Origin of the sequence: Streptomyces sp. NBC_01077, from assembly GCF_045162855.1 — a bacterium.
Classification (GTDB): Bacteria; Actinomycetota; Actinomycetes; order Streptomycetales; family Streptomycetaceae; genus Streptomyces.
Map to the genome: position 1 here is coordinate 1 of NZ_CP108669.1, position 57,671 is coordinate 57,671.

Below are 57,671 nucleotides of genomic sequence, written 5' to 3' on the forward strand. Positions count from 1 at the left end.
TATGCCCCGGCAAGCCGGGGCATAGAGCGCGAATTGCGCAAGCGCAATTCGGATTCCGGCGCAAGCGCCGGAATGGAATTCCGTAAACGGAATTCTAAAAGCAAGCAAATTCGCGCAAGCGCGAATTGCGGGCACCCGCGCAAGCGCGGTCGCCTAGGCTGGCTATGAGGGGCGGTGCATCGCGCGCGGGCCTGTGTAGGGTCTGGGAATCCCAGCCACCACCGTCCCAATGGGAATGACGGACCGTCGGCCTGACGGGGTATCGAGTGACGGGCTCCGCTGCGCTCCACCCGTGCCTCTCCCCCGCTCTCGCGACAGACCGTCAAGTCCATTGTGACCCTGCCAGCATACGGGGAAACCGGCCGTTAGCGAGTGAGATCGAGTCACGTATTACTCTGGGGGGCGAAGTTCTGGCGCGGGTGATGCATCGCAGATGCCAGCTGTGTAGAGTTTGGGATCAGACACCAATACCCCGGCCCACCACTCGCCGCGCCGGACTTTCTTTATGATTGCGCGCCGTATTCCGCGAAAAGGAGAACACGGGAATGGTCGTGAAACTGCGTGACCACCAGATCGAGGCCGTTGCTGCCATTGTGCGCGGTCTCGATGTCCCGCCGGGCGGTATTCCTTGGAATGGCCTGCGTGGGCAGGTGCACGCCGCGTGCGGAACAGGGAAGACCATCATTGCGGCAGCGTCGGCCAAGCGGCTCGTGCCCAAGGGCCGCGTTCTCGTCCTGGTGCCGACGCTGGATCTTCTGACCCAGACCGTGCGGGCATGGCGTGGGGCTGGGCATGCGGGGCCGGCGGTTGCGGTGTGCAGCCTCACCGATGACCCGGAGCTGTGGAGCCTCAAGGTGCGCTCCACCACGAATCCTGTGCAGCTGGCTCTGTGGCACGGCTCTGGGCCTGTGGTCATCTTCGGGACGTACGCCTCGCTGGGGGTCCTGGCGGAGGCGTTCGAGGGCGCCTACGGGCAGCAGTTGGCGCCCATGGACCTCACGGTGGTGGATGAGGCGCACAGGACTTCCGGCTCGATGGGTAAGGCGTGGGCCGACGTCCATGATCAGACCGTGATTCCGTCGCGTCGCCGTTTGTACCTGACGGCGACGCCGCGGATCTGGGAGGAGCGGCTGAACCGCGAGGTCGCGGAGGGGGCGCGTGACCCGCTGCCGCGTGAGATGGCGGCCTCCATGGACGACGAGAAGGTCTTCGGGCCGGTCTTCTACAAGCTGTCCTTGGCGTCGGCGGTGTCGCGCGGTCTGCTGGCGCGGTATCAGATCATCGTTCTGGAGCTTCAGGACCCGGTCGTCACGCCCGAGCGGCTGATGGGCGAGGAGCGGCATACGGAGGAGGTACGCGGTCAGCGGCTCGGGGCGCTCCAGGCCGCGCTGCTGCACACGATGGCGCAGCACGGTCTGTCGACGTGCATCACGTTCCACCATCGGACGATGGAGGCGCAGGCGTACGCGGAGGGCCTGGAGAAGGTGGCGGCGAAGCTGCACGCCGATCAGCCTGAGACGTACCCGAGGCGGATCTGGGCGGACTGGCTGTGTGGCGAGCACGCGCCCGAGCGCCGGCGGGAGGTGCTGGGCGGGTTCGGGTCCACGGTGCAGCGGGCTGTGCTGTCGAACTGTCGTGTCCTGGGTGAGGGTGTCGACATCAGGGCGGTGGACAGCGTGGCGCTGCTGGACCCCAAGGGCGCGCCGCACGACATCGTGCAGGCCATCGGCCGCGCTCTGCGTCAGAAGCCCGGAGAGGGCAAGGTTGCTTCGTTGATCGTGCCGGTATTTCTCCAGCCGGGAGAAAAGCCAGAGGACATGTTCACCTCCGGATCGTATCGGCCTTTGGTGAAGGTCCTTGAAGGTCTGCGCGCTCACGACAATGAGGCCGTGGAATTGCTCGCCATTCCTCAGGAGCCTCAGAGGAACTGGGCAGAGCCGTCTGTGAATATCGGTTCGGCGCCCGGGGAGGGTGAAGAAGAAGCCCGTCTGTTGCTGCGTTTCGCGGCTCCGCGTGACCCGGTGATGGTCGCCGACTGGGTCAGCTTTAACGTGATCGACACCGAGCGGCAGGACTGGGCGCGTGGCTGGGCGAAGCTGAAGGCGTACGTCGAGCGGGTCGGGAACGCGAGAGTGCCCTACGGACACCGGGAGGGTGCGGCACCCCTTGGGCAGTGGGTGGCGGAGCAGCGGCGGGCCTACGCGGCTGGGGAGATGAGCGGGCAGCGAGCCGGGCGGCTGGAGCGGCTCGGGATGGTGTGGTCGGTGGCGGATGAGCGGTTCCAGGAGAACCTGGCGGCGGCGAAGGCGTACTACGAGGAGCACTGGACTCTGTGCGCGCCCCGGTCCGCGACGATGCTGGACCGGCCGATCGGACAGTGGCTCGCGAACCTTCGCCGTCCTGGTGCGCTGGAGGGCCGCCCGGAGTGGAAGGCCGCGCTGGAGGCGGCGGACGAGGACTGGAGCCCGTCGTGGCCGGCGGAGTGGCAGCGGCACTTCGCGGTGGTGCGGGAGATGCTCGCCGAGGAGACCATCCTGGCGTACGTCGAGCCGGGGGTCACCGTGCACGGCATGGACATCGGCAAGTGGCTCGCCCGACAGCGCAAGCCTGAAGTCTGGGCAGCCCTCACGGAGGGGCAGCGCGAGCGCCTGGGGGCCGTCGGCGTCATCCCGCACGCCCCGGAGCTGGAAGCACCTGCGAAGCCGTCCGCAGCGCCCGTGAGCGCCTTCGAGCGGGGTGTTGCGGCCCTGGCCCAGTACAAGGCTCGTACGGGCTCCGTGGTCGTCCCCAGGGCCCACACAGAGCGGCTGGAGGATGGCACGGAGGTCAAGCTCGGGGTATTTCTGAGCAACAGCAAGACCCGTCGGGCCAAGCTCACCGCGGACAAGCTCGCCGCGCTCGCCGAACTCGGACTTCAGTGGGCGCGTTGACAGAGTGTCTTCTCGAAGTGATCTCCAGAGCCCTACCGCATCTCAATACTGCGTGCAGGAAGATCGAGATTCCGGCTGCCCGTCGCCGTCAGACATGGGAGACCCGGTGCATGAGGCGATCGACGGACGGAGGCCACGGTGGTACGGGCGGCGTTGGATCAGTTGCTGTTCACGCAGCCGGTGCCGGGTACCGCTGAGGAGCAGTTGCGTGTGCTGCTCAGGTGGGCGAAGGGGTCGAAGCGGGTGGTGGCGCAGGAGTTGGGGGTGTCGTTGCGGACGGTTCAGCGGTGGACGGCGCGGAGGGGGTCGGGGCGGGGCAGGCCGAGTGGTCGCCACCTGGTGCTGATCGAGGAGCGGGTGCGGGCGCGGTGGCAGCCGCGGGTGCGGGCTCGTCGGCAGGCTGCCGCGGAGGAGCGGGGGCTGGTGGTGCACACGCGGGCGCGGTTCGGGTTCGCGGCCGGTGCCGGTACCTCTGACGATCCCCGGCTCCGGCTGCTGACGGTGGCGGTGCCCGGAGAGGTGGCACGGGAGCTGTTTCGCGCCTGGGAGGCCGGGGCTTCCGACGGACAGCACGAGGTGATCCTGGGCCGGGCGTTGGGGCACGTCTACTTCCGGCAGGCTGGCCGGCGGGCGGACGCGCTGCAGGTGCGGTTCGGGGAAGTCGACTTCATCGACTTCGGGCTCGCGTAGCGGCTGTGGAGTTGCCTCCGGCCGGCGGTGGGGCGGGCTGGCCGGTCTCATGGCTCAGTGCCTCGTGTTTCTCCCGCCAGTCCCAGACCACCGGGCCGCGGTGCGTGCCTGCTCGGCCGGCCGGGGGCTGGGGCGGGCGGAGTCTGATGGTCTCGGCCAGGCGTAGGAGGGCGGGGCGGTCAGTGGGGGCGGCCAGGAGGTGGGGTGTGCTGGTGAGGTGTGCGAAGCGGGTCGCGGCGTGGAGGAAGACGGTGGCCCAGGGCGGGATGGGGTAGATCGCGCAGCCGTCGGTGTACCGGGTGCGGTCGTGCAGGGTGAGGGTGTGGTCGGCGGGGTGGAAGCCGTCCGTGTGGGCGGTGGTGAGTTGTTGGAACGAGGCTCCGGTGGCGATGGCTGCCGCGAGGGCGGCGGCGCGGGCGGGGTGGGCTGTCGCGGTGTGCAGGCGGTCGGTGAGCCGGGCTGTCTGGGCGGGCGTGGGTGGTAGGGGTGCCGGGCGCTGGTGGTAGACGATCGGCTTCGGTGCGCAGGCGGTGGTGCAGGGCTGGGGGCTGTCGTAGGAGACGAGGCGGTCGAGGGCGGCGAGGGTTATCCAGCGCAGGGCAGCGGGCGAAGCGGGCAGGGTGGGAGCTGCTGGCGGCGGGCTGGATGAGGCGGTGTCGCCCAGGTAGAGGGCGCGGGCTTCGGTGAGGGTGTGGACGGTGGTGTGGTGGCCGGCTGCCAGGGCGCGGTGGAGGGCTGCGGTCAGGCGGGGGCGGTGGACGACGAGGGTCAGGTGGATGCCGGTCTGGCACTGCAGGTCGAGGAGGCATTGGAGGCGGCGCTGGTCGAGGAGGTGGGCGCGCAGGACGGTCAGGCGGGTGACTGCCAGGGCGGTCGTCCACGCGGCGGCGGCCTCCCACAGTGGTGGTCGGCCGTGCGGGTACGGGCCCGGGATGTGGGCCGGTTTGCCCAGGGCCTGGAGCAGGTCGGAGGCGAGGGCGGTGTCGCTGGTCGTGCCCGGGCCGGGGTGAAGGGTGATGCGGCTGGCCTGCGGGGCGTGCGCGGCCAGGGCGGTGTGGGTGAAGGCGGCGTCGTCCCCGGGGTCGAAGACGACGGCGAGGCCTGTCCGGGGTGCGGGGAGGGTCATGCGAGGCGGCTGAAGGCCCAGCGCAGCAGGTCGCGGTCCGGGCGGGGGCGGCTGGTGCGTTCCAGGGCGGTGCGCAGGTGGGCGGTGAGCTGGGCCCAGGCTCGGAAGTTTCCGTGGGCGGCCTGCTCGTCGGCGAACGTCACGTCCGCGGGGTCGGCGTCCTCCCAGACAGGGTGGAAGAGCGGGACGACCTCGAGGACCTCAGCCGGGGTGAGACGGGTGAACTGCTGCCAGATGAAGATCCGGGAGGAGAGCATCGGCTCCCGGCGCAGCACGGTATGCGCGCCGGCGCCGCCGACGAAGACGATCGCGATCTGTGTGGCGGGCTCGTCCCACAGGTAGCGGAAGTACTCGAACGCCTCCCCGTTGAGCCACTGCGCCTCGTCCACCAGGAATGTACGGGGCCGTTCCGCCAGAGCCGTTTTCAGGAGGCGGTCGAACTCGCTGGGGTGACGGGGCGGCTCCCCCGGCAGACGCAGGGTCTCGAAAAGCTCGTAGCGGACTGCGCGGGCGGTGGGGCGGGCGCGGAAGGTGACCCGGCACACCTCCTCGCCCGCCGTCTCCTCCAGCTCGCGCAGGCAGGTGTTGACCGCGAGGGTCTTCCCGAACCCGGCACCGCCGTGGATGCACATCATCGCCCGGGCCGCGACCGTGTCGGCGATGTTCTCCCTGGCGGTCAGCAGAGCTCGGGTCGTCACGATCTGCGCATCGGGCAGATCAACGTACTGATACGTCGGGGCAGTCACCGCGATTCTCCCCCGCCGGTCAGGTCGGCACCGGCACCGGCGGCAGCGCCCGGGCTGTGAGCGCCAGCGGTGCCTGAGCGGGGCAGCTCGTCAGCGGTCGGTGTATCTGCAGGGGCGCGGTGGGTGCGGGCCACAAGGGAAGGCGGCGTGCGCCAGCCGGCCGGAGGCGCAGCAGGCGGAATCAGATCCGGCAATGCCAGCCGCGACAGATCCGACTGCTCGGCCGCTGCCAGCTCCCGGCCGGCCTCCGCCCCGGTCACCGCACCAAGCCGCTCGGGCTTCCCTGGCCGGGTGGCTGCGGCGTAGCGCTCACGCTGCGCTGCGGCAAGGTCCTGCCGCAGCCGACGGGTGCGGGTGGCCCGCGCTGTACGTACCGCGCTGATCTGCTCCGGTGTGGCGGCGTCCGCCAGTTCGGCGGGGCCCAGGTATCGGCCGGTGGCGGCGTCGAAGACCTCGATGCGGTGCTGGTGGTGCGGCATGAACCGCACCCGAACTCTCAGACCCGACTGGCCTGTCATCCACGCGCCCACGTAGTCACGGCTCCTGAACCGGACACCGCGCGTGGAGATCACCCGGAACCGGCCGGTCTCTTCCAGCGTGAACGTCCACAACTCCTCGGCACTCACCTCCCGCAACGGTGTCGGGTCTGTCTCCCAGGCTTCCAGCGGGGTCTTCCCGCCCAGTGGATCGGGCTGGTGCACGGTGTTCCACCACGACACCCAATCCAGCAGCCGAGCGGTGAAGTCCTCGAAGTCGAGCAGCACCTCGTCCCTCGGGCGGGCGGGACGCTTGCCGGGGCGCGGCTGGCGGACGTATCCGGGCAGCGCGGCAAGGAACATCGACTCCACGGCCCGGTTCAGGCCCTCCACCGTGCCCTTCAGGTGCGGGGTGTAGGCAGGCAGGTCCTCGACGGTGACGTCGAGGGCGTTGAACGCGGCGGCAACGGTCTTCGACAGGAAGTCCTTGCCCCGGTCCACGCGTACCTTTTCCGGCAGGCCGCCCTGTGGCCCGAACGGCTCCTCGCGCACCACCGCGGCGCGCAGCGCGGCCAGGACGGACTCCCGCGACGGATGCCCCGGTGTGACCGCGACACCCATGATCGTGTTCGAAGCGCAGTCGACGAACCAGGTGATCCACGGCCGGCGGACGGTGCCCTCGACGTCGACCAGGACCGGGGCCTGGACGTGATCGGTCTCCCAGACCTGATTCCGCCATCCCCGAGGCCGGGACAAGAACACATCGTGCCTGCGAGCCTCGCGCTCACCGCCGGCATGCCCGGCCCGTTCCCCCGGCGTCAGATCACGCCGGATCGCGCGGTGCAGCGTCGGAACCGACGGAGGCGGATCACCCTCGCCCCTGGCTGCACGAGCCGTCAACTCACGATGGACAGCGGCGACGTTCCCCTTCCATAGCCCGAGCAGAGCCCGAACCTCCGCAGTGACCGTGAACCGTCCCGGATACGGGGCCCGCTCCCCCGGCGCCACAGCCGCGGCCTCGTCCTCCTCAGCGGCAGCCAGCCACCGCCACACCGCCCGCTCCCGCACACCCAAAGCATCCGCCGCCACCCGGACGTGCCGGGTCGTAAGGATCCCCTTCCGACGCAGAGCCAGGAGCCGGCGCACCGCGGGGCCCCGCAACGCCCGAACCGACACAGCAGGCAAAACAGCGGCCGACTCGTCACCCGATCCCTCCGAGGCCACGTCCGGTTCTTCTCGTTCCACCCGTCGATCACACCAACCACCCGCCGGCCAGTGGATCAGAACTCACGAAACTGAGACAGCGTCACACCTGCCGCGATAAAGACCCACGACAGCGATCCCCCACCGATCTCTCACCACCATGACAGTGACCCCACACCTCTCAACCGGCCCTGACCAGCATCAACACACCCAGACCACTGTCTCTCACACCACTGTCACCAAACCGAGAGATCGCACCTGACGCGGCAGACGGGGATCACGGTCCCGGCTGACGGGGGGATTGGGGGCGGCCCGACGGTACTGCTCCCAGAGCGCATCTGGGCGCCGGGGCGAGACCAATCGGCACCCGGGGCCGTGTGCACCGTAGCGGATCACGGGCACATCCCCCGGACGGAACGATCACTCGTCGGGGTGGTCGTGTCCGAGCGAGGTGGTGAGGGAGCTGCGGGGCCGGCTGCCTACGGTGGTCACGTGAGGACGTCCCCCGAGCCTGCCGAGTTCGAGCCGGTGCCTATCCGCGTGGTCCTGCCGGACGGGCAGGACATCGTGGGGCGCCTGTACGCCCGTCGGCAACTCCCTGACGGCTGGGTCTACCTCGTCTCCATCCCCGTCTACCGGAACTCCAACGAGGACGTCGAGCCTGCGGAGTATCGGATGTGGCTCCGGCCCCAGGACCACCTGAGGCCGGTCGAGGGAACGTCGTACGACTCTGTCCCCACCGAGCGGCTTGAACCGCCGTCGCTCGTCCAGCAGATCCTCGGCCCCCGCCGGCCTTCCGGGTGGGTCCTGGAGCCACTCGGCGGGCGGCGTGGTCCGTCTCAGGCCGTGGTGCATGCCGTCGACTGCGCACGTTCGGTGGAGTACTCCGAGCGGTGCTGTTTCATCAGACGCACAGTCCGGCTACGAAGCGCGGGGTCAGTCTTCCTGGGCACGGGTCCCATCCTCTCCGATGGCTCACATAGGAGAGGCAGAGAAGCCGAAAGGGTTCACCGGCCCGTATTGCCGACGGATAGGAACTCAGGACACGACTAGGTACTCGTTACTCAATTCCACCGAGGCCTCGCCGTGATGGACTCTGACCCCTATCTAGAGGGTGCCGACCCACAACAGTCGGCAATATACCTATCAGTTCAAATGTCAGACCCCGAAGGGCCAGTGCGCATGCCTATCAATTACCTACAGATGCTCCTAGAAGAAGGCGGCGGCACTTCTCCGCAATGCGACGGGCAACAGACGTGCTCCGGAACCGATACCACCTGCGGAGAGAATAGCTGCGGCGAACATTCAGGCAACTCGAATGGCGGTGGCAGACTCCCCACAGGCGGGGGCGGTTACGGAATTCTACTATTCGACACGTAGTAGCAGATTTCATATAGGCCAGGCCGCATTCGTTCTTCGCGACCTGGAAGCGATCCTCGATCGCCCACCGTATCCCGGCCCCCCGGGTGGCTCTGCCGATGACGAGGAGCAGCGTTTCTCGGGCGGTTCGGGAGGCGCTGCCCGCGTCGGATATCGATTCCTTCGGATAGCAGCTCGGTGCCGACCGGCAAGACGCCGTGTGCCGCTCGCCCGAGGCCCCGGGACAAAAGCGCTGGCTGCGGGCGTAGATGGCGGCCCTCGTTCCGCCGTTGCCGAGTACCGGCTGGTGCCTTCCGTTCTCGTCGACATCGAGATCCGGGCGCGGTGAGTGCCTCCCGAGGTCGTCGACAACCGCTGTCGTGTGACGTCGATAAAGCCACCCGGGCTAGATCCACTCGGATCTAGCCCGGGTGCGCACGGCTGAATTGCGTCGGGACACGGGCAGACATGGATCGCGTAAGAGGATCTGCGTCGATACCCACCGGGACCATGTCGATCCAGACCGCCGATCCCAGTCGACGGTCTCCACAAGACCCCCAGCGCTCCCCGGCCTGGGGGTCTGCCATGCCCGCCCCAGTCCTGCGGGGGCTCGATGTCGGGTCCGAGGGCGACGACCTGTCAAGGTCGCGATGGGGCGTCGACGGCCGCGCGAGCGCGTCGGCTAGAAGTCGGAGGGCATCTTCGCGTTGAGGGCCGTCACCCATGCCGCCGGGACGGGTCGAGGATCAGGCCCCCGGAACACCGCCGCATCGGCCGTCTCCAGCCCCAGGAGCTGCATCACGCTCGTGCCCGGGTGCGCGGTCGCCACGTGGGCGCCGGCCTCCGTAAGGATCGTCGCCACCGGATCGCTCCCCAGACCACAGGACCACCCGGCCCGTTCCCGAGCACCCCTTGCACCGCATCCACGCCACGTCCACGCCGGTCTCGCTGATCGTCTCCACGCCGTACGCAACGAGCCCCACGCCAACGGATCACGGTCCCCGGCTGACGGGGTGGTGGATTAGGGGCAGCCGGGCGGTAATGCCCCCGGGGTGTGCCCCTGGGGTGTGCCCCTGGGCGCCGGGCCTCACCCACGCACGCCATATCGGCACGGGCTGCCGCCGACCCTACAAGACCGGCGCGGCACCGGGGTCGGGCGAGCCGGGGCTCCACTGGGGTAGAGCGCAGTTCGGCGGTCCAGTCCCCCGTGGAGGCGCGTTCGGCAGCGGTCCGGGCGCGCGGGTCACGGGCAGCCGGCTCAGGAACATGAGGGCCAGGGCCAAGGACCCGGCGGCGTGCGGTACTCACCACCCGATTCTCCCCGAAACGCCCGTGCGCCCGGATCCGGGCCCGCCGCCTCTGCGCACCCTGGGGAGCAAGAGGGAGAGACACTCTCCTGTCCTACGGGGAGAGGTGTCGGCGTCGAGAAACGGTGACCCATGCCCCGTGACCAGAGGAGACGCGGGGTTCCCACGGACGGGTAGGCAACTGGTGGAGCAACCAGTGAGGCGACCACCCACGCAACCAATGAGGCAATCAGCCAGGCAACTGGTGAGGCAACCGGTCGGGGCGGGTACCCGGGTGTGCCGGGACACGATAGATGTCACCTGGACACGTTTGTTGTCACCGGTGGGCCCTCCGGAAGCCGCCGCGCTTGGTGATGATCTCCTCGGCCGTTGCCGCCTTACTCTCGCCGCGTCGGTGGGCCAGGAGGGCGACCTGAAGGGGGAAGGACGTCCCAGGTTTAGTTCGAAGGGCATAGCCCACCTTTCGGTGAATGTAGGTCGCTTCGACCGCCAGGAATTCAAGGAATCGAGCTGCCTCGCGCTCGTCCCGAGCGCTCAGGAACCGATCCGCCATCTCCAGGACGGCGGCGGTAACCGCGGGGTTCTCGGGTGGAGCGATGTAGACGCTGACCTTTCGGCGATAGGCGCCGGGGGTGTCCCGGACGTTCTCGAACGCTCGGTGCCGCTGCTCGGCTTCGTGATCGAGGATCTTGGCCAAGGTTCGGGTGGCAGCATGGGGCCGGGCTTCGGGCCAGGTCATGAGGATCAGCGTGGCGACCGTCCGCAGGTCGTTGAAGTACTGGGCAGTGGGGATGAGCCAACCGACGCTGCTGACGTGTTCCGGTCCGTCCGGAGCAAGGAGGGTCAGCAGCCGGGCCTGGGTGGCGAAGGCGGCCTCCCGAGTGCGACTGGCGGTGGGCAGGAGGTCCCGCGGCCGGTCGGCCTTGGCCAGGTCCGCTCCGCAGGCCGGCCGGACTGCCCGGAGGGTCTCGACCGGTGTAGATGCCCGGCACTGGGTGGGGTGAAGCTCACCGTCCCGCGGCCTGGCGATCAGGTTCTTCGCGTCGCCTTGGACGTGCTCGCCGCAGTTGGGACAGCGCTGCCGGAGGAAACGCCTGTGCCGAAGGCAGGCGAAGACGGCGGACAGGCGCCAGATCCGCTGCCATGCTCCGCCGTGAACCTGCTCGATCTGCGACGAGCTGTCTCCGGCGAGGCAGTCAGGGCAGTACTGGGTGCGGTCGGAAAGAACCCACGGAGAGACAAACCGGGTCCGTTCATCAGCCTGGGACCTGGAGTACTCGGTGCTCAGCGGCCCGTAGCGGGCTCCCAAAGGAGCCACCAGCAGCCCTGTGACCTCCTCGCGGGACAGGCGGGTTGTGCGGCCGAACGCTTCGAGACTGACGTCGTCGAGGCTGAACCCGAGGGCAGGCGAGACACGAGTGATCTTCGTTCCTTCGAGCCGGGTGCCGGTGAGCCCGGTGCGGACATAGAGGTGAAGGGGATCGACACCGAGACGATGGGCCAGCCGCAGGAGGTAGCCGGACAAGGCCTCGCCTTCCAGGGGGTCCAGGCTCCGTGCCATGGGTCGGAGTTGGCTCGCGTCGAGGGCTTCAGGCATCTGCGGTTTGCCCGCCTCGGTCGTCGAAGACCGTGTTGCGGCCTCTCCTGCGCCTGGTGGCCTTGGGAGGCTGGGCGTCCGGGATGACGGGGGATCTCGCCGGCGCTCGGATCGCGGTCGGCGACGTTGCCGAGCCGGATGGGGATCGTGGCCAGCAGCTCCGGTGTCAGTTCCTCGGTCCCTGACTCGATGGCCTCCCTGCAGCCGTCCTCGATCAACCGCTTGAGCAGGCCGACGATGCCGCGTGTGCGGCGGAAGAGGTACTCGGGCATCTCGCCTTCGGTGAGCATGCCCTCCTTGGCCCGCAGCAGCCGCAGCCGGTCCTCGATGCCGACCAGGTGGTCGATGAACGCGGTCATGCCCTCGGCGGTGTCGTAGTCGAACGGGTCGAGGTCAACCAGGTCGAACCGACGCTCGGTCTGGGTGGCCGCGGAGGGGTTGAAGCTGTTGCCGGCCTTGGCCGGACCCAGCGCCCACTGCCCCGTGCGGGGGTCTGCGTGACCGCCTCTGATCAGCCCCGAGTTCGGGATGTCGACGCCGATGAGGACCAGCGTGACGTTGAGGTCCATCAGTTCTCGGACCAGGTCGAGAGTGTCCTGGTCGTCTTCGCGGTGGAGCCGCAGCCGCGTGATGTCGTCCAGCAGCAGCGCGGTGGTGTGATGGTCCCGGATCGAGTCGCGGACCTGCCGGATCATGCCGTTGAGCGTCTTGGCGTGCGGGGCTCCGAAGAAGCCAAGGATGGCCGCGCAGAGCCCCTTGGGGGTGGCCCGCACTGGTGTTCGGCAGTAGGCGACCGGCACGAACAGGTCGCGTGTGCCGGGGACCGGCCCGGGCAGAAGCTGCCGGTGCAGGTCCCGCCAGAGCTCCTCGAAGGCCCCGGCCGCCGCGCAAGCGGTCTCGGTTTTTCCCAGGAAGCCGCCGCCGCTGATCATGAGGCCGTCTCGGGTGCCCGGCTCGAAGTTCAGCGCGTTGTTCCTCAGTCGGCCCCGCATCAGCTTGGTGACCTTCGCGCTCATGGGGGTCTCCAGCAACCCCATGTTGACGTGGGTGGCGGTGCGGTGCAGGTCGTTCAGCGCCCGCCGCCTGGGGCTCAGCGCCGCGTACTCCTCCAAGGACAGCCGCGGCGCCGGAACGAACAGCCCGCGCTGCTGCCGCCACTGTTGCCAGCCTTCCCATGTGGTGCGGTCAGGCGGCGGCCCGGACCGGAGGAAGGGGACGATGCCGCTCTCATCCTGCGTGCGGTCCGCCATGCGGCTCCTCTTCGTCATCCTCCGGGAGGAGGAACAGATCGCGTCTGCCCGACGACTCGCCCAGCGCGGGCGGTGGAGCCGGGCGGCGCCGGACGGCCTGCTCGCGCCGGTGCCGACGCTGGGTGTCGATGCTCTGCTCGGCCTGCCTGGCCCGCTGGCTCCAGCGCAACGGCGTGACCACCGCACCCGCTTCCACGACATCCTCAGTCCGGTCAGCGGCAGGCTCCTGCGGCGGCCGGTCAGCTCGAGCCGCGGCGGCTTGGGTCATCTCGCGGGCATGCTCGGTCCGCTCCGTCTTCCGCCGGCTCTTCCAGCCGCTGACCGGAGCCCGCAGCCCGATCAGCTCCAGTAGCACCGGCAGCAGCTCCTGGTCGGACTTCGGCTGCATCCCGCCGGCACGGACCTTGGCCATCAGCTCGCGTACCCGTGCGTCCCCGAAGGCCGGGGCCTTGCCGTCCGGCGGCAGCCCGGTCCAGTCCAGCGGGTGCCAGTAGTGGGTGAGCGGGTCCTGGAAGAACACCCGCCGGCGGTCCCGGGGATCGCGGCGGATCACCCACTTGCCCTTGTGCCGGCCACCACGGGTGGACCGCCGGCCGCGGTAGTCCGCCAGGGCTGGACCGTCATACCAAAGGTCGCGGATCTTCACCCCGCGCCGGGCGTCGATGCCGACGTAGTGGGCCGGCAGCAGTTCGTAGAACAGCTCCGGCGACGGGATGTCCATCGCGAACCCGGCCTGCGCGAAGGACGCCGCGAACAGGGTGTTCGGGCTGTGGTCCCCGCCCGGATCCCAGCTCGGTGCGTACTCCCCCAGCCGCCGCCTCTGCCAGACCGACACGATCCACGTCGCGATCAAGTGCTCCATCTCCTCGATGGTCAGCACCGCGTCACCTTCCGGATCGGCTCCGCGGTCGGCCGCGTCGATGCCGGTGTAGCCGGGCAGCTGCTCGAACAGCAGTGAACGGATCGAGCCGAAGGCCCGCTCGACGGTCTGCTTGTCCGTCGGCCGCAGCACCCGGACCGGAAGGATGTTGCAGCCCACCACCCGCTCGACCTCGACCAGGTGGTGGTTGCGATAGACCGACCCGTGATCCGTCGTCACTGTCTCGGGTGCGAAGAACGGCAGCCCCGCGACCTTGTGGCCGGCGAACTCGGCGACCACCGCCGCCGGCAAGCCGGGGTAGGGCCACTCCAGGTCCTCGCCCCAGTCGTCCCGCATCGGCAGCGGCAGCATCACATCCCTCAGCAGCATCGCGACGTCGACCGAGGTATCGGACACCAGCGTGAGCCGGAACGCGCAGAGCGAGTGCGTATGGACATCCATCGCCAGTGTGAGGTGGACCTTCACCGGTTCGCCGAACACGCTCTCCCGAACCATCACCGGCAGCACCGTGGTGTCCAACGCGACGACCTGGCCCGGACGGTGCACCAACACATGCCCGTTCTTCTCCGGCAGCTCGGCCGACCGGGCATACCGCTGCCGCGATCCGCCGGGCCCGAACCACTCCTTCCAGACCCGGCAAAGCGTCCGATACGACGGAACGTCCCTGACCGGATCGAGGTGCAGAACTTCACGTACGTACTGACGGATCATGCGGTCCTTGGTCCGCATGCTCACCCTCGAGCGGTGCAGCGTCTCCTGCCGGACGGCGAAGATCGCCTCGCGGACCGCCTCGCTGACGCTCGGATGCCCACCACTCTCCCGCAGCCACCGGTCGTCAGCACAGCCGATCAGGCCGAACCGGCGGCGATCCTGATCCCAGCGGATCAGCGTGCGATAGCCGACCCGGTCCAGACCCAGCAGCCTCGCTTGCTGCCGGTCCATGGCTTCCAGCTCGGCCACCTTCGACAACCGCCGGCTGGTCAGCGTCGTTCTCGCGGGGTCGTACTCAGGCTTGGGCTCACCCGGGCCCGGCCGCAGCGGATCCCCGCTGCGAAACCCCGTCGCCACCTCCAGCAGATGGGCCAGCCTCAACGCAGACAACTCCCGCTTGCCAGGCCCGAGGTCCTGCAGCGTCTTCGTCTGCCGGCCCCTGTCGGCCCCCGTTGCCGACGTCCGTGACGAGGAGCGACAGTCCGGGTGATTCGCCAGGAACCGGAAGCTCACCCGCTGACGGACCCCATCCAGGGCAACAAGCTGGACCCGGCCCAGCTCAGGCTCACGTCGTTCGACGGTCCACTCGCTCCCGTCCAGCACCAGCCCGGCGCCGGGGGACAGATCCAGCACCCGCGCCGCCGTCACGAATCCGGCCCTGTGGAACGGATGACGAACGACTGGTCGCCGAAGGGCCTGCGCAGATCGATGCCCGCCTGGCGGTGCCAGAGCAAGTGCAGCAGCTGAGCCCGGGCCACTGGCGGAAACGGCGTCGCATCCGCCAGCTCTCCGAACGTCCCGCCCTGCCGAGCGGCTTCAAGCAGGCCCAACCTCAGCCCAAGCGGGTCGCTCAGAGCCCGTCGCTGGGAGGAAAACGCATCCACCGCCGCCACGACGTTCTCCCGCCACTGAACGGCAACCACGTAGTGCCAGCCGCAGGCCAACGCGATTTCCGCAGCCGCGGCGAACGCCTCCAGGTCTGATCCCTTGATCAGCGCCTTCGGCCGGACATCGACCAGCCAGACGCCCGCCAGGGTCACGGCGAGGAAGTCCGGGGTGTGTTCCCGACGCTTCCCGCCCGCATCAAATCTGAACTTCACCGGCTGCGCGATCACATCGACCAAGCCGCCGGCAAAGTCCAGGGCGAGCAAGACGCGGGCCTCTTCGAGACTCTCGGCACCGTGATGCCGCCCCGTACTGACAAGGAAGTGCAGGCCAGGACGGTGACGCTGGGACCGCCGCCACGAAAACCAGCGAGTCGGGCCACCGTCCAGGACCGATGTCTGAGCCAGGTCTCGCACCACACAGGACACCGGATCACCACCCGACGACCATGTCGCGGTCCATCTGCTGGCCCACCCCTCAGCGAGATCCAGCTTGTCCAGGCCGTCGACCAGCGACACCGGAACCAGAAGATCAGCCCAGCCACAGTCGTGCGACCACAACCCCCCGTCGAGAGGCGCCGCAGCCATGCCGGCACGCATGCCAGACAGTCGTCCGTCCTCCATGCACTCAGCCAACCGCCGAACCACACAAGATCGGGAGAGATCTCCGGATCTGGTGACAACACGACTGACCGCGTACCAGAGGTGACAACAAGCTTGGCCAACTGGTGACAACTACCGTGTCCCGGTCGTCGTAAAAGCGCAGTCCGCTACCTCACTCTGGTGACATCTACCGTGTCCCGGCACACGTGGGCGCCAGGTTCGGGCGCTCGCCCGGCTTCCCGGCTGCGGTGCGCTCGTAGCGGTGGCCACCGTGACGCCGTCGGCGGTCGCGCTCGGCGCCCTCGCAGCCTCTGAATCGGCCAGGCGACGGTCTAACGGGCCGTCTCTGCCGGTCTCAGATGGTCTCTTCCTCAAGTGCTTGCATGCGGATGCTGAAGGTGAGGCAGGCAATGGCTTGCCTGACGGCTTCCAGCGCCTGGTTACCTGTGGGCGCGGTGGCTCGGACGAAGGCAAGCCGGGACGTGCTGGAGTCCAGGGAGCTAAGGCGGGTTCCGGGATCAACGAGCAGTTGAATGCTGGTGACTGCATGGGTTTGTCGGGCTTCGTCGATGCCATCGATGGACGTGAGGAGTCCGGAGGCAGGCGGGCTTGCGAACCAGATGGCGGCATGGCGCGCGGGGTTGGTTTGGGTTGCTTGGGTTCTGAGGTGGTCAAGGACGTCGATGCCGGCGCTTTGCCTGGCTACGTAGCCGGGGAGGTCGATGCCGGTGGCATCGTGGATGAGCTGGGGTATTTCATCGCCTCCCATGCGGAGGTGGGTTTCGATCACCCGAGGGCCCTTGGGAGTGAGGACGAGTTCCGTGTGAGTCGGGCCGGACGTGACGCACCGCGCGAGCCGGGAGCTGCGGGACGACGACCCTCGGGGGCTGGCGTGGGATCCGGCGCTGGCTGAACGTCAAGGTGCCGAGAACGTCGCGGAGATCGCCTGCCGCAACGCCCTGGCGGAGCAGGCCGTAGCCGTTGGGCTCGCGGGCTCCCCCGGGGAGCTGGATCCGGCGCAGGCCGAGTTGGCCGAGCTGCTGCTGTGGGGCGTGCAGAAGGGCTTGCTGACACAGGCGCGGGTGCGCCGGATCGCGGCCGAAGTACGTGAGGAGTCCCGGTCTGCGGCCCAGCAGGCAGGAATTTCGGCGGTCGCGTGGCGCAAGCGGCGCAGCCGCAGCGTTGCGCGGCTGCGCCGCTTGCGGAGCAGTGGGCGCAGGCAGCGTGAGGGGCCGCGGCCGTGGAGAACCTGGCCGAGTACCGGCCGCAAGCGGCGCGCTGCCGGCGGCCGACGCGGAGCCGGGCGAGTCGAAGGAGCCGGAGGGGCTGTTCGCCCCGCGTCGGCTTCCGCCGACGCGGAGCCGGGCGAGACCGCGGTCCGGTGGAGCCATCGGGGTCATTCCCAAATTTGGGAATGACGCCCTGGACGTGCTCGTGGGCAGCGTGGCACCGGCTCTCGCCATCGGCCACCGCGATAGGTCACGGCCGGGGCCGGGGGTGTGGTGAGTGCCGCCGACAGCACTCACCACAGCCGGTCACAGGACGCCCAGGGCCTGCATCTCGACCACGCGGACGGTGAACGCAGTCTCCCGGACCTCGGTCAGAATGCCCGCGTCACCGAGCGCGGGCGCGGACCACTCCACGGTCGCACGGCCCGCGAACCGCTCGTCGCCTTTTACACCACTTTCTGGACGCGACCTGGTGGGCGCGCGAGGGTGATACGGGTAATGATGGGTGGTGGAGGTGCATCTCATGGATGAACTCGTCGATGTCAATGGGACAGAAATCAGGGTGGAGACCCGAGGCGAAGGGCCGACGGTGCTGCTGATTGCGGGGCTAGGCGATCCCGCCGAGGCATGGCAAGCTCAGATGGATGGCCTTTCCGGGCGGTACCGGATGATTGCCTACGACAATCGAGGCACAGGACGCACCCCGCTACGGGACGAGCAGCTGTCGCTGGCTATGATGGCAGACGATGCCATGGGAATTCTCAAGGCGCTCGACGTGAAGAACGCCCATGTCGCGAGCTTTTCGGGCGGCAGCATGGTCGCACAGGAGCTTGCGTTGCGGCACCCCGAGTTTGTCCGGAGCCTCGTGCTTGTAAGCACATGGGCTCGTGAGGACGCATACCTGGCTTCGGTGATCCGGTTCTGGCGTTGGCTTGCGACGGAGGCACCGGATGAGCGAGCCATGCTGGAAGCGTTGCTGCTGTGGATATATACGCCGCGCGCTCACAACGACGGTACTGTTGAGCGGGTCATCCATGAGATGCTGCAGTCTCCTCACCCCCAATCGCCTGAAGACTTCCAGCGTCAGCTGGAGGCATTCACGGGAAACGATACTCTCGAGCGCTTGTCAAGGATCGCGGCACCCACTCTCGTCCTAGCTGGCGATCTGGACATAGTCACGCCCCCCCGGTTCGGACGGGTAGTAGCTGAGAAAATTCCGGGAGCGGCCTTCGAAGTATTGAAAGGCGAGGCACACCGGCCTTTCCAGGAATCGCCGGAAGCGTTTAACGCGCGAATTGATGCATTCTGGCAAGCGACGGACGGATATTGAGCCGGAACTATTTGAGTTGCCGGTTGGCCAGCTCTTTCGTCCTTGCAGGGTCTCGCGTTTGAAGGCCGCGTTGAAGGACTCGGCGAGTGCGTTGTCCGCGCTGGACCCGACCGCGCTCATGCTTCGCTGAACCCCTGCTGACCTGCATGCTTCGGCGAAGGCCCGGCTCGTGTACTGGGCTCCGTGATCGGTGTGCATGATCGATCCGGCGAGGCTGCCGCGGGTGTGGATCGCCGCCGCCAGGCCATCGGTGACGAGGTCCGCGCGCATGTGGTCGGCGATCGCCCAGCCGGCCAGGCGGCGCGAGGCGAGGTCGATGACGGTCGCCAGGTAGCAGAACTTCCCGCCGTCGATGGGCAGTTAGGTGATGTCGCCGACGTACTCCGTGTCCGGCTCGCCCGCGGTGAAGTCGCGGCCGATCAGGTCCGGAGCCTTGGCCGCGGCGGGGTCGGGGACGGTGGTGCGGTGCCGCCGGCGCAACCGGATCCCTTCGGTCCCGAGAGCCCGCATGCTCCTGGCGACCCGCTTGTGGTTGACCGCCTCTCCGCTCGTCTCGCGGAGCCCGGCGGTGATTCTTGGGGCTCCGTAGGTGCCGTCCGATTCCTGGTGCACCACCCGTATCCGGGCGGCTAGGCGGGCGTCGGCCGCCTTCCGGGCGGCCCGGTCCGTGGCCGTCCGGCGCCAGTAGTAGAAGCTCTAGCGGCTGACACCGAGGGTGGTGCACAGCCGCTTCACGCCGTAGCGGCGCTGGAGGCCGGCGACACACTGGAAGCGGTTCACCAGCGGGTCTCCCCCGGCGAAATACTTCGCCGCTTTGCGCAGGATCTCGCGTTCCTCCTCGAGTTCGCGGACCTTCTTCCGCAGAGCCGCGTTCTCCGCCTCCAGCGGGGTCGGCGGCTGGGCCGCTTCCTGCGTCCGGTGTCCCCGTGGGCGACTTGCCCCCGCAGCCCTCACCCAGTTCCGTAGGGTCTCCGGATTGATCCCCAGACCGGTGGCGACCGACCTGATCGTCGCTTCGGGCCGCGACACGTACAGTGCGACCGCGTCCGCCTTGAACTCCGGCGGAAAGTTCTTCATGACCACGAGATGTCCGTCCTCGAATCCTTAGGATCCAGTGTCTCGTGTGTCCAACATCAGGGGTCAAGGCCCGTCCGTGTCCTGGCCCGTGCCTGGATCCGCGTGATCCACCGGTGCTGGCTCAACTACGAGCCCTACCAGCCCGACCGACGCGGCGGAATGCAGCGCTTCACGGAACCACAAACGTTGGCTCTCGCGGTGTGAGATTGACACAAGGGGTGTCATCGGCCGGTGGGCACGTCGCGTGTTCCGGCGCCGCGATAGGTGGGGAGGAGCGGCGGGGGAATGGGGCCCTTGATGCGTCGCCCCTGCTCCTTCTCCTCCCAGGCGTGCGCCAGGACGCCGACTGCGCGCGACAGGACGAACAGGCCGCGGCCGAGATCGGGGGCGAAGCCGAGCTCGCTGTAGATGATCGCGGTCGCGCCGTCGATATTCATGGGCACGGGGCGGGGGCGCCCGGCCGCCAGCTGTCGTTCGATCTCCAAGCCGATTTCCTGGAACGCTCCCGCGACGACACCGTTCTTCACGCCGTCGGTGAGGGCTGCCATGAGCGGGTCCCGACGTGGGTCCCGGGGATGGAACCGGTGTCCGAAGCCGGGAACGTACCGTCCTGCGGCGCGGAGTTCGGCGAGGCGGTCACCGACGGCGTCGGCGATGGGTGTTCCGGTGCTGTCGACGCGGTCGCGGATGCCCGTAAGGATCTCCATGCACTGCTGTCCGGCACCGCCGTGGACATCACCGAGGAGGCCGACCCCCGTCGCCACGGCGCTGTTGAGGCCAACGCCGCAGGTCGCCGCCATGCGTGCCGCCGCGATCGAGGGGGCCTGAGGACCGTGGTCCACCGCGGCGACCATCGCGGTCTCCAGCAGCGCTGATTGGCGGGGGTCGGGCAGTTCGCCGCGCAGCAGGAGCCAGATCATGTCGGCGAACGAGGCGTGCTGGATGAGCTGCTGGATGGGATACCCGCGAAGGCGAATGACTCCCGGGCTGATGTCCGAGATGGCCGTCGCCCACCATCCGGTGACCTGCTCCGTAGTGGGCGTGTCCTGGGGCGAGCCGCTCATACCGCTCCCTCCTCGCGCAGCCGGGCGATGTCGTCCGGGGTGTAGCCGAGCGTTTGCAGAACCTCGTCGGTGTGCTCGCCGAGTCGGGGCGGCGGCCCGGACGGGGCCAGGCTCTCGCCGTCGACGTGCGCCGCGCTGCCGAGCAGTGTCAGCTCGCGGCCATTCAAGGCCGGCGCGGGTACCCGGTGTGTGAGCCGCCGGTGCTTGACCTGCGGCGAGCTCAGTGCCTGGGGGACGGTCAGCACCGGCGCGGCGGGGACTCCGGCCGGTACCAGGACCGCGTCCCAATCCTCGGCGGACTTCGTCCGCAGTGTCTTCTCCAACTCCTTGCGCAACGTGTCGCGGTTGGTCTTGCGGGCTTCCCGGGTGACAAACCGGGGGTCGGTGATCAGCTCCCGCTGATCGAGGACGGCACAGAGAGCCTCGAACTGCTCCTGCTTGTTGGCGGCGATGTTGAGCTTGCCGTCGGCGGTGTCGAAGGTGCCTGAGGGGGCGGAGGTCCTGTTCTCGTTTCCCATGGGCATCGGCTCGCGGCCCGCGATGAGGTAGTCCGAGACGATCCAGCCCATGGAGGTCAAGGTGGCGTCCAGCATGGAGACGTCAAGGCGGGCGCCCTCCCCCGTGCGGTGCTGGCGTAGCAGAGCGGAGGCTACAGCGAGGGCTGCCGTGATGCCGCCGATGCTGTCGCAAAAGGGGTAGCCGACGCGCAGCGGCGCCGTGTCCGGCGTCCCGGTGATGCTCATGGTGCCCGAGAGGCCCTGGATCACCTGGTCGTATGCGGGCCGTTCCCGCATCGGGCCGTCGGCGCCGAATCCCGACAGCGCGCAATACACCAGGCGCGGGTTGATCTCGCGCAGCCGGTCCCAGCCGAAGCCCAGCCGTTCGAGGACACCGGGACGGAAGTTCTCCAGCAGCACGTCCGCCTCAGCGACGAGCTTCGCGAAGACCTCGCCGCCCCGCTTCTTTTTCAGGTTGAGGGTGACCGAGCGCTTGCCCGCGTTCTGCGCCAGGAACGATACGCCCAGGTTCTCGCTGCTGAGTTGGGGGTCCGCACCGAGCTGGCGGGCCAGATCGCCGGTGCCGGGCACTTCCAGTTTGATGACGTCGGCGCCCATGAGGGCGAGCTGGTAACCGGCGAATGGGCCGGACAGTACGTTGGTCATGTCGAGGACGCGCACGCCATCGAGGAGGGCCGGGCTCACAGGAACGCCTCCATGGTGCCCAGTCCGGTCTCGGTGATCCGCGCGGCGGCGCGGGTGACCGCCGGGATGTAGTCGACGATCCGCTCGGCGGTGAACCTGGAGGTGGGGCCGCTGGCGGACAGGGCTGCGATGACCCTGCCGTCCTGGGCGCGGACGGGGGCGGCGACTGCTGAGGCTCCGAACTCGCGTTCGCCGTGTGTCACCGCGTTGCCGGTCTCGTTTACGGCGGCCACCTGCCGTTTGAGGGCGTCCATGTCCACTTGTTCCTCCTTCGCTGCGAGTTCGTCGAACACGGCGGCAGGGGTGTCACAGAGGAGCACCTTGGCTGCTGCCCCTGCAGTGAGCGGCATGGGGACGCCGACCTCCACGATGCTGCGCACGGTCGCGGTGCCCTCCTCTTGGGCGACGCAGATGCGGTCGGTGTCCTGGCGGACGTAGATGTTGACGGTCTCGCCGCACTCGTCCACCAGATCGCGCATCACTGCGCGGGTCTCGGCGTTCACCTCCCACAGGCGCTGGGACAGCCTGACCCAGCGCAGGAATCCGGCTCCGAGGCCGTAGACCATCTCGCCAGTGGGAGTGATCAGGTCGAGTGACGTCAGCGTCGCCAGGAGCCGGACGACCGTCGTCTTGGGCAGGCCTGTCAGTTCCACCAGGTCCCGCAGGGGCCGTGTCGGGTGGTGGGCGTCGAAGAGCTGCAGCAGCTCGGCAACGCGGACGACGCTGCGGACCCCCTCGGTCCGGGCGTCGGTCGGGGTCTTCTCGTCTGTGGTCACGCCGACATCGTAAACCGAAAAACGGTTTGGCGACACCGCCTGGTGGGTTGTGTGGGGCTGTCGCCCGTGCTTCTATGAGGGCGAGCCGAACACAGCTCCCACGGAAATGGTTTATTGAAACCGCTGGCTGGTCGCATCTGCGAGGCATGCAACACACAAGGGCAGAGACAGTGAACGAAATCCAAGTTGATCTTGTGGTCGTCGGGTGCGGCGCTGGCGGTCTGGCCACGGCCGTGCGTTTTCTGGAAGCCGCGCCAGGTGCGAGCGTCGTCGTCCTGGAACGCACATCACGCCAGCGACGCGGTGGGAACACAGCATGGACGGGCTCGTTCTTCCGCCTGCAGCCGGATGGGACTCCGGCGCCGGACTTCGAGGAGCGGATGCACGAGCTCAGCCGCGGCCGGACTGACAAGGAGATCATCCGCACCCTCAGCGAGCACGCGAAGCCCACTGTGGAGTGGCTGCACACCCAAGGCGTCGAAACCACCTCCGGCCCGACGTACTTCCTCACCTCCAAGGGTCCCCGCCTCATGCCTGCCGGAGGGGGCGGGGCCATCGTCGACCGGTTGTGCGGCCGCATCGCCGAACTCGGCGGCATCATCGAATACGAGGTGACCGCCAGGGCCCTCCGCCAGGACGACAGAGCCGTCTGCGGCGTGGTCGGCACGGACGCCACTGGCGAGGAACGGGCATGGCGGGCCACCACCGTCGTTCTCGCCTGTGGAGGCTTCGAAGGAAGCGCGGAGCTACTGCGGGAACACCTCGGCGAGCACGGACCGGATCTGCCCACCATCACCCCCGGCGGCAGGGCCAACCAGGGCGAGGGCATCGTCATGGGAATGCAGGTCGGGGCGGACACCGACGGGCAGTTCGACCGGTTCCACGGCGAACCGATCGACCCCCGGACCCGCACCGCCGAGGCGCTCGTCATGGCCTACCCCTACGGCATCCTCGTCGACCACCGAGGGCAGCGCTTCCTCGACGAAGGCGCCGACACCCCGGACAACACCTTCGAAGAGGTGGCCTACAGGATCTGGCACGAGGCCGATCAGTTCGCCTTCCTGATCGCCGACCAGAAGCTCATGCGGCACGACATCGACCGCGCCGTACTGACCGACAGGTCACCAGAGACCGCCCCCACCCTCGAAGCGCTCGCGGCCCGCCTCGACATCGACCCCGCCGCCGTGCGCGCAACCGTGGACACATACAACGCCGCCGCCGTGCCCGGCGACCTCGACATCACCCAGCTCGACGGCATCGCCACCACAGGAATCGAGCCGCCCAAATCCAACTGGGCCCGACCCATCGACGAGCCACCGTACGTTGCCTGGCCGGTGACCTGCGCGATCACCTTCACCTTCGGTGGACTGCGCACCGACGCCAAGGCCCGGGTCCTGACCGAGAAGGGCACGCCCGTCCCCGGCCTGTACGCGGTCGGTGAAGTCGCCGGTATCTATCACCACGCCTACCCTGGCGCGACCTCGGTCCTGCGCGCACTGGTCTTCGGCCGCATCGCCGGTGAGCAGGCGGCCGCCCGCACCGCCGCCCACCCGTCCACTAAGCCGACGACCGGACAAACCCCTGCCCCCGCACCCAGACCCGGCACGAAGGAATGAGGAGACGATGACCCCACGTCCTGCGACCCCGCACTTCCCAGCAGCGACCGCACGCCGCGCCGCGCTGGCCAGCCTCGTCGGCACACCACCATCGAATGGTTCGACTTCTTCATCTACGGCACCGCGGCCGCCCTCATCTCCCTCAGCAACGCGCTCGGCGGCCTCGTCTTCAGCGCACCCACCCCGCTCATAGCCGAGGCCGGCCCGACCGGTACCCGGTGGTGGCCCCTCGGGGTCATGATGGTTCTCGCCGCACTAATTTCACTGGTCGCCATCCGAGGCGTGCTCCGGTCCGGCCCTCGCCATCACGGGCCCAGCCCCGCCGACAGTACGGCGGATGCCCTGGCCGCAGTGCCCGGCGAAGGCACGGCCTAACTATAACGAGCCGCTTGTATCAGGCCACACTCCTTGAAAGCGACACAGATCATGACGACCGGTAGCCCGACCCAGCCCCCCACCCCGACCGGACCGGACGGCCGCGAGCACTACCAGATGCTGATCGGCGGCAGCTGGACCGATGCCGCCGACGGCCGGCGCTTCGACTCGATCAACCCGTTTGACGGAAGCCACTGGGCCGACGTCCCGCTGGCGGGCGAGGATGACGTGGACGCCGCCATCCGCGCCGCTCGCGCCGCCTTCGACAGCGGCCCGTGGCCGACCACGCCGCCGTCCCGGCGAGCGGCCCTGCTCCGCCGCCTCGGTGATCTGATCACCGAGCGTGCCGACGACCTCGCCTGTGTCCAGGTCCTGGAGAACGGCAAGCTCATCCGCGAGGTCGCGGGGCAGACGCGCGCACTGGCCGGGCACTGTTACTTCTATGCCGGGGTCGCCGAGACCATGCACGGTCAGACGCTCGCGAGCAGCGTCCCCAATATGCACGTCTTCACCGTGCGTGAACCCATCGGTGTCGTCGCGGCCATCACCCCGTGGAACAGCCCCCTGGCCTTGCTGCTGTGGAAGCTGTGCCCCGCGCTGGCCGCCGGGAACACCATGGTGATCAAGCCGTCCGAGGTCACCCCGGTCTCCACCCTCATCCTCGGCCGACTCATCACCGAGGCAGGCTTCCCCGAGGGGGTGGTGAACATCGTCACCGGTGGGGGCTCCACCGGAGCCGCCCTCACCCGGCATGCCGGAATCGACAAGATCGCCTTCACCGGCTCCACCTCGGTCGGCAAGACGATCGCCGTCACCGCCGCGGAACGGCTGGCGCGCGTCTCGCTGGAACTCGGCGGCAAGTCGCCCAACATCATTTTCCCCGACGCCGACCTGTCCAACGCCGTCAACGGTGTCCTGGCAGGTGTTTTCGCGGCCACCGGACAGACCTGCATGGCGGGTTCGCGGGTCCTGGTGCACCAGGACGTGTACAACGAGTTCGCGACAGCCCTGGTGGAACGCACCAAGGAGATCAAGATCGGCGACCCGCTCGACCCGGAGACCGAGATGGGCACGGTCGCCTGCCTGTCCCAGCATCGCAAGGTCCTGGACTACATCGAGATCGCCCAGAAGGAGGGCGCCACCCTGCTGACCGGCGGTAAGCGCCCGGATGACCCGGCGCTGGCGAAGGGCCTCTTCGTCGAGCCGACCGTCTTCTCCGGTGTCACCAACGACATGCGGATCGCTCGCGAAGAAGTCTTCGGCCCGGTCGTGGTCCTCATCCCGTTCCGCGATGAGGACCATGCGGTTGAGATCGCCAACGACACGCCGTTCGGCTTGGCCGCCGGTGTCTGGACCACCGACGTCGCCCGCGCCCACCGCATGGCCAGGCGCCTGCGGGCCGGCACCGTCTGGATCAACAACTACCGCAAGACGAACTACGTCGCGCCCTTCGGCGGGTTCAAAGAGAGCGGTCTGGGACGGGAAAACGGCATTGAGGCCGTCAACGAGTACACCGAAATCAAAACCGTGTGGATCGACACGGGAAACCGCATCGCCGACCCGTTCAATCCCCGCGCCTGAACCCGAGCCAAACGAGAGACATGAACCAGCGAGTAGGAGAGCCCGCGTGGGCGTTGTCACGTTGTTGGTGGTGTGATCGGCTGAGGGCAGGAAGAGGTCGTCGGCTGGCCTGTTGCTCAGGCGGTGATGGGCAGGCTGGTGTTGCCGGCGATGTGGTTCCAGAGGGCGAGGCGGAGGGTCATCTCGAAGCGGTGGCGGCTCGCGGTCATGAGGTGGCGTCCGGGTCTGAAGTGGGGTGAGATGCCGGTGAACGCGGACGGGAACCGCTGCGCTCCGCCCACGCTGCGGAAGCCTTTCATGGCGCGTTCGCGCTGCCGGGTGGGCTGGTGGGAGTTCTCCGCCCGGTTGTTCAGCCCCTTGTGGGAGCGGTGCTCCACCGACGGCATCACCTCACGGTGCGCGGCACCGTAGGACTTCAGCTTGTCGGTGATCACCACGCGGGGAAGGCCGAGCACCAGTGCACGGTCATCGACGCCAACGGGACGACGCTGCTGTCGCGGCGTGTGCCGAACAGCGAGGCTGAACTGCTCGAACTCCTTGGTGACGTATTGGGGATAGCCGACGGCGGCCCGGTCACCTGGTCCGTCGACCTGAACGCCGGCGGGGCGGGCCTTGACCCCTGATCTTGGACACACGAGAGACTGGATCCTGTGGATCTGAGGACGGACATCTCGTGGTCATGAAGAACTATCCGCCGGAGTTCAAGGCGGACGCTGTCGCGCTGTACCAGTCGCGGCCCGGAGCGACGATCAGGCAGATCGCCGCTGATCTGGGGATCAACCCCGAGACGCTGCGCAACTGGATCCGGGCGGGCGGCGCGAGCCGTCCCCGCGGTCACCGGGCGGAGGAACCGGCCCGGCCACCGGTGCCCCTGGAGGCGGAGAACGCCGCTTTGCGCAAGAAGGTCCGTGAGCTGGAGGAGGAACGCGAGATCCTGCGGAAGGCGGCGAAGTATTTCGCCGGGGAGACGCGCTGGTGAACCGCTTCCAGTTCGTCGCCGACCATCAGCGCCGCTTCGGCGTGAAGCGGCTGTGCACCATCCTCTGTATCGCCCGCTCCAGCTTCTACCACTGGCGCGCGACAGCCCCGACCGGGCCGCCCGCCAGGCGGCCGACGCCCGCCTCGCAGCCCGGATACGGGCCGTGCACCTCGAATCGGATGGCACCTACGGCGTTCCCAGGATCACCGCCGAGCTCCGCGCGGACGGCGAACATGTCAACCACAAGCGGATCGCCCGCGTGATGCGAAGCATCAATCTGCAAGGAGTGCGGCTGCGTCGCAGACACCGCACCACGATCCCGGACGAGGCGGCCGCGAAGACCCCCGACATGATCAAACGGGACTTCACGGCCGACACGGTGAACAGTAAGTACGTCGGTGACATCACGTATCTCCCTTTGGAAGGCGGGAAGTTCTTGTATCTGGCCACCGTCATCGACCTCGCCTCACGGCGTCTGGCCGGCTGGGCACTCGCGGAGCACATGCGAACCGAGCTCGTCACCGACGCCCTGGCCGCCGCCCAGCGAACCCGCGGCAGCCTCGCCGGTGCGATCATGCACACCGACCACGGCGCGCAATACGTGAGTCGGGCATTCGCCGAAGCCTGCAGGTCAGCAGGGGTGATCCAGAGCATGGGCACGATCGGGTCCAGCGCGGACAACGCACTCGCCGAGTCCTTCAACGCAGCCTTCAAACGGGAAACACTCCAAGGCAGAAAGTCCTGGCCCAGCGAGCGCGAAGCCCGCCTCGACGCATTCCGGTGGCTCCACCGCTACAACACCCGGCGCCGTCACTCCCGCCTTGGACACCGCAGCCCCATCGCCTACGAAACAGCAGCCACAACACCATCAACTACGCTGGCCCAAGCCGCATAACCCGTGTCCAGTATTCGGGGTCAAGGCCCGGCCTCCTTGTGGATCGCGCTGCTGGTCAGCCACGGCCAGAAGCTGCTCTGCATCCCCGGCCGGACCGTGCACCACGCCTCAGCGGCCTACCGGGGCAGCGGGAAGACGGACGCGCAGGACGCGTTCATCATCGCCGACACCGCCCGCATGCGCCGTGACCTGCAGCCTCTGCAGGAGCTCGGTGAGATCGCAGTAGACCTGCGGATTCTGACCGCGCGCCGGACCGGCATCGCGGCCGACCGCGCTCGCGCGATCAACCGCCTCCGCGCGCAGCTGCTGGAGTACTTCCCCGCCCTGGAGCGTGCCTTCGATCTGAGCACCTCCAAGAGCGCGCTGATTTCGCTGGCCGGCTACCAAACCCCGGCAGCCCTGCGAAGGATCGGCCGGTCGCGGCTCACGACCTGGTTGAAGAACCACGGCGTGCGCACCAGCACCGCTGCCAGGAGCACGGCCGGGGCCGCGGTGACCGCCGGAGAAGCCCAGTTCACCGTCGTTCCCGGGGAAAGGACCTGCGCGCGGATGGTCCACACGCTGGCCGCGGCGGTGCCGGCCCTCGACGAGGAAATCTCGGAGCTCGAAGCCCAGATCGAGGCCCGGTTCCGGGAGCATCCCGACGCAGAGGTGATCACCAGCATGCCCGGCATCGGCATGACGCTGGGCGCCGAGTTCATCGCCGCTACCGGTGGAGACATGTCTGTGTTCGGTAGCTCCGACCGGCTCTGATGGCGCTCTTTGATGTCCTCAGGTGCCGCTCTTCAGCTGGCCAAACCTGCTCAGGTAATCTCCCCACCCTTTGCGTGATCCTTGTCGGCGTGTCGAACTGGTGTCGGCGTGTCGTGGAGAGCCTGCGTGAGCACGGAGTTCGGCCTGTTTGAAGGGCCCTGGATGCTCACCTGGGAGGAAGACGTGGATGCTCACGCATTGCGTCGCCAGGGCTGGTCGATCTCGGCGATCGCCCGGCACCTGGGGCACGACCGCAAGACGATCCGCGCCTATCTGAATGGCGAGCGAGTCTCCGGCTATCGCCGCCAGTCGCCGGACGCGTTCATGCCCTTCTTGGAGTACTGCCGCCAACGGTTGAGCGATGACCCTCATTTGTGGGCCTCGACGCTCTTCGACGAAGTGGTGGAACTCGGCTATGCAGGCGGGTACTCCACGTTCACGCGAGCCCTGCGGCGATACAAAACACGTCCGCACTGCGAACCATGCCGGGCTTCGAGCGGCCGAGACGTGGCGATCATCGCGCATCCTCCGGGCGAAGAGATCCAGTTCGACTGGGTCGAGCTCCCGGACCCGCCCGCGGAGTGGGGCGTCGGTGCCAACGCGCATCTCCTCGTCGGTGCCCTGGCTCACTCGGGGCGATGGCGGGCCGTGCTCGCCAAGGCAGAGACCTTCCCGCACCTGGTTCAGTCCATCGACGCAGTGCTGCGGCGCCTGGGCGGAACCGCCCGGAGGTGGCGGTTCGACCGGATGGCCACCGTCTGCCACCCGCCGACGGGACGGGTCCTGCCGACCTTCGCTGCCGTCGCGAAGTACTACGGAGCCGGCGTCGACATCTGCCCGCCGCGGCGGGGCAACCGCAAGGGCGTCGTCGAGAAGGCCAACCACTCGGCAGCCCAACGCTGGTGGCGAACCGTCCCCGACGGCATCAACATCGAGGCAGGCCAGAACGGCATCGACAAGCTGGCCGTCCAGATGGACAGCCGCAAACGCAAGCTTGATGGAGCCTCGACCACAGTCGGCGCGCTCGCCGAGGCCGAGCCGCTGCTGGACCTGCCGACCCGTCCGTTCCCCGCCGAGCTGGAGCAGACCCACGTCGTCAGCGCGCAAGGACTCGCCTCCTTCGCCGGCAACCACTACTCCGTCCCGCCCGGGCTGACCGGCGCCCACGTCACCGTCCGGATCCGGCTCGGCGAGGACGACCTGCATGTGGTCACCGCTGGCCGCGCGGTCATCGCGCACCACCGCCGGGCACCGGACGGGGCCGGACAGACCATCCGGGACGCCGGACACGTCATCGCCCTCGAACGAGCCGTACTCGCCTCGTTCTCCGACAAGGCACCCTGCCGCACCAAGGTCCGCCGGCCCCCGTCGGCCGCGGCCCAAGCGGAAGCCGAAAAGCTTCGCGGCCGCCCCGAATCGGACGTCGCGAACCGGGTCGTGATCGACCTGTCCCACTACGCCGCCGTTGCCGACCGGCTGCGGCAGGCCCCCACCCACGAAGACCAGGAGCGTGAGAGTGAGTGACACCATGCCGATGAGCGAGGCCCGCCGCTACCAGCAGCTGCGAGGACACCTGTCCTATCTGAAACTTAACGACGCCGCCGAAGCCCTTCCCCGCGTCCTGGACCAGGCCCGCGCCGAGCGGATGACCCTCACCACCGCCCTGGAGAAACTCCTCGAGATCGAAGTCGAGGCGACCGAGGCCCGCAAACTCTCCTCCCGGCTGAGGTTCGCCTGCCTGCCAGAACCGTGGACCTTGAACGACTTCGACTTCGCAGCCCAGCCCGGCGTCGACGAGAAACTCATCCGCGACCTGGCCACCCTGCGGTTCCTCGACAACGCCTCCAACGTGCTGCTGGTCGGCCCGCCCGGCGTCGGCAAGACGATGCTGGCCGTCGCACTCGCCCGCTCCGCGGTCGACGCCGGCCACCGCGTCTACTTCACCACCGCCGCCGAACTTGCCGCCAAGTGCCACAAGGCCGCCCTCGAAGGCCGCTGGTCGAGCATCATGCGGTTCTTCGCCGGCCCCCGCCTGCTCGTGATCGACGAGCTCGGCTATCTCCCGCTGCCGGGCGATGGCGCTTCGGCCCTCTTCCAGGTGATCAACCAGAGGTATCTGAAGTCGAGCACGATCCTCACGACCAACGTCGGTATCGCCGACTGGGCCGGCGCTTTCGGCGACGCGACCGTTGCCGCCGCGATGCTCGACCGGCTCCTTCACCGCGCCGCCGTGGTCGGCATCGACGGACCGTCCTACCGGCTCCGCTCTCACCAGTCCCACGCCGACAACCTCCGCAAAGGGGTGACCGGACGTGCTGGTTGAATTTCGGGAGTGCCCCATTTGCTGGACGTCATTCCAGGTCAACCGCAATGCGGCGGCCCGGCACACCTACTGCACCCCTCGCTGCAAAGCAGAGGCCGCTCGGCGCCGACGCCGCGAACGCGACGAAGCCGCAGACCTCGCTGAAGGCGAACCGATGACGCCAGCATCGCCAGACCCGACCCCACTCGCACCCACGGCCGTCCGGAACTGCCCGCACTGCGACAAGCCCACCAGCGATCGGTGAGTCCTTCTGCTTCCCGCTCCCCACTTTCCCCAGTTGGTTCACTTCGTGAACCAACTGGGGCGAAGAGCAGCAGTGGGGAAAATTCGAGATCGGCATCAATGTCGCGGCGGCCCTGGACCTCTCCGGTGCCAAGGGTGTCCAGGTGGGTGTCGAGCTGGCGGATGACCGACTCGGGGAGGGCTTTGCCGATGCCGTCCTCGTCCTTCCAGGCGGATGCGGTGCTGTACCGGGTCGCGGCTGAAGGGTCCCGCGAGGGTGTTCAGGTGTTCGGACCGGCGGCCGTAGTCGATCAGCTGGAAGAAGCAGGCCAGGAGTGTGCGCCGCTGGGAGGAGCGGTAGGCGGTGCCGTCGCGTCGCAGTGCCGTGCGGAAGGCGTCGACGACCGCGCTGGCATCTGTGAAGCCCAGTGCTGCCGGGTCGAGGCCTTCACCGGGCCGCTGGGCCAGGGCGCGGGAGGCGATGGCCAGGGCGCGCATGGTGTTGGAGTAGTTGTCGGTGCGTGGGGAACTGGTGGTCAGCCAGTGCCGGAGCAGATCGCGTAGCCAGGGCTGGTGGATGGTGCGCAGGTCAGTGGTGCCGGGCATGTGGCGCAGCGCGAGCGCCTGGAGGTCGTCGGCGTCATCCCGCACGGCCCCGGAGCCAGAAGCGTCCGCGAAGCCGTCCACAAAGCCAGTGGGGGCCTTCGAGCGGGGAGTTCCGGCCTGGCCCAGTACAAAGCCCGTACGGGCTCCGTGATCGTCTCCAGAGCCCACACAGAGCAGCTGGAGGATGGCACGGAGGTCAAGCTCGGGGTATTTCTAAGCAAGAGCAGGCGCGCGAAGCTGACCCCCGACAAGCTCGGCGCGCTCGCCGCCCTCGGGCTGGCGTGGGCGGCGGCGGGGTAGCTGCGCCTGCCGGGATGACGCCCAGCCGCTGTCGGGGCTCCCGGTATCCGACTGCGGGCTCGCGCTGGCTGGCAGACGAGTTGATCATTCAGGCAAGGGTCTCTGTCGGTGCGGTCTGTTTTGGGCGGGAGGTGGGCATGCCTGCGCGTGCTTTGTGGAAGTGGGGCGCTTTGCCGGTGTCCACGGGAGTGATGCTCTTGGCTCCCGCGCTACTCCCCGGGGAGGAAGCACCCCGGACCGTGCTCAGGTACAAGGGTGGGGTTGCCAGGCAGGTCGCGGACTCCCGTTCCGGCATCGTCTCTGCCACCGCCGCGACTTCGCCTTGGGTAGGGAGCGCCTCCCGGCTGGTGTTCCGGGCTGTTGGGCGCGCCCGGCCGGGGCTGGGGTGCTGGCTGTCCGGTTCGGCCCGGGGCCGGGTGTCTACGGGGTGGGACAGCCACTGGCGGCGCGTCTGAGTCACCCCGTGCCGCAGAGCGACCGGTCGGCCGCGGGCAGCGGTCGAACAGGGGCTGCGGGTCACATCCGTCCCGGACGCCGGAGGATCGTGGCACTGGGTGGACGCGCAGACCCTCCACTTCAGGCCGCCGTCCTTCTGGCCCGCGCACGCCGTCATCACCGCCCACAGCATCCTGGACGGGGCGAAGATCACAGATTCGCTGTACGGCGGCGGTTCGGAAGCCTTGAAGATCACCACGGGAGACCGGGTCGAGGCGGTTACCGACGTGGCCCGGTTCTCCATGACCGTGTACCGCAACGGCCAGGCCGTCAGGACGATTCCGGTGACCACCGGCAAAGACGGCTACCGAACCCGCACAGGGGTCAAAACCGTTCTGGAGAAGCAGCCGGCGATCCGGATGAACGGTGAATCCATCGGCATTCCCAAGGACAGCCCCGATGCCTACGATCTCGACGTCCGCCATGCCGTCCGGGTCACCTGGAGCGGGGAGTACCTGCACGCCGCACCCTGGTCAGCCGACGCCCACGGAGCGGAGAACGTGAGCCACGGCTGCACCGGCATGAGCACCGACAACGCCGCCTGGCTCTACGACACCCTCACTCCAGGAGACGTCATCCGCGTCATCAACGGTCCCGGACCGCAGATGAACGCTTTCGACAACGGCTACGGAGACTGGAACCTCAACTGGGCCCAATGGCAAGCAGGCAGCACCCTGCCGCCCCCGCCAGCCGCGGAACACCCACCTACCCCAGCCGCTCCACGAATGACCCCCCTGCTCTGAGGTGCCGCATGCCCCCTGCTCCAAGGGCGCGCCGGGGCGGGGACAGGTTCGACAGTTGACATCTCGCGCGTCCCGGCACAAACGCCGGGCGGAGCCCCTTCTCACCGTTCCAGCAAGGCTGGAGCAACCGGCGGAGACCTGGCTGTACGTCATCGTGGTGACGTACAGGAGCACGCACCCCGAATCAGACGACTGAGGCTTTTTATGTGATATGTACCTTTGTGAAGCTGGTTGCAGTCAGCAGCCGGCCGTTCTGAGAGGTGACGTAGATGCCGGAAATGCCGCACGGCATGCAGGACGCCGCAGAGAAGGTCAGGAAGATCGAGTCCAACGTCAAGTCCGCTCCCGCGGACTGGAGCAAGAAGCAGGAGACCACCGAACTCCTGCGTGAGCTCAAGTCGACGGTCGAGCAGCAGACCCGCTGACGGCAGGCCCGCATAACGCCCCTGTGCTCTCTTCTCGCCTGGCATGTGCGAGGGGGGGAGCACAGGGGCGCCGTCACGTAGCCGACAGCGTGGGACGGCCTCTTGCCTGGCCGCGTCCACGCGACCGGCCAGGCCATGAAGCGCGACACCGTCCTACGACAATCGCCACACCCGGTACGACGACGCCTCAGAGGGCGCGGCCTCGGTGTCAGGCGCGGGCCCCGAGGCCGGGTTGGTGTGCTCGGATTCCGTCCCGGGAGTGAACGGCGAGATCCGGGCACGCGTCGTCTCCCCCGCGCCCAGGTCCGCGAGGCACGCGCGGCGATCTCAGCCCCACCCGCTCAACGCCCCACAGAGCGGGCCCGGACGAGATCCGAAGCCCGGGGAGCGCCGTAGAGGCATCCCCGTGCAGACCCTGCGCCGCCCGCCCCGGGAAGAGAGGGAAAGGAAACATCTCTCCTCGGTCCTACAAGAGAAGTGTCGACGCCGGAATCCGGTGACCCATGGCCCGTGACCTGCACGGACGCAGAGTGCGCTCGTGCGGGTCGGCAACCGGCCGGGCAGCCTGTGCCGCAACCGATCAGGCAACTCACCGCGCGACCAACCAGGCAACCCGGCGAACAACTGGACCAGCCCGCCGCTCAAACGCTTGGCGGAGCCACCTCTCACCGTTCCGGCGGGTTCGGAGCAACCGGCGGAGACCTCGCCTGTACGTCATCGCGGTCACATACAGGCCTGTACTCGTCGAGGACGAAGGTCCTGTTGTGCTGCCGCTTGCCGCGAAAGAGGTCTTCCCGGCTTCGCAGCATCGGCGAGGCTCTTGACGATGCGGTGGGTCATCTGGAGCTGACGCCCGATGGAGCGACAGCTGTGGCCGGCTTCCAGCAGCGCGTGGACCGTGGCGTGCCTGGCTCGGACGCGATTGGCGAACCGCTCGCTCAGCGGCTTCCCCGAGGTTGTGTCACAAGTGCCAGCGGTCGGCGACCTGCGTCGCCTGGGGTGCCCCGGCAGAGGTGCCTTCGGCGAAGAACGGTGCGCGGTCCCGGCAATCAACCTCGATCCATACTCCGGCTGATGGACATGCCGAGCACGGGAGCCAGGCGGTCGCCAGCTCGACCAGCCAGGGCGAGGCCGACTGCGGTCAGGATGGAACGCAGTCGTTCGGTGTGCTGGCCGTGCCTGCAGGTGAGACCGGATATCTGCTCCACGGACGTCTGGCCTGGGCACTTGGTGTTCCCGCACCGGAACCGCCGGACCCGCAGCTACGCAGCTGGAGTACGACGCTTCGTCCGGCACTCGGGACATCAGCGAGACCGCAGGTAGGAGCTGTGAACCCAGGTCGACTGGTACTCCGCATCCCGGGCAGGCAGCGTCGGCCGTGGTGCAATACGCGTCAAGGTGAACCATCTCGATATCCACGTCCACGCAGGACCGCGGAGCGCAGCGCGGCCAGTTCCGACTCCCGAGACGGGTGCACCGGCGTGACCGCGACGCCGGTGATCGCGTTCGTCGCGCAGTCGGTGAGCCAGGTGATCCACGGCCTGCGGGCCTTGCCATCGACATCGACCAGCACCGGGGCCTGCACGTGGTCGGTCTCCCACACCTTGTTGCGCCAGCCCCGCGGCCGTGCCAGGAACACATCGTGCTTACGCGCCTCCCGCTCACCACTCGCAAGCCCCGCCCGCTCCCCCGGCGTCAGATCACGGCGGATCGCCCGGTGCAGCGTCGTCAGCGACGGCACACCCGGCGGCCGACCTGAACCGCGCGGTGCCCCGGCCTGCGCCCCGGCGCCGGGGCGTCCAGCCCTGCGGGCAGCGAGTTCACGCTGCACCAGTGAGGCGATCAGCCAGGCAACCGGTCGGGGCGGGTACCCGGACGCCGTCGCCGCGACCGGGATGCCAAGGTGCACGGCGGGCGCAGCGCGTGTCCGTACGTCATCAAGGTGACGTACGGCCCGGGGTGACGACGTACGCGGTGGGCTCAGCCGGGCTTGTGCTCCTGGTCCTCGGGCCGCGCCCGCCGAGGGTGGCCCAAACAGTGACCCACGCAGGTCAGAGCCGGTGGGGCAGTGTGGCTGACCGGACTCACCACGGCCGGTCAGCGGACGTTCAGCGCCTGCATCTCGACAACGCGGACGGTGAACGCGGTCTCCCGGACCTCGGTCAGGGTGCCGGCGTCTCCAAGGGCGGGCGCGGTCCACTCCACCGTCCACGTCGCGGTGGCGCGGCCCGCGTAGCGCTGGTCCGGCTTGTCGTAGGAGGCGCGCTCGTAGAGATGGCCGCATATCGGGGACGAGCCTGAGCGAGGCCGGGCCCGGCCGTGGGGGGCGGCCCCGTCCGCCACCTGCCTGCGCGCGGCCGGGGCCGACCGGACGACCCCTGTCGTACCTCCGTGGTACCCATGTCCCATGCGCCAGTTCCGCGACTTCAACCTCAAGCTGCTCATCATCGAGGAGCTCATGTACGGCCCCGAGCCCCTCCTCCCGGTCTACGACCTGCCTGCGCGGCTGGCCGAGCGGGGGATCGCCGACCCAGCGTCCTACGCCCTGGAGAACGGCCTCCACGCAGAGGTACTGCCGCAGTCCCGGGCCTATTTCGAGGCCCTGGAAATCCCGGCCGAGCTGCTCGCCCGCGTCGAGGAGCTGTGCTTCGACGCCGGGGCGGACGTCTTCCGGCACTGCGCCCCCGCCTGGGACGGCGAGGACGACCTGTTCGACGTCCGCTCGCTCGAGGACCTCTCCCTGCTGCCCAACCTGCGGGAGGTCACCTTCGTGGAGGACGGCGTCCTGGCAGTGCCGGACGCGGCGGAGGTCTTCGCCGCGCGCGGCATCGACACCGACTGAGCCCCCGCATCCGTCAGTCGCCCGCCGCCCCGGGAGGAGAACAGGTGAACGCCGCGGCAGCCGTCAGCACAGCGCTCTCGCCCGTCAGGCCAACCCACAATGAGCTTGTTCAGCGGTGAGTCTCGAGGGTGAGGATGGCTTTGGCGATTGACGTCATCCGGCTCGGGGTGCAGCGGGCTTTGCGGAGGATCCGCCAGGTCTTGACCAACGCGATGGATCTCTCGACGGGCCACCGCAGACGCGGGCGCGCGCGGTTGACGCACTTCTGTTTGAGCGTGAGGTCCTTGCCCGGCCGTCGCCGGTGGGGAACCGCGGCGGTGTCACCGGCTCCCTGGTAGCCGCGGCCGGCCAGGACCGGGATGCCCAGGCGGATGCAGGTGGCGGTGATCCGGTGCCGGCGGGCCGCGGTCAGGTCGTGGGTCCGGCCGGGCAGGGCGGGTGAGATCCACACCAGCATGCCGTCCGGAGCGGTCACCACCTGCAGGTTCACCCCGTGCCGGCGGTGCTTTCCCGAGTAGTGCGCCCGGCCGTCACCGGTCCGGTCGCAGTCGGCAGGAGTCCCGTCCGGCAGCACGTAGCGGGCGTCGGCGGATCTCAGCGCTTCGGTCAGACCGGGGGCGAGCCCGGCGAGGTGGCCGACCACGGCGTGGACATGGGCGTGGGCGGTGCCCAGGCCGGTGGCGAAGCCGGCCGCGAGTTGCCGCAGGGTGTCGTTCTTGCGCAGGTACACCAGTGCGACCAGGGCGCGCTCGGACGGTGACAGCTTGCACCTGCGGTCACCCTCCGCACGGGTGACGATGAGCATCGTGACCCACTCCACCAGGGCATGCGGGACGTCGAGTACGGCACGATATGGAACCACGAGGCCCCGAGTCGAAGAGCTGCGGACGTCAGACATCCCGCTCAACAACTCGAGGGCCTCTCCCGGCACACCACGCCAGCCATCACCCGATCAGTGGCCACATTGAACAAGCTCAATGCGTCCGCAGCGGCCAAGGAGATCAGGCCGCCCCTACGGCCCTGGATGGCACGCTCTGGCATACCAGCAGGCTAACGGCCAGCACCGACACGGTGATAGCCGGTGACCGGCATGGTCCGGGAACTGCAGGGCGCCGGAAGGGTGACTATCAGCCCGCCCCGGTGGTCGGCCATGGCCGACACCGAGATCCTGAGGGTGGTGCTTTCCCACTGGTGTATCCGATCCAGTGCTCCCGGATACACCAGTGGTCCCTTCGCGGCGGGACATTCCGCGAAGGGACCACCGGTGCTGCCGCCTCAGCTGGTCCTGGTCCCTGAAGGGGCAGTTCTCCGCTGCTTTTCCATTGTCAGCGGGCAGAGCAGGAGACGCGACACGGGAGTGTCATGCACGGCTGACAGTTATGGAGCCCGCGGCGCGGCACACTCCGATATGCCCCTTCCGCCCACTACGGTCCTGGCACGAGGTAGCACAGTAAAGCCCGGGGCGGCGACACTCCCGGGGTTCACTGCTGCGGTGCCGGTCGCGGCACAAACCCTTGGACCTGGCGAGTGGAATCCCCCCTTCAGCCGCCAGGTCCAAGGGCCGGCACTCCCCCGGCCGCGGACCAGGCATCCGCGAAGCGTCCTGCTGAGTCCGGCGGCGCCAGCCATCAACCGCGTGCGAAGACACCGAGCGCTTCACCGGCCTGTTCCAGCATGAGCGCGCGTACCCGCCGGAACCAGCAGGCCGTACGCCTCCGGACAGGAGTCGATGAGCTCGTGCCGGGTTCGGGCGGGAAAGGCAACGACCTGACGGGCCACACCGTTCGGAACAGGCAGCCCGGGGACGGTACTCATACCCCGGGCACCGGACCGACCCGGTCTCCTGCAACCCCTCCTGCCAGCCATGAACCCTCAAGACCCAGGCCACGTTTACGCCCGGGTGCGCTCGCCGACAAGCTGGAGTGGGAAGCCGCGTTGAAGGAGGTCGACGAGGGACTGTCCGGGCCTCCTGGTTGAGCTGACCGGCATTGAGCACGTCGAGCCCAGTGGCAGGCCGCGGGCCGCGCCGTGCCCGCCGGAACCTCTCCGCCCGCCGCGCCGCTGGCTCCCGGCCCGCGGGAAACGTCCCTCAGTCACCGGGCATACTCCGGGGGCTGACGGCCCCTGCCGCGGCCGTCGGCGCGTCACACACGCCGGACCGGGCCCGGTGGCCGTATCGTGCGCCTGACCACCCGCCGTGACACTCCGGCCGGCAAGGTGTTCCGGGAGGGACTGTGGAGCTGCGGTCGCATGCCGGGAAGCATGACCACATGTCGGCCCGCCGGTACGCACACACCGACCAGGACGCGGTGCTGGCCCTGCTCCAGGCCGACCGGCTCCCCGGCCTTCCCCCGGCGGCGCCATTCCTGCTGGATCAGCCGCTGTCAGGGCCCGGCGCGGACCTGGCGGAAACCTTCGTCCTCGTCGGCCCGGCCGGCCGGGCCGAGGGGGCGGTCCGCTGCGGGGTACGGCCCGGGGACGATGCCGGGGTGATCTGGTGGCTGCATGGCGGTGAGGATTTCGGCGTGATCGCCTCCTTGCTCGCGCTGGCCCGGGCGCACCTGGGCGAGCGGCGTCCTCTGTATGCCTTCGGCGGGTCCCCGGACGCGGCGGTTCTGCCCGGGCTGCCGGTCAGGCACCGGCCCGTCACGGTCCGGGTCCTGCAGGCGGCCGGGTTCATCCCGGATGGTGCCATCTGGTATTTTCGGCGCCTGGTGGCTGTGCCCAGGCGCCCGCCCGGCTATCCGCTGGCCGAGGTCACCGCGCTGACCGATCCGCCCGGCTGGCGTCTGAAGATGACCGACACCGGCGGCCGGCTGCTGGCCACCGCCGTGCTGCACGCCGCTGACGGCACCGTGGCCCTGGCCCGGCTGGCCGTCCACCCCGCCCACCAGGGCCGCGACACCGGCGGGCGGCTGCTGGCCCAGTGCCTGCACCTGGCTGCCGCCCACCACGCCACCGACGTCACCGCCCGCACCAACGCCGGCGACCACACCGCAGCCCACCTCCTCGCCGCCGCCGGCTTCGCCCTCATCGACACCCCGACCGTCTACCGCCGCCCCTGACCAGCCCGGCCACGGACGCCACCAGCCCACCACCTCAGACTGACCTCCGGCTCTGGCTTCCGGATGCCGATACCGGCGTCCCGGCCCCCTGCCCCGACAGCGGCCGGACAGCACCCGGAGGGCGGCTGATGCGGTCTCTTCGGCATACCGGCCCCGGTCATGGGCCCCGGAAAGTCAGGACGGGGGTCTCCCCCGCGTCCTGGCCCCATCCTTGTGCCGCCGCCCCGTCTGTACGGTCAACGGATGCCTGCGTACGAGCCGGCGCCGCCGCAGGCGCCTGATCGCTCGTAGCGGTTCGGCATTCGGCACGGCCGGACGGCCCCGATGCCCGTCGTGTTTGCGCCAGTTGGAGCACAGCGACTCTGCATGTGAGTCGTACCCGGCTGTGCACGTACGTGAGCTCGTACACAGGGGTGGGGCGGGCCACGTCACAGGCGTCGTTGGTAGACGGTGAGGGTGTCGAGGGCGAGGAAGCCCGCGCCGGCGAGGAGGTGGGCGGCGGGGATGTCGCCGTCGGGGGCGTCGGCGGTGAGGTGGTGGGCACCGTGCTGGGCCGCGTGGCGGAGGCACTGGCTGAGGAGGCGGGTGGCGATGCCCTGGCGGCGGTTAGGGTGGCGCACGGTGAGCTGCCACAGGACGGCCATGTCGGCGGTTTCGGGGGTGGGAGCGCGCAGGATCGCGGTGGCGATGTGGCGGCCGTCGGTGTCGGTGAGTTCCAGCTGCCAGCCTGGCGGGTCGGCGATCGGGGTGACGTCGGCCAGGGGACACTCTGGCGGGGCGGGCGGGGCGGTGGTGAGGTCGCGCAGGAAGTACCGCTGGGCGGAGGCCGGGGAGAAACCGGCAGCAGTCAGGGCGCGGGCGGTGACGGCGCGGTGCTCGACGGGCAGGCCGGGGATGCCGGTGGCGGTGGCCGGGCCGGTACACGCGTACAGCGTCCGCTGGCCCAGATGGGCCCTGGCCACCGTCAGGAGCGCGGTGACGATCTCGAAGTCCTCCCGGCCGTGCAGCTGCACGATCAGCCCGGCCCCGTCGGCGAGCCGCACTCCCACATCCACCACCCCGGCCACTTCGCCGTGGACGTTGCACACGACGAGGATTTCTGCCTCACGCAGCCGCTTTGCGGGCTTCAGCGGGAACTGGCGGCTGGGATGATGCTGTCCGGGCAGCCAGTCGGTGTCGATCAGCGACACCACGGCGGCGTGATCGTCCGGGCTCATGGGGCGGACGGTCAGCCCACTCCCGTCCCGCAACCGGACCGGCATGTTCACGTCCATGGGGCCCACTCCCTTTACACAGGCCGCACAGCCCAGTCCAGCACACCCCTCCCAGAGCCGCACCGCCTCAGGCACATCCCCTGTCCCTTGGACAAGAGATCCTGGCTCTGTTCACGAGAAGCGACTCTGGTCCACTTAGACCCAATACCGGTGATTTAGGTGTGTCTCGGTGTATTGGCCCTAGCACTGCAACGGTCCTTGTTGTGACGGTTGGGCAGTTTCTGGTGGTGTGTGGCCGCGTCGTTTGTAGTGGCTGGCGCGGGCTTGGTGTTGGCGTCTGCGTCGCCAGTGGGACCAGTGCAGGACGTGGTCGATGGGTGCCGGTTGGCGGTGGGTGAGGCGGTGGATCAGGCGTCTGAGGTCGGGAAGGCTGAGGGGGACGAGGTCGGAGGATCCGTTTCTGCTTTCTCCGTATCGAGTTCGCGGGCTCGCAGGACGGTGAGGCAGGCGTGGGCTGCCATGGCCAGGGTCGTGTGGCGGTGCCAGCCGGGGTAGCGGCGGACCTGGTAGTCGTCCAGGCCGCACTCGCCCTTGGCAGTCTGGAAGCATTCCTCGACGGCCCACCGGCTGCCTGCGATGTGGATCAGCTGGTCGAGGGTGGTGTCGGCGGGGCAGTAGGCGATGTAGTAGGAGATCGCCTGGGGCCGGTTCACGCTGCGGCGGGCGATCACCCAGTGCCGCCGGTCTTCCCGGTGCCAGGGACGGACCTCGGCCCTTGCCCAGTCGAAGACCCGTGGGCCGTGGGCGCCGTTGCCGCAGGACCGGCGCTTCCACTTCTGTCTGGGCAGATCGTGGAAGAGGTCGTGGACGGGATGGTCGATGGCCCAGCGGGTGACGACGGTGTCGTGGCGGCTGGTGGCCATGACATGGAAGACATCGGCATGCTCGAGCTCGGTCCGCCAGCTCTTCGAGTAGCCGTAGCCGGCGTCCGCGGTCACCCACCCGAACGGGATCTTCTCCTCGATCGCCCGGCGGACCATCGCCCTGGCCATCGCGACCTTCGTCTCGAAGGCGACCGTGTCGTCGATACCGGCCCGCCGGCACCGTTCACGATCGTCAGTCCAGGATGCCGGCAGGTAGAGGCGCCGGTCGGTCAGCGTCCGACCCAGCGAAGCCGCATAGGCGAGGAAGACCCCGACCTGGCAGTTCTCCGTCCGCCCGGCCGTGCCCGAATATTGGCGCTGGACCCCGGCCGATCGCACACCCTTCTTCAGGAATCCGGTGTCGTCGACGATCAGCACCGCCTCCCGGTCGCCGAGATGCTCGACGACGTACTCGCGAACGTCGTCCAGGACCTCCTCCGCGTCCCAGTCGATCCGGTTCAACAAGCGGTGGATCCGGTCCGGACCCGTATGCCCGGCCTCCTCCGCCAGCGTCCAGCCATTCTTCCGTTCCAACGGAGCGATCAGCCCCTGCATGTACGCAAGCGCCGACTCACGCGGCTCCGACCTGGCAAAACGATGCACGAACCGCTCATGCAGAGCCTTCAACTCACCCGCCCACGACCGGACATCCACCTTTTCATTACTGACTTCAGCTCGTCGGGGTGAATCTGTGTGAAGTCCCTGACGGGTGAAGGCGGGTGGCTGTATCCGTGAGGTGTGAGATATGCAGATGGGGGCGGGCTGACGCCGACGGGGCGCCGGCGTCGGGAGACGGTTCGGATGCAGGCGGCTGAACTGTTCGAGCAGCAGATCAAGCCGTCGGAAGTCGCACGGCGGCTGCGGGTGAGTGTGAAGTCGGCTTATCAGTGGCACCAGTTGTGGCGGGATGGCGGTGTTCAGGCGCTGGCCTCCCGTGGTCCGAGCGGGTCGCGGTGCCGGCTGTCCCCGCGGTCTTTGGAGAAGCTGGCCGCGTATCTGGAGCAGGGGCCGGCCGCGCATGGCTGGGTGGAGGACCAGGTGTGGACCGCCTCGCGGGTGGCCACGCTGATCGGCAGGAAGTTCCATGTCTCCTACAGCGTCTCGGGTGCGACCCGGCTGATGCACCGGCTGGGCTTCAGCCCGCAGGTGCCCGCCCGGCGGGTCGCGGAGCGCGATGAGCAGGCTGTCGCCGTATGGAAGGAGGCGACCTGGGCGGAGGTAAAAGGGCGAGGGCGGCCTGCGGGGGCTACGTCTGCTTCGAGGACGAAGCCGGGTTCACCCGCAGGCCGCCGCGGGGACGGACCTGGGGCCGCGCGGAGTGACCCCGGTTGTCACCATCAGCGGCCGCCGTTCGGGCCGGCTGTCAGTGGCCGGGCTGATTGCAATGCGGCCGGGTTCCCGGACCCGGCTGTGTCACCGCCTGCGGAGTCATCCCGCGGGGAAAAGTGCCCGTCGCAGTATGGGCGAGCGGGACTTCATCGCGCTGATCGACGGTGTCCACCAGCTGGTCGGGGCACCAATCGTGCTGGTCTGGGACCGGTTGAACACCCACGTGTCCCGCAGGATGCAGGCCCTCGTGGCCGAGCGGGCATGGCTGACGGTGTTCCTGCTGCCCGCCTACTCGCCCGACCTCAACCCCGTCGAGTGGGTATGGGCCCACGTCAAACGCAGCCTCGCCAACCTCGCCGTCATGGCCCTCGACCAGCTCGAAGCCCTTGTCCGTAACAGGCTCAAACGCCTTCAATACCGGTCCCACACCCTCGACGGCTTCATAGCGGGGACCGGCTTGACCCTCGTCGAGCAACTATCACCCTGACGAGCTGACGTCAGTAGTTCTGTGGGCGCCGTGGAGTCGTTGGTGGGATCCTGATGCTGTGTCTTTCAAGCCTTCGCCTGTTGTTCCTCCTTTGACGCGGCCGCAGTTGGCCGAGGCCCGGCGTGTGCGGGCGGCTGAGTTGTTCGACCAGGGACGTTCGGGTGCTGTTATCGCGCGGATGCTGGGGGTCAGTGAGCTTCTTCAGCGGTCACTCCAGAGGATGAGTGGCTGGCTGAGGTTGACTGCCCTCTGAGCTGCGGCAGCGCAAAGCTCTCGTGGGCCCAATCGTCACCCGATCGGTGGCCACTCTGAAGAAGCTCAGTGACGAGAGTGTGCGGCGGTGGAAACGGGTCTGGGAGAAAAACGGGGCCGACGCTCTGCGTCGGCGCCCGGCCATCGGGCGTCCGCCCAAGCTGGACGATGCCCAGGTCGAGCGGGTGCGGACCGCCCTGGAGCAGGGCGCCCAGGCACATGGCTTCGAAGCCGATCTCTGGACGCTGGAACGGGTCGGTGCGGTCGTCACGCGGGAGACGGGGGTGACGCTGTCGAAGGCCTCGGTATGGCGGTTGCTGACCGGCCGACTCGGATGGAGTCTGCAGCGGCCCGAACGGCGGGCGGTCGAGCGGAACGAGTCCGAGATTGCCCGCTGGATCGCTCACGAGTGGCCACGCATCAAAAAGGGGCCGTGAACACACGTGCCTGGATCGTGTTCCTCGACGAATCAGGAGTCTCTCTACTGCCGCAGGTCCGCCGCACCTATGCACCCCGCGGCCGCACACCGCTCCTGCGGCACCGCCTGAACTGGAAACGTGCCTCGATGGCCGGGGCCCTGGGATTCCACTCCACCGACCCCGATCGAGGTCCTCGCCTGTGCTTCCACCTCAAGCCCGGCAGCTACGACACGGTCGGACTCATCGAGGTCCTGGAGCAGATGAAGGTGTTCTACCGCGGCGAGCGGGTGGTTCTGGTCTGGGACGGCCTGTCCGCTCACTGGAGCCGGGCGATGCGGGCCTGGGTCGCCGAACAGGACTGGCTCACCCTCGAGCGATTACCCGCTTACGCACCCGAGCTCAACCCTGTGGAACTGCTGTGGTCCTCGCTCAAGAAACGCGAGCTCGCCAACCTCGCCGGCGACCACCTCGCCGATGTCGCCGACGCCACCGAAGCGGGCATCCACCGGATCAACGACAACCCCCAACTGCCCTGGTCCTTCCTCGCTCACACCGGACTCACCATCCACCCACCAACCCCACAGAACTAATGAAAATGTCAAGTAGTGACCTGAGCCAGAGATTCGGTGGCAGTAGGCGGCGACTTTGTCGAGGATCTCGTCGGCGGTCTTCGTCCAGATGAACGGTCTGGGGTGCTCGTTCCAGTCGGCGAGCCAGGCTCGGATGTCGCGTTCGAGGGCCGGGACGGAGCGGTGGACGCCGCGCTTAAGCTTCTTCTGGGTGAGCTCGGCGAACCACCGCTCGACCAGGTTCAGCCAGGACGCACTCGTGGGTGTGAAGTGCAGGTGGAACCGCGGGTGGGCCAGCAGCCACCGCTTGATGTCGGGTGTCTTGTGGGTCGCGTAGTTGTCCAGGATCAGATGAACCTGCAGATCAGCTGGGACTTCTTTGTCGAGCTTTGCGAGGAACTTCTTGAACTCCGCTGCCCGGTGGCGGCGGTGGAGGGAGCCGATCACCTTGCCGGTGGCGACCTCGAGGGCGGCGAAGAGAGTGGTGGTGCCGGCCCGGACGTAGTCGTGGCTGCGGCGTTCGGGAATGCCGGGCACCATCGGCAGGACCGGCTGGGACCGGTCCAGGGCCTGGATCTGCGACTTCTCGTCCACGCAGAGAACCAGGGCCTTCTCCGGCGGGTCGAGATAGAGGCCGACGACGTCACGGACCTTGTCGATGAACAGCGGGTCGGTGGACAGCTTGAACGTCTGCGACCGGTGCGGCGCCAGGGCGAACGCCCGCCAGATCCGCGAGACCGTCGACTGCGACATGCCCGTGGCCGCCGCCATCGACCTGGTCGACCAGTGTGTGGCGTTCTTCGGAGTCTCTTCCAGCGTCTTGACGATGACCCGCTCGACGTCAGCGTCGGTGATCTTCCGTGGGACACCGGGCCGCGGGTCGTCGCACAAGCCGTCCAGACCCCGCTCGATGAAGCGGCGTCGCCAGGTGCGGACCGTGTCCGGAGCGATCCGCAGCCGGCGGGACACCTCCGTGATCGAGTGGCCTTCGGCGCACTCCAGCACGATCCACGAGCGTTGGGCCAGAGCCTGGGCCGTCGTGCGGCGACGTAACCAGCCCTCCAGCACAGCCCGCTGGGCATCAGTGACCGACAACGGCGGAATCTTCGGACCCGGACGACTCATGCCGGATTAACGACGAATCTCCGACTCAGGTCACTAGGAGCAGTTCAACCACGACCACGCACGGCTCAGAGCGCCGGGAGAACGAGCGTTCGCACAGCTGAAGTCCTGGCGGCTACTACGACGAGCCAGATGCTCCACCTACCGCATCGGCGCACCATCGTCCAAGCCGTCCAAACGCTGCTGACCTTCGCTATTCAGGATGAAAGAGGCCCAATCGCCATCAGCACTGTGGGCATTGATCGCCAGCTTCGGTGTGCCCTGGACCAGCATAACTCTTCTCGCAGATTACGATCACAGTTCCCGCTGTCGCTTCCTCGCCGCACCTTGCGAAGGTGGTTGATTGCTCGTGGCCGAGCATCTGCAGCAAGTTGACATTCATTCATTGCTCCTTTATTAAATGCCGTTAGGTGCGGGGTTGCGACGCGGTACCTCGGAGTTTAGGTTCGCCACGCGACGACGCAGCACTGAAGTTAGGCGGTCCGGTTCGACCACTACGTGAGTATTTAGTGCTTATACGCAGATGGGGCAGGCTGTGGGGAACCTCGGCTCCGCCCTGGAGTATCACGCGGCCCGGAGCCTTGCCTTTGTCGTGCCGCCGGTCAGCCAGTGTCGCAGGCTGCGGGTCACGTCCGCTGGAGTGGTGTATCGACGACCACTCGGTGGTCCATGTTGTTGCTATGCGATGAGTGCTTCGGGAACGGCGTCGGCTGTGGTGGCCGGTTCGAGGCCTCCACGCTTCAAGCACCGGACGGACCGCGTGACGGGCGGTAGCCGGGGCAAGCGGACCGTACTCCAGAGGGAAGACCGAACACACACCCACCAGCCGGCGCAGCACGCAGCAAGCGCTGCTTGCTGCTCGCTACGGGAGATCGTGGTCGAGGTCATCTGGACCACGGCCTGTCCAGTGGGGTCGAAGTCCCTTTTCTGGTAATTCCAGCTGCGAGATCTGCAGGAGCAGCCTGAGCGAGCCTTCTACGCCGCCAGCTGCCGACTCTCCCGGAAACGATCAATGAGTAGTCGATGCTCAAGCGTGTGGTGGGATTTTTTGTGGACCCTCGAATGCCAGACACACGTTCCGTGGGCAAATGGATTTCGAGAGGATGCGCATTGTCGAAAGAGCATCCGGGCGCCAGCCGGTCCCGTCCTGCCGAGATCCTGCCTGGCACGGCCTCCCTGGCGCGTGATGCGGATCGTCTTGTCGCAGTCGTTACTGCCGAAGACTTTTCCGGCGCTCTCGCCCCATCGCTGTATGAATCACTCGCAGTTTTCAGCTGCCTACACAGCACTCAAAGAGTGGGAGACTGGAACGAATCATCCATACGCAGTGCGCTCTCCGACGTCATAGCGAAGCAGGATCAGGAGGGCTGGTGGGGAAGTGATCCGCGCGTTCCGTTCCTTCCGGATCGGATAATTACCACCCTTGCAGTGATCGATGCGGCAGACGTCCACGGCGTTCTTCCCGATTTGGTATTCCAACGGGCGCGTCGATTTCTCGTGCAGTTTGTCGTCCCCTCGCTGAAGTCCAAGGAGAACAAGAAGCCGATCGCTTACGACGCCCTGGCGTGCGAACTCCTGACTCGGCTGGCTGCACGGGGGCGCCCGATCCTCGACCAGGAGCAGCTTTCCGGGATATCTGCTCGCTGCCGCCGAGCGATCGAGGGAAAGGGTTCGCTGCTTCTCGGAGGACCAAGCACGATTCACAGCATCCTGGACGCTCTCGGCAGTGCGGGTGTCGACTGGCTTTCCGTTGCGCGCTTCCAAGATGGAAACGGCTCGATGGGCAGCTATCCGTCTAGTACGGCTGCGCTCGTGCGCAATATTCCCGGCGATTCGCGGCACGCCCTCGATGCCTCGCGATACCTTACCCGGGCGATGAACGACCGCGGTGAGGTTCCGCCGTTCTTCCCGTCCGAGGAGTTCGAGCGCTGGTGGGTCCTGCTTGCTCTTGCTCAGTCACCCCTCAGGGGGCGCTGCATGGTGCCTGGCATCGATGTCGGCGGTGTTCCGCCTCAAGGGGTGGCCGTCAGTTCATCCTTCGCTCTGCCCGATGTGGATACCACGGCCATGAAGGCTGCCACACTCCTCAGTCTCGGCTACAACGTCAATCTGGATTTCCTGGAGCGCTTCCACGTTGACGGTGTGTTCATCTGCTATGAGAGCGAGCGGAGAACGTCCCCCAGCGCCAACATTCATGCGGCTATGACGATCGCGATGGCACCCTTACGGCACTATACCGTCGAACGGGCGAGGATGTTGAAGAATGCCCTTTCGCCGGTGATTCAGGCCATCAAGGACGAAGGATTAGTCGAAGACAAGTGGCATCTGTCTGACATTTATTCGACAGCACATGCAGTCGAATTATTTGCCCTTCTCTCATCTGGCTCAAAGCCTATTCCGGGAGTTCATCGTCAGAGCCTCTTGGAACTGATGCACACGTGCATAAAGTACATACTATCCCAGCAGCACGATGATGGCGGTTTCGGCTGTGGTGCATCGACTGTGGAGGAGTCTGGATACGCAGTCCGTGCTTTATGTATAGCCAAATTGAACAACCTATTCGATATTCCTGAGGCGATCCTAGCGGCTGCCGGAAGATTTCTGGACGGGGCATCAGAAGAGGGCGACCCTCCTCTGTGGATGGGGAAGACCCTGTACCGATCCCCTCTCATCGCCGGTGCGCAACGGGTGAGCGCACGCGCATGGCTATCGGCCACAGGCGTCAGGCCCAGGGAGTGACGAAGGGCTGCTGAGGCAAAACGAAGGAGATCGACAACGGAGAAGAGGAAGATTCACGATGAACCACGCATTGCCCGCCGACCTTGCTGCACCGTCATGGCTTGAGCAGGGAAGGGCCCTGTGTGTGCCGCCGCTGAAGGACGCAGTAGCCAGACTTGCCTCCCCCATGGGCCGCATCGCCTCCTACCACTTCGGCTGGACCGACCAGCACGGTCGACTGGTCGGCGGACACGGAGGAAAAGCCGTGCGAGCGGCGCTAGCGGTGCTGTCTGCAGAGGCCGCCGGGGCCGAGCGGACCGTCGGCATCCCGGGCGGCATCGCCGTGGAGTTGGTTCACAACTTTTCTCTTCTCCATGACGACTTCATGGACCGTGACACGGAACGACGCCACCGGCCAGCCGCGTGGACCGTCTTCGGCGGGACCTGGGCCGTCCTGACCGGGGATGCGCTGCTCGCCCTCGCCCCGCAAGTGCTGTGTGAACAAGCGCCCCCTTCAGCGGCAGCCCGGGCCGTCAAGCGCCTCACGGCTGCCAACTGTCAGATGGTCGACGGGCAGGCGCGCGACCTGGCCTTCGAACAACGTGACCACGTTGACATCTCGGAGTGTCTGCAGATGGAGGCGGAAAAGACCGCCTCGTTGCTCGGGCTTTCGGCTTGCATAGGCGCCGTACTGGCCGCCGCCGACGACACCGTGGTGGGGGCGCTCGAACGATACGGTCACCACCTTGGCATGGCCTTCCAGGCCGTAGATGATTTGCTGGGCATCTGGGGGCCGGCGGGCACGACAGGGAAAACCGCCTGGAGCGACTTGCGGCGCCGGAAGAAGACGCTCCCTGTCGTCGCCGCTCTCGCCGAAGGCGGAGGCGCATCACGTCAACTGGCGGATCAGTTGGCGGCCCCGGCAGACAGAGGCACTGAACCTGACTCGTTGCTCGCATTACGTGCATTGCTTATCGAGAAGGCAGGAGGCCGGGCCTGGACCGAGCGACAGGCTCGCTGGCACCATGAGGCCGCGCTCAATGCGCTCGACGAAGCTCCGATACCGCAGCGCACGCGAAGACAACTATCCGAGTTCAGCGAGTCCCTGATGGGCAGAGTCAGATAACCCAGAGTGGAAGGCTTCTGGGAATTTCGGAACGGCATCCCGTTATGACCGACGCCGTGTCACGCACACCCAATTTCGTTGAACCTGACACGCACCGAGGAGGGCCCACTTGAATGCAATTTCACGCCGAGCCGCCACCGTGAAGCACCCAACCGGGACCCTGCTGCAATCGTAGACATGATAGACCGGAGGAGCCATGGCCGAAAATAGATACCTCTCTGTGAATCCGCCACGAAGGATAGCGGCTTACGCAAGGCTCCTCAAGATTAACGTTCCCGAACTGTCCCTATATCCTCTGATTTCGTTCGGTCTCACGGCTGTCCATATCCAAGAAGCACGCTACTGGCTGATCAATTCCGGGTTTCTCCTGTTTGTGTTCTGCTGCTCAGCCCTGTCCATCTCCCTGGATGACTTGAATGGGTACATCGATGGAGTCGATCGACTCGACACGCTAAACACCAAACGTAACATCACCAAGCCACTGCTTACCGGAGAACTCGAACAGTCTGATGTCCGACGTGCGGCAGCATGTGCAGTATTACTGGGGTGCCTGCTCCTTGTCCTCGTGTCCACCCAGACCCGTTACCCGGCGATCTCCGTCCTGCTCATGGTAGCTTTGATGCTCTATTCGGCCCAGTACTCGGCAGGTCTGAAACTGAGCTACCGGGGGCTTGGTGAGGTAGTGCTGATGCTCGGGATACCAGCGTCCATCTGCCTTCCCGTCTGGCTGCTGGCGGGTTCGGTGCCTCCGGGTGCCATTATGGTGGCCGCCATGATGGGCCTTCCCTATGCGGCTCAAATAGTAATCTCCAATCTGATCGACCATGACGGCGATAAGGATGCAGGTCGACTCACCCTTACAATTGTGATGGGCCCGAAAAGGGCTGCGGCCCTCCTTCCCGCGTTCCTACTCGCCACCTTCTGGATGATCTGGCTTGCGGGTTTTTACTGGCACATTCTCCCAAGGTTAGCCATCTGCTGGATTGCCCTACTCCCGCTCCACGTGAGATACATTGCCCTCATTCGTAATTCGAGGTACGCAGATGCTCGTTTGCTTTCCTTTAAGGGGATACGGTTCAAGCTCCTTCTCGTGACCGTCTCCACGCTTCTAGCCGGTATCGCCCTTTGACAGTGGGCGTTCCACTAATGTGGCACGAAACAGTCGACATTGTTTCGGAACAATCTCTACAGTCCCTTTACCGGACATGACAACCCGCGCTTCGTGCAGAGCGCGATCACTTTGAGGACATGGCGTGACATCGGTCAAGAAGGTCGCAGTACTGCCGGGCGACGGCATCGGGCCTGAGGTTGTGGACGCGGTGCTGCCCGTGCTGGACCTGCTCCAGGTGCCGGTCGAGCTGACGTACGGCGACATCGGGTGGGAGTACTGGCGGCGCGAAGGCGACCCGGTACCGGAACGAACCTGGGAGCTGCTCGACACCGTCGACACATGCCTCCTGGCCGCGATCACCAGCAAGCCACCTCGCGAGGCCGAGGCCGAGCTCGCCGGCAGTCTGCAGGGGCAGGGCATCCGGTATGTGTCCCCCGTGATCCAGCTGCGACAGCGGTTCGGGCTGTTCGCCAATGTCCGCCCGGTGGAAAACCTGCAAGGACATGGCCGCCCGTATCGCTTCGCGTTGATCCGGGAGAACACCGAGGGCATGTACGCCGGTTTCGACTACACAGGTGACGTGGTTCCGGCCGCACTGCGTTCCATGGTCGGGGGACACGCAAACGTCGTCGCCAACGCCGGGCAGGACCTCGGGGTCTCGCTCCGGCTCGTCACCCGCCTCGGACTGGATCGCCTCCTGCGTTTCTCCTTCGCCTACGCCCGAGCCCATGGCCACTCTCTGCTGACCTGGGTCGACAAGCCCAACGTCCTGCGGAGCAGCAGCGCGCTCGCCCGGGAGGTCCTCGAAGAGGTGACCGCCGAGTACCCGGGCATCGCGGTGGAGGTACAGAACGCCAACGCCGTGGCGATGTGGATGGTCGAGCAGCCGGAGCGCTTCGGCGTCGTCGTCGCCGAGAACATGTTCGGCGACGTGCTCTCCGGCCTCGGCGAGGGCGTCGTGGGCGGCCTAGGGCTGGCGCCCAGCGGCAACTATGGACAGCACGGCAGCTACTTCGAGCCGGTCCACGGCAGTGCCCCGCACCTGGCCGGCGCGGATTGTGCCAACCCCTCCGCCATGCTGCTCGCCGTCGGGATGATGCTGGAACACCTCGGGTTCAGCGATGCGGCTCTGGAGATCCCCAAGGCCGTACGTTCCGTACTCGCCCGCGGTGAGTCACTGACGTTCGACCTCGGTGGTGGTGCCGGTACCAGGCAGTCAGCCGATGCGCTCCTGGCCGCCTGCGGCCCGGGTTCCGCGCAGCAGCCGACCGCCGCGGTCCTCACCGTGGGCGACGAGCTGCTCAGCGGAGCAGTGGAGGACACGAACACCACCCAGGCGGCACGACTACTGACCGGGCACGGCTTCCGCGTCCGGGCGACCGCCACCACCGGTGACCCGCTAGCCGACATCACCCGGACCGTACGGGGGCTGCTCGGCCACGACCTGCTCGTCGTCATCGGCGGTCTCGGCCCCACTTCGGACGACCGGACCCGCGAAGGCGTCGCCCAGGCCCTCGGTGTCCCCTGGAGCACCACGCGGAGGCGTGGACGGCTGTGCAGCACCGGCTGAAGCGGTTCGGGCTCGCGGTCCACCAGGACAACGAGCGCCAGGCGTTCTTCCCCGCGGGCAGCGAGCCGCTTCCCAACGCGAACGGGACCGCCTGGGGATCGTCCACCACAGCGGACGGCACCCGTGTCGTGATGCTTCCCGGGCCGCCCCGCGAGTGCATGCCCATGCTCCAGGAGATTCTCGACCGCATCGCCCCGGCGAGCAAACCGGCCGACCACCCGCACTGGCGGACCCTCGGACTCATCGAGGCCGACGTGGCCGCCCTCATCGACCAGGCGGTCCAGGCCGAAGGGCTCACGTTGACGCCCTCCTATCTCTGGGCCTATCCGTACGTGGACATCGCCCTCCCGGTCGCAGTGGGTGAACATCCCGACCTCGAAGCGCTGATCGACCGGATCCTCGCCGGCCACGTCGTCAGTCGTCGCCGGCTGACTGCGGCCGAGGAGCTGCGGATGCACCCGGGAAAGCCGGTGATCAGCCTCGACGACCGGCTCACCGACGGGCTGGCAGCCGAGCGGCTGGCGAGCGCAGCAGACGCCGGTATCGCAGTGCGGGCCTGGAGCGACGAGCCGCTGACCGTCACGGACGGCCAGGTGTGGGACGGCACGGTGACCATGCACTGCGAGGTCCGCATCAACGACCTCACCCGTACATACGCCCTGACCGCCCCGAAGCGTGGCCCCGAAGTGGTCGACATGGCAACGGACTTCGTGGCCTGGTCCGTGCTGCGTGCCTGCGCCGGAGAAGGAGACGCCCATGCCGACCGCTGACCACGCAGCCCCTGACGCGCCACTCGGCGAAGAGATGCTGACCCGCCTGGAGCACCTCGACACCGCCGCGCTCTCCGACGCGCTGTACAGCCTGGCCCTGGGCGGAGTGCTTCCAGGTATCGCCGCGCGTGTCCGGGGAGCCGTCTGCGTCGGCCCCGCCTACACCGTCCGGTACCGGCCGGCGCGGAGGCGGCGGGGTTCCGCAATGCGGCGAACTGCATCGACGATGTGCCCGCCGGATCGGTCATCGTTTCCGACAACGGCGGCAGCTGGAATGCACCACCAGGGGCGGGCTGCTGACTGCTGTGGCCATCGGGAGCGGCCTCGTGTCGCACCCGAAGCACGTTAGTTGTCACCCCTGCCACTTCCGACCAGGGTCTTCCCGTCTCGCGAAGCAGGCCAGTTGTCACCATCGCGGCAGACCGCTTGTCACCAGTGCTGAGTTTGCCAGGTCGCTGTCACCGCTCGGTGGAGCTCTCGAACAGACCCGGCCGGCCAGGCGTAGCCGCCTGGGTTACCGTCCGGGCGCGAGTGCCGCCGCAACAGCGGCCTCGGCGTGCAGGCGGGTGGTGGCGAAGACAGGAACGATACTGTGCTCCGGGCCGACAAGGAGCTCGATCTCGGTGCAGCCGAGGATGATGCCCTCCGCGCCGGAAGCCACGAGTCGGCTGATCACCTCACCGTAGGCCGCTCGGGATTCCTCCCGGATGATGCCGAGGCACAGTTCTTCGTAGATCACCCTATGGACGATGGCCCGGTCGTCCGCGTCAGGCACCAGGACCTCCAGGCCGTGCCCGGCCACGCGGTCGCGGTAGAAGTCCTGCTCCATGGTGAACGCGGTGCCCAATAGCCCCACTCGGCGCAGGCCCGCGGTCCGCACTGCAGCCGCCGTCGCGTCGGCCAGATGCAGCAGCGGAATGTCTACTGCCGCCACCACCTGGTCGGCGACCTTGTGCATGGTGTTGGTGCAGATCAGCAGCAGGCCCGCACCAGCGGCCTGCAGGGACCGGGCGGCGTCAGCGAGTACTTCGCCGGCGTCATCCCAGCGCCCGGCCACTTGCAGCCGCTCGATCTCGGCGAAGTCGACCGAGTACAGCACGCACTTGGCCGAGTGGAGGCCGCCCAGCTGCTCCCGGACTCGCTCGTTGAGCAGCCGGTAGTACTCGGCCGTCGACTCCCAGCTCATGCCGCCAATCAACCCGATGGTCTTCATGCCCTACTCTCGCACGCGCTTCGCTGGTCCCGCGGTTGAGGGTCTGGGTGACAGTATCGCTACCTTTGTGACAGCTATCACGTGCTTCGGCTCAGTGCGGGAATTCGGTGGTCATGTATTCGCTGGCTCCGGTGTCGCGGGCGTCGAACAGGCGCTGCGCGTACGCGGCGCGGCGGAGGCGGCCGCCGTCGGTCGATCCGGCTGACGACTCGTAGCCGAACCGGGCCCGGGTTTCCACCGTGATCCCGGTAGCGACGGCCTGTTTGCACCGGCGCTTGCGCAGCATCGGCTGCCACCGCTGCCGTACGGCGTCGTCGATCTCTGCGGCGACATCGGCGCGGGGGTGCTTGCGGGCGCCGCGCCGGTAGCGGTTGACGGAGTCGGCGGTGACGCCGAGCTCCTGGGCGACGGCCTTGGCGCTGCCGAGCTGCTTGAGCAGGCAGCTGATCTGGCCCTTGAGTGTCTTCGGTGGCTCCCAGGTGAACGCTTCCCGGTCGGCCCGCTCGATGGCGTCCTCGATCTTTCCCGCCACGGTTCAGCTCCCTTCGGGGGTGGGGTCCTGGCCGGCGGGGTCGACGAGCCGGAACCAGGTCTCGCGCGTCTCGCGCAGGTCGCAACGCCACAGTTCGAGCCGCGGCGAGGCCCAGCGGGCGCGCAGGGAGAACTGGACCGCCTCCATGCGCGCCTGAAGGCTGTCCAGCGTCCGCTCCAGCTCCGCGTCGGCATCCAGCGACGGCGCCCCGCCGGTGGTGGTGTTCGCGGGGGCCACGGCTACTCGCCCTCGTCTACGACGGCGTCGCCGCCCTTGATGCCTCGCGGGGCGGCCCGCGGGTGCGACCCCGGATCAGCCTCGGCAGCAGCCGAGCGGTGCCAGCGTCCCAGTACACCGTCTCCAGCACGAATTCCTCACGCGCTGCATCCCGACGTCTTCCTCGGCTACTTCGCCCAGATCGGCAGGCGTGGCTGAAAGAAATAGCCGGTCTTCCTGGCGACGTTGATGGCAGCAGTGGCCGAGCTGTCGGAACCGACCGGGATGTGCGGGTAGACGCAGTCGACCAGGTCGTACGCCGTCGCGTCATCGGCTCCGGAGCCGACCACCGCACAGATCGGCCTGCTAGATCTGCCGGCCTCGGTCCATACCCCGGGCCAGTCGGGGTGCTGGTCGGTGACGTATACGTCGCAGTGCTGGCACGGGACCTGCTGCTCCTTGTCGGTCAGCGTCCCGGCCGGGCGGGCCTGAGCGGCATCGAGGACGTGGCCGACCCGCTCCGTGGCCTTGCCTCCGAGCCGGGAACGGTCGCACACCGGCCCGTATTCGTTCTCCATCCTGACAAGCACGCCCGGCCAGTGCGGGTGCCTGCCGGTCACAGGCGCACCGCAGCCGGCGCACCCGCGGGCGGACAGGCCGTGCTCACGGAACAGGGCGAACGTCTCCTCTGGCAGCGCAACGCACAGGTCGCTGCCGGGGCCGTCGGCGAGCGGCGCCAGGTCGAACAGCGGCAGCTCCTTCTCCGCCAGGCACACGTCCTCCCAGGTCCGCATCCCGGCCACCGGCAGGCTCTGCGCCCAGCCGATGCGCGGCACGCTCGTGGTCGACGGCCGCTGGACCACCTCGAGCCCGAGGCAGCATAGGTCCTCGGGCACGTACGCGGCCAGGACGCCGCGCAGCTGCTCCACGGCCTGGTCCTGGTCGTCGGCGTCCAGCCAGCTCGTCTTCATCAGATCCCGCAGCGCCTGCCGCGGGTACAGCACCACCTCGTACCGCCAGCTGTCCTTGACGTGGCGCAGACTGCGCTCGTATTCGCCGGAATCGTCGAAGGAGAAGCACGACAGCACCCCGCCGGCCTCCTCCGCCGCGGCCACCGCGTCCTCGACCGTCGCGTAGCTGTCGGTGAAATCGCCCCACGGCGTCGCCAGCGGTCCGAAGAGAAAGTCGTCCATCGACGTCAGCTGCGGCAGGCTCGCCGCCACCGCCGCGGCGTTCCGTGAGGCCGCGGCCTTGCGCTGCTTGGCCTGCTTAGCCGACCGCTTCTGCTGCGCTCTTTTCCCCATCATGCCCGCCTATGCCGAAGTTGCTGCTACATCAACCGGTAAACGGGGAATCACGAGATTCGTCACGCGTCCACAGCCCGGCGGCCCTAAGGTGTGGCGCTGCTCCTCCCACGATGTTCTGACGCGCTCGCCGGGGCGGCGGCCAGGTCGCGCCATCCACTCGGTCCGGCCGGCGGCTGTGTGCTTCGCCCGGTGCGCCTCGGCGACGTACGCGTCCCTCGCCGCGGTGAACTCGCCCGGCTTCAACCCGTACAACTCATCGGCGGCCTGCTCGACATCCACATCCTGACCTGTGCGCCGCCCCGCGCACGGAGCCGAACTCCGCCAGGTACGCGCCGCTCACCCACTCGGCGCGAGCACCTCGCCCCTCCGTCCGACTTATAGGAAGATGCGGCAGGCCCTCGCATTCCATACCGTCAGGAAACGGCCTCCGATTGGACGGAGCGCCTCTGGCGGCCCGGCGCCCGTGATCCTGCCCCCGATCGCAGACGCCGGGCCGGCACCGCGCCACGACCTCGGCAGGCCGAGAGGCAACTCGCGGACACTGAAGATCAACCCGGCTCTGCCGATCCCGACCGCTAGTGTCCTGCGCCGGAGATCCGTTGGCAGAAACGGGCGAGTGAGTCGAGGATCTCTTCGGCTGTTTTGGTCCAGGTGAACGGGGTCGGGTTTTCGTTCCACTGCTTGACCCAGGCGCGGATGTCGGCTTCCAGGGAGCACACACTCTTGTGGGCGCCTCGCCGGATCTTCTGGTCTGCGAGGAAGCCGAACCATCGCTCCACCTGGTTGATCCAGGAGGAGCCGGTGGGTGTGAAGTGCAGGTGGAACCGTGGGTGTTTGCCCAGCCACGCCTTGATTGCCGGGGTCTTGTGGGTGCCGTAGTTGTCGCAGATCAGGTGGACCTGAAGGTGCCCGGGGACCTCTTTGTCGATCTTGATGAGGAACTTCTTGAACTCCGCGGCCCGGTGCCGGCGGTGCAGTGAGGTGATGACTTCACCGGTCGCGACGTCGAAGGCTGCGAACAAGGTGGTCAGACCGTTGCGGACGTAGTCATGAGTGCGGCGCTCGGGCATGCCGGGCATCATCGGCAACACCGGCTGAGAGCGGTCCAGAGCCTGGATCTGGGACTTCTCGTC

At 67.8% G+C, this 57,671-nt stretch carries 43 protein-coding genes and 8 pseudogenes (1 of these 51 running past the window's edge); 25 read left to right on the forward strand and 26 right to left on the reverse strand.

The features are described from left to right. The first annotated feature begins 545 nt into the window (after positions 1–545). Positions 546–2,930, forward strand: coding sequence for a Helicase associated domain protein (locus OG462_RS00005; RefSeq protein WP_406053401.1), 2,385 nt, complete (start codon positions 546–548; stop codon positions 2,928–2,930). Positions 2,931–3,083: 153 nt separating this feature from the next. After that, positions 3,084–3,620 (forward strand): telomere-protecting terminal protein Tpg, encoded by a 537-nt coding sequence (gene tpg, locus OG462_RS00010; protein ID WP_406053403.1) that lies wholly within the window; start codon positions 3,084–3,086, stop codon positions 3,618–3,620. Here the strand turns inward: tpg (OG462_RS00010) and OG462_RS00015 are convergent. From OG462_RS00015 to OG462_RS00050, 8 genes are all read right to left on the reverse strand, one after another. Continuing rightward, complete coding sequence (locus tag OG462_RS00015) at positions 3,598–4,746, reverse strand: hypothetical protein (RefSeq protein ID WP_406053405.1); 1,149 nt, start codon at positions 4,744–4,746, stop codon at positions 3,598–3,600. The genes tpg (OG462_RS00010) and OG462_RS00015 overlap by 23 nt on opposite strands. Next, positions 4,743–5,492: an AAA family ATPase gene (locus OG462_RS00020; RefSeq protein WP_406053407.1), complete on the reverse strand. Its 750-nt coding sequence runs from the start codon at positions 5,490–5,492 to the stop codon at positions 4,743–4,745. The genes OG462_RS00015 and OG462_RS00020 overlap by 4 nt, the downstream gene beginning before the upstream one ends. After that, positions 5,489–7,114 carry a Mu transposase C-terminal domain-containing protein gene (locus tag OG462_RS00025; protein WP_406053409.1) on the reverse strand — a complete coding sequence of 542 codons (1,626 nt, stop codon included), beginning with the start codon at positions 7,112–7,114 and terminating at the stop codon, positions 5,489–5,491. Before OG462_RS00025 ends, OG462_RS00020 begins: the two co-directional genes overlap by 4 nt. Before the next feature lie 2,098 nt (positions 7,115–9,212). Next, entirely contained in the window at positions 9,213–9,392 is a 180-nt protein-coding gene (locus tag OG462_RS00030) for a hypothetical protein (RefSeq protein ID WP_406053411.1), read from the reverse strand. 761 nt (positions 9,393–10,153) lie between these two features. Then, positions 10,154–11,434: a TniQ family protein gene (locus OG462_RS00035; protein ID WP_406053412.1), complete on the reverse strand. Its 1,281-nt coding sequence runs from the start codon at positions 11,432–11,434 to the stop codon at positions 10,154–10,156. A 1,227-nt stretch (positions 11,435–12,661) separates the two neighbouring features. Further along, entirely contained in the window at positions 12,662–14,923 is a 2,262-nt protein-coding gene (locus OG462_RS00040; RefSeq protein ID WP_406053414.1) for a transposase, read from the reverse strand. Beyond that, entirely contained in the window at positions 14,920–15,783 is an 864-nt protein-coding gene (locus tag OG462_RS00045) for a TnsA-like heteromeric transposase endonuclease subunit (protein ID WP_406053416.1), read from the reverse strand. Before OG462_RS00045 ends, OG462_RS00040 begins: the two co-directional genes overlap by 4 nt. A 334-nt stretch (positions 15,784–16,117) precedes the next feature. Then, the gene (locus OG462_RS00050; protein ID WP_406053418.1) at positions 16,118–16,552 is read right to left on the reverse strand and encodes a hypothetical protein; all 435 of its coding nucleotides are present in this window, start codon (positions 16,550–16,552) and stop codon (positions 16,118–16,120) included. 962 nt (positions 16,553–17,514) lie between these two features. Between OG462_RS00050 and OG462_RS00055 the strand changes: the two genes are divergently transcribed. Continuing rightward, complete coding sequence (locus OG462_RS00055; RefSeq protein WP_406053420.1) at positions 17,515–18,321, forward strand: alpha/beta fold hydrolase; 807 nt, start codon at positions 17,515–17,517, stop codon at positions 18,319–18,321. Here OG462_RS00055 and OG462_RS00060 read toward each other — a convergent pair. The 4 genes and pseudogenes from OG462_RS00060 to OG462_RS00075 form a co-directional block, all read right to left on the reverse strand. Beyond that, positions 18,322–19,404, reverse strand: a pseudogene (locus tag OG462_RS00060) (IS3 family transposase); the annotation flags it as partial. A gap of 215 nt (positions 19,405–19,619) precedes the next feature. Further along, positions 19,620–20,462, reverse strand: coding sequence for a citryl-CoA lyase (locus OG462_RS00065; RefSeq protein WP_406053422.1), 843 nt, complete (start codon positions 20,460–20,462; stop codon positions 19,620–19,622). Further along, positions 20,459–21,664, reverse strand: a complete 1,206-nt coding sequence (locus tag OG462_RS00070) for a CaiB/BaiF CoA transferase family protein (protein WP_406053424.1) — start codon at positions 21,662–21,664, stop codon at positions 20,459–20,461. The genes OG462_RS00065 and OG462_RS00070 overlap by 4 nt, the downstream gene beginning before the upstream one ends. Then, positions 21,661–22,440, reverse strand: a complete 780-nt coding sequence (locus OG462_RS00075; protein ID WP_406053425.1) for an IclR family transcriptional regulator — start codon at positions 22,438–22,440, stop codon at positions 21,661–21,663. Before OG462_RS00075 ends, OG462_RS00070 begins: the two co-directional genes overlap by 4 nt. 146 nt (positions 22,441–22,586) lie before the next feature. Between OG462_RS00075 and OG462_RS00080 the strand changes: the two genes are divergently transcribed. Both OG462_RS00080 and OG462_RS00085 read left to right on the forward strand, forming a co-directional pair. Then, the gene (locus tag OG462_RS00080; protein WP_406066265.1) at positions 22,587–24,056 is read left to right on the forward strand and encodes an FAD-binding protein; all 1,470 of its coding nucleotides are present in this window, start codon (positions 22,587–22,589) and stop codon (positions 24,054–24,056) included. Positions 24,057–24,482: 426 nt separating this feature from the next. Further along, the gene (locus OG462_RS00085; RefSeq protein WP_406053426.1) at positions 24,483–26,012 is read left to right on the forward strand and encodes an aldehyde dehydrogenase; all 1,530 of its coding nucleotides are present in this window, start codon (positions 24,483–24,485) and stop codon (positions 26,010–26,012) included. Positions 26,013–26,128: 116 nt separating this feature from the next. Here the strand turns inward: OG462_RS00085 and OG462_RS00090 are convergent. After that, positions 26,129–26,455: pseudogene (locus OG462_RS00090) on the reverse strand (DDE-type integrase/transposase/recombinase); the annotation flags it as partial. Here OG462_RS00090 and OG462_RS00095 point away from each other — a divergent pair. The 5 genes and pseudogenes from OG462_RS00095 (at position 26,408) to istB (ending at position 30,962) form a co-directional block, all read left to right on the forward strand. Further along, the gene (locus OG462_RS00095) at positions 26,408–26,635 is read left to right on the forward strand and encodes a transposase (RefSeq protein ID WP_406053428.1); all 228 of its coding nucleotides are present in this window, start codon (positions 26,408–26,410) and stop codon (positions 26,633–26,635) included. The pseudogene OG462_RS00090 and the gene OG462_RS00095 sit on opposite strands and share 48 nt — an antisense overlap. 50 nt (positions 26,636–26,685) lie before the next feature. Next, positions 26,686–27,886, forward strand: a pseudogene (locus OG462_RS00100) (IS3 family transposase). A gap of 36 nt (positions 27,887–27,922) precedes the next feature. Further along, positions 27,923–28,639 carry an IS110 family transposase gene (locus OG462_RS00105; protein ID WP_406053430.1) on the forward strand — a complete coding sequence of 239 codons (717 nt, stop codon included), beginning with the start codon at positions 27,923–27,925 and terminating at the stop codon, positions 28,637–28,639. 126 nt (positions 28,640–28,765) lie between these two features. Then, positions 28,766–30,163: a transposase gene (locus OG462_RS00110; RefSeq protein ID WP_406053432.1), complete on the forward strand. Its 1,398-nt coding sequence runs from the start codon at positions 28,766–28,768 to the stop codon at positions 30,161–30,163. Further along, positions 30,156–30,962, forward strand: a complete 807-nt coding sequence (gene istB, locus OG462_RS00115) for an IS21-like element helper ATPase IstB (RefSeq protein ID WP_244529887.1) — start codon at positions 30,156–30,158, stop codon at positions 30,960–30,962. Before OG462_RS00110 ends, istB begins: the two co-directional genes overlap by 8 nt. 339 nt (positions 30,963–31,301) lie before the next feature. Here istB and OG462_RS00120 read toward each other — a convergent pair whose 3' ends face one another. After that, entirely contained in the window at positions 31,302–31,790 is a 489-nt protein-coding gene (locus OG462_RS00120) for a hypothetical protein (RefSeq protein ID WP_406053434.1), read from the reverse strand. Here OG462_RS00120 and OG462_RS00125 point away from each other — a divergent pair, their 5' ends adjacent. The 3 genes from OG462_RS00125 to OG462_RS00135 all read left to right on the forward strand — a co-directional run bounded on the left by OG462_RS00125 (position 31,791) and on the right by OG462_RS00135 (position 33,753). Continuing rightward, complete coding sequence (locus OG462_RS00125; RefSeq protein WP_406053436.1) at positions 31,791–32,090, forward strand: hypothetical protein; 300 nt, start codon at positions 31,791–31,793, stop codon at positions 32,088–32,090. 509 nt (positions 32,091–32,599) lie between these two features. Then, positions 32,600–33,328, forward strand: coding sequence for a L,D-transpeptidase (locus OG462_RS00130; protein ID WP_406066267.1), 729 nt, complete (start codon positions 32,600–32,602; stop codon positions 33,326–33,328). Between the two features lie 269 nt (positions 33,329–33,597). Beyond that, positions 33,598–33,753 carry a hypothetical protein gene (locus tag OG462_RS00135; RefSeq protein WP_319323310.1) on the forward strand — a complete coding sequence of 52 codons (156 nt, stop codon included), beginning with the start codon at positions 33,598–33,600 and terminating at the stop codon, positions 33,751–33,753. Positions 33,754–35,146: 1,393 nt separating this feature from the next. On the opposite strand, the gene OG462_RS00140 is transcribed toward OG462_RS00135, so the two are convergent. Together OG462_RS00140 and OG462_RS00145 are read right to left on the reverse strand one after the other, a co-directional pair. Continuing rightward, positions 35,147–35,494 carry a hypothetical protein gene (locus OG462_RS00140; protein WP_406053438.1) on the reverse strand — a complete coding sequence of 116 codons (348 nt, stop codon included), beginning with the start codon at positions 35,492–35,494 and terminating at the stop codon, positions 35,147–35,149. 356 nt (positions 35,495–35,850) lie between these two features. Next, positions 35,851–36,162, reverse strand: coding sequence for a hypothetical protein (locus tag OG462_RS00145; protein ID WP_406053440.1), 312 nt, complete (start codon positions 36,160–36,162; stop codon positions 35,851–35,853). Between OG462_RS00145 and OG462_RS00150 the strand changes: the two genes are divergently transcribed. Further along, the gene (locus tag OG462_RS00150) at positions 36,161–36,595 is read left to right on the forward strand and encodes a DUF6892 domain-containing protein (protein WP_406053442.1); all 435 of its coding nucleotides are present in this window, start codon (positions 36,161–36,163) and stop codon (positions 36,593–36,595) included. The genes OG462_RS00145 and OG462_RS00150 overlap by 2 nt on opposite strands. Before the next feature lie 109 nt (positions 36,596–36,704). Here the strand turns inward: OG462_RS00150 and OG462_RS00155 are convergent, their stop codons facing one another. Further along, a complete protein-coding gene (locus tag OG462_RS00155) occupies positions 36,705–37,457 on the reverse strand; it encodes a transposase family protein (protein ID WP_406053444.1) in 753 nt (250 codons plus the stop codon). Between the two features lie 1,408 nt (positions 37,458–38,865). On the opposite strand from OG462_RS00155, the gene OG462_RS00160 reads away from it, so the two are divergent. Further along, a complete protein-coding gene (locus tag OG462_RS00160) occupies positions 38,866–39,660 on the forward strand; it encodes a GNAT family N-acetyltransferase (RefSeq protein WP_406053446.1) in 795 nt (264 codons plus the stop codon). Positions 39,661–40,088: 428 nt separating this feature from the next. Here the strand turns inward: OG462_RS00160 and OG462_RS00165 are convergent, their stop codons facing one another. Together OG462_RS00165 and OG462_RS00170 are read right to left on the reverse strand one after the other, a co-directional pair. Next, positions 40,089–40,934: a GNAT family N-acetyltransferase gene (locus OG462_RS00165; protein WP_406053448.1), complete on the reverse strand. Its 846-nt coding sequence runs from the start codon at positions 40,932–40,934 to the stop codon at positions 40,089–40,091. A 347-nt stretch (positions 40,935–41,281) separates the two neighbouring features. Beyond that, positions 41,282–42,451, reverse strand: coding sequence for an IS701 family transposase (locus OG462_RS00170; protein WP_406053450.1), 1,170 nt, complete (start codon positions 42,449–42,451; stop codon positions 41,282–41,284). Between the two features lie 108 nt (positions 42,452–42,559). On the opposite strand from OG462_RS00170, the pseudogene OG462_RS00175 reads away from it, so the two are divergent. From OG462_RS00175 to OG462_RS00190, 4 genes and pseudogenes are all read left to right on the forward strand, one after another. Then, positions 42,560–43,108 (forward strand): annotated as a pseudogene (locus OG462_RS00175) (winged helix-turn-helix domain-containing protein); the annotation flags it as partial. Between the two features lie 73 nt (positions 43,109–43,181). Then, positions 43,182–43,613 (forward strand): transposase, encoded by a 432-nt coding sequence (locus OG462_RS00180; protein WP_406053452.1) that lies wholly within the window; start codon positions 43,182–43,184, stop codon positions 43,611–43,613. Between the two features lie 299 nt (positions 43,614–43,912). Further along, positions 43,913–44,302 carry a winged helix-turn-helix domain-containing protein gene (locus tag OG462_RS00185; RefSeq protein WP_406053454.1) on the forward strand — a complete coding sequence of 130 codons (390 nt, stop codon included), beginning with the start codon at positions 43,913–43,915 and terminating at the stop codon, positions 44,300–44,302. Further along, on the forward strand, positions 44,200–44,874 hold the full coding sequence (locus OG462_RS00190; RefSeq protein WP_406053456.1) for a transposase: 675 nt from the start codon (positions 44,200–44,202) through the stop codon (positions 44,872–44,874). The genes OG462_RS00185 and OG462_RS00190 overlap by 103 nt, the downstream gene beginning before the upstream one ends. A gap of 33 nt (positions 44,875–44,907) precedes the next feature. Here OG462_RS00190 and OG462_RS00195 read toward each other — a convergent pair. Then, positions 44,908–45,978: pseudogene (locus OG462_RS00195) on the reverse strand (IS630 family transposase); the annotation flags it as partial. Between the two features lie 37 nt (positions 45,979–46,015). Here OG462_RS00195 and OG462_RS00200 point away from each other — a divergent pair. The 6 genes and pseudogenes from OG462_RS00200 to OG462_RS00225 all read left to right on the forward strand — a co-directional run. Continuing rightward, a pseudogene (locus tag OG462_RS00200) lies at positions 46,016–46,161 on the forward strand (IS5/IS1182 family transposase); the annotation flags it as partial. Positions 46,162–46,998: 837 nt separating this feature from the next. Further along, entirely contained in the window at positions 46,999–48,714 is a 1,716-nt protein-coding gene (locus OG462_RS00205) for a hypothetical protein (RefSeq protein WP_406053457.1), read from the forward strand. A gap of 58 nt (positions 48,715–48,772) precedes the next feature. Further along, positions 48,773–49,819 carry a polyprenyl synthetase family protein gene (locus tag OG462_RS00210; RefSeq protein ID WP_406053459.1) on the forward strand — a complete coding sequence of 349 codons (1,047 nt, stop codon included), beginning with the start codon at positions 48,773–48,775 and terminating at the stop codon, positions 49,817–49,819. Between the two features lie 196 nt (positions 49,820–50,015). Further along, positions 50,016–50,948 (forward strand): UbiA family prenyltransferase, encoded by a 933-nt coding sequence (locus OG462_RS00215; RefSeq protein ID WP_406053460.1) that lies wholly within the window; start codon positions 50,016–50,018, stop codon positions 50,946–50,948. A 124-nt stretch (positions 50,949–51,072) separates the two neighbouring features. Continuing rightward, on the forward strand, positions 51,073–52,500 hold the full coding sequence (locus OG462_RS00220) for an isocitrate/isopropylmalate family dehydrogenase (protein ID WP_406053462.1): 1,428 nt from the start codon (positions 51,073–51,075) through the stop codon (positions 52,498–52,500). Next, positions 52,485–53,270, forward strand: a complete 786-nt coding sequence (locus OG462_RS00225) for a hypothetical protein (RefSeq protein ID WP_406053464.1) — start codon at positions 52,485–52,487, stop codon at positions 53,268–53,270. The genes OG462_RS00220 and OG462_RS00225 overlap by 16 nt, the downstream gene beginning before the upstream one ends. Positions 53,271–53,784: 514 nt before the next feature. Here OG462_RS00225 and OG462_RS00230 read toward each other — a convergent pair. From OG462_RS00230 to OG462_RS00255, 6 genes and pseudogenes are all read right to left on the reverse strand, one after another. Beyond that, the gene (locus tag OG462_RS00230) at positions 53,785–54,483 is read right to left on the reverse strand and encodes an aspartate/glutamate racemase family protein (RefSeq protein ID WP_406053466.1); all 699 of its coding nucleotides are present in this window, start codon (positions 54,481–54,483) and stop codon (positions 53,785–53,787) included. A gap of 118 nt (positions 54,484–54,601) precedes the next feature. Beyond that, a pseudogene (gene tpg, locus OG462_RS00235) lies at positions 54,602–55,015 on the reverse strand (telomere-protecting terminal protein Tpg); the annotation flags it as partial. Positions 55,016–55,018: 3 nt separating this feature from the next. Continuing rightward, entirely contained in the window at positions 55,019–55,252 is a 234-nt protein-coding gene (locus tag OG462_RS00240; RefSeq protein ID WP_406053468.1) for a hypothetical protein, read from the reverse strand. A 52-nt stretch (positions 55,253–55,304) separates the two neighbouring features. Then, positions 55,305–55,430, reverse strand: a pseudogene (locus OG462_RS00245) (site-specific integrase); the annotation flags it as partial. Continuing rightward, positions 55,420–56,538 (reverse strand): hypothetical protein, encoded by a 1,119-nt coding sequence (locus tag OG462_RS00250; RefSeq protein WP_406053470.1) that lies wholly within the window; start codon positions 56,536–56,538, stop codon positions 55,420–55,422. The gene OG462_RS00250 and the pseudogene OG462_RS00245, both read right to left, overlap by 11 nt. 575 nt (positions 56,539–57,113) lie before the next feature. Next, positions 57,114–57,671: the 3' portion of an IS630 family transposase gene (locus OG462_RS00255; protein ID WP_406066269.1), read on the reverse strand. The gene runs 540 nt beyond the window's last position; the window shows 558 of its 1,098 coding nt (coding positions 541–1,098); its start codon lies beyond the right edge, outside the window; its stop codon occupies positions 57,114–57,116.

What these genes read in the sequence shown, in the direction of transcription:
- OG462_RS00015 (WP_406053405.1), bottom strand. Translation starts at nt 4,746, where the DNA reads ATGACCCTCCCCGCACCCCGGACAGGCCTCGCCGTCGTCTTCGACCCC.
- OG462_RS00205 (WP_406053457.1), top strand. Translation starts at nt 46,999, where the DNA reads ATGCTCAAGCGTGTGGTGGGATTTTTTGTGGACCCTCGAATGCCAGAC.
- OG462_RS00120 (WP_406053434.1), bottom strand. Translation starts at nt 31,790, where the DNA reads ATGCCCGGCACCACTGACCTGCGCACCATCCACCAGCCCTGGCTACGC.
- OG462_RS00215 (WP_406053460.1), top strand. Translation starts at nt 50,016, where the DNA reads ATGGCCGAAAATAGATACCTCTCTGTGAATCCGCCACGAAGGATAGCG.
- OG462_RS00180 (WP_406053452.1), top strand. Translation starts at nt 43,182, where the DNA reads ATGCGGCCGGGTTCCCGGACCCGGCTGTGTCACCGCCTGCGGAGTCAT.
- OG462_RS00250 (WP_406053470.1), bottom strand. Translation starts at nt 56,538, where the DNA reads ATGATGGGGAAAAGAGCGCAGCAGAAGCGGTCGGCTAAGCAGGCCAAG.
- OG462_RS00150 (WP_406053442.1), top strand. Translation starts at nt 36,161, where the DNA reads ATGCGCCAGTTCCGCGACTTCAACCTCAAGCTGCTCATCATCGAGGAG.
- OG462_RS00005 (WP_406053401.1), top strand. Translation starts at nt 546, where the DNA reads ATGGTCGTGAAACTGCGTGACCACCAGATCGAGGCCGTTGCTGCCATT.
- OG462_RS00165 (WP_406053448.1), bottom strand. Translation starts at nt 40,934, where the DNA reads ATGGACGTGAACATGCCGGTCCGGTTGCGGGACGGGAGTGGGCTGACC.
- OG462_RS00045 (WP_406053416.1), bottom strand. Translation starts at nt 15,783, where the DNA reads ATGGAGGACGGACGACTGTCTGGCATGCGTGCCGGCATGGCTGCGGCG.
- OG462_RS00055 (WP_406053420.1), top strand. Translation starts at nt 17,515, where the DNA reads ATGGATGAACTCGTCGATGTCAATGGGACAGAAATCAGGGTGGAGACC.
- OG462_RS00080 (WP_406066265.1), top strand. Translation starts at nt 22,587, where the DNA reads ATGCAACACACAAGGGCAGAGACAGTGAACGAAATCCAAGTTGATCTT.
- OG462_RS00065 (WP_406053422.1), bottom strand. Translation starts at nt 20,462, where the DNA reads ATGAGCGGCTCGCCCCAGGACACGCCCACTACGGAGCAGGTCACCGGA.
- OG462_RS00145 (WP_406053440.1), bottom strand. Translation starts at nt 36,162, where the DNA reads ATGGGACATGGGTACCACGGAGGTACGACAGGGGTCGTCCGGTCGGCC.
- OG462_RS00035 (WP_406053412.1), bottom strand. Translation starts at nt 11,434, where the DNA reads ATGCCTGAAGCCCTCGACGCGAGCCAACTCCGACCCATGGCACGGAGC.
- OG462_RS00160 (WP_406053446.1), top strand. Translation starts at nt 38,866, where the DNA reads ATGTCGGCCCGCCGGTACGCACACACCGACCAGGACGCGGTGCTGGCC.
- OG462_RS00210 (WP_406053459.1), top strand. Translation starts at nt 48,773, where the DNA reads ATGAACCACGCATTGCCCGCCGACCTTGCTGCACCGTCATGGCTTGAG.
- OG462_RS00135 (WP_319323310.1), top strand. Translation starts at nt 33,598, where the DNA reads ATGCCGGAAATGCCGCACGGCATGCAGGACGCCGCAGAGAAGGTCAGG.
- OG462_RS00190 (WP_406053456.1), top strand. Translation starts at nt 44,200, where the DNA reads ATGGAGTCTGCAGCGGCCCGAACGGCGGGCGGTCGAGCGGAACGAGTC.
- OG462_RS00085 (WP_406053426.1), top strand. Translation starts at nt 24,483, where the DNA reads ATGACGACCGGTAGCCCGACCCAGCCCCCCACCCCGACCGGACCGGAC.
- OG462_RS00230 (WP_406053466.1), bottom strand. Translation starts at nt 54,483, where the DNA reads ATGAAGACCATCGGGTTGATTGGCGGCATGAGCTGGGAGTCGACGGCC.